Source organism: Caballeronia sp. LZ003, from assembly GCF_031451465.1.
Lineage (GTDB): Bacteria > Pseudomonadota > Gammaproteobacteria > Burkholderiales > Burkholderiaceae > Caballeronia.
The window spans coordinates 1-48,211 of the sequence record NZ_JARUXJ010000233.1 but is presented as its reverse complement, the minus strand read 5'-3'; the positions used below and the strand labels follow the sequence as shown (position 1 = coordinate 48,211).

Annotated in this window: 44 protein-coding genes and 5 pseudogenes; 37 read left to right on the top strand and 12 right to left on the bottom strand. The window is 59.5% G+C overall.

All coding sequences use genetic code 11. The features are described from left to right. The coding region (locus QCE79_RS35825; RefSeq protein ID WP_309852957.1) for a transposase at positions 1-400 on the top strand (400 nt) is incomplete at its 5' end. A 734-nt stretch (positions 401-1,134) separates the two neighbouring features. Here the strand turns inward: QCE79_RS35825 and folE are convergent. The 4 genes from folE to QCE79_RS35805 all read right to left on the bottom strand — a co-directional run bounded on the left by folE (position 1,135) and on the right by QCE79_RS35805 (position 6,855). Beyond that, positions 1,135-1,785, bottom strand: coding sequence for a GTP cyclohydrolase I FolE (gene folE / locus QCE79_RS35820; RefSeq protein ID WP_309852954.1), 651 nt, complete (start codon positions 1,783-1,785; stop codon positions 1,135-1,137). A gap of 213 nt (positions 1,786-1,998) precedes the next feature. Next, positions 1,999-3,435 carry a carbohydrate porin gene (locus QCE79_RS35815; RefSeq protein WP_309852951.1) on the bottom strand — a complete coding sequence of 479 codons (1,437 nt, stop codon included), beginning with the start codon at positions 3,433-3,435 and terminating at the stop codon, positions 1,999-2,001. A 251-nt stretch (positions 3,436-3,686) separates the two neighbouring features. Next, positions 3,687-5,060 carry an MFS transporter gene (locus tag QCE79_RS35810; RefSeq protein WP_309852948.1) on the bottom strand — a complete coding sequence of 458 codons (1,374 nt, stop codon included), beginning with the start codon at positions 5,058-5,060 and terminating at the stop codon, positions 3,687-3,689. A gap of 88 nt (positions 5,061-5,148) precedes the next feature. After that, on the bottom strand, positions 5,149-6,855 hold the full coding sequence (locus QCE79_RS35805; RefSeq protein ID WP_309852945.1) for an FAD-binding protein: 1,707 nt from the start codon (positions 6,853-6,855) through the stop codon (positions 5,149-5,151). A gap of 756 nt (positions 6,856-7,611) precedes the next feature. On the opposite strand from QCE79_RS35805, the gene QCE79_RS35800 reads away from it, so the two are divergent. The 6 genes from QCE79_RS35800 to QCE79_RS35780 all read left to right on the top strand — a co-directional run bounded on the left by QCE79_RS35800 (position 7,612) and on the right by QCE79_RS35780 (position 13,063). After that, complete coding sequence (locus tag QCE79_RS35800; protein WP_309852943.1) at positions 7,612-9,666, top strand: thiamine pyrophosphate-dependent enzyme; 2,055 nt, start codon at positions 7,612-7,614, stop codon at positions 9,664-9,666. A 5-nt stretch (positions 9,667-9,671) separates the two neighbouring features. Continuing rightward, entirely contained in the window at positions 9,672-9,902 is a 231-nt protein-coding gene (locus QCE79_RS35795) for a lipoyl domain-containing protein (protein ID WP_309852940.1), read from the top strand. A 30-nt stretch (positions 9,903-9,932) separates the two neighbouring features. Continuing rightward, positions 9,933-11,303, top strand: a complete 1,371-nt coding sequence (locus QCE79_RS35790; RefSeq protein ID WP_309852937.1) for an aromatic ring-hydroxylating dioxygenase subunit alpha — start codon at positions 9,933-9,935, stop codon at positions 11,301-11,303. Further along, positions 11,293-11,604 carry a 2Fe-2S iron-sulfur cluster-binding protein gene (locus tag QCE79_RS39615; protein WP_404989491.1) on the top strand — a complete coding sequence of 104 codons (312 nt, stop codon included), beginning with the start codon at positions 11,293-11,295 and terminating at the stop codon, positions 11,602-11,604. Before QCE79_RS35790 ends, QCE79_RS39615 begins: the two co-directional genes overlap by 11 nt. Before the next feature lie 127 nt (positions 11,605-11,731). Continuing rightward, a complete protein-coding gene (locus QCE79_RS35785; protein ID WP_309852965.1) occupies positions 11,732-12,193 on the top strand; it encodes a nuclear transport factor 2 family protein in 462 nt (153 codons plus the stop codon). A 27-nt stretch (positions 12,194-12,220) separates the two neighbouring features. Further along, a complete protein-coding gene (locus QCE79_RS35780) occupies positions 12,221-13,063 on the top strand; it encodes an NAD(P)-dependent oxidoreductase (RefSeq protein ID WP_309852932.1) in 843 nt (280 codons plus the stop codon). A gap of 193 nt (positions 13,064-13,256) precedes the next feature. Here the strand turns inward: QCE79_RS35780 and QCE79_RS35775 are convergent, their stop codons facing one another. Further along, a complete protein-coding gene (locus QCE79_RS35775) occupies positions 13,257-14,213 on the bottom strand; it encodes a 2-oxo acid dehydrogenase subunit E2 (RefSeq protein ID WP_309852929.1) in 957 nt (318 codons plus the stop codon). 623 nt (positions 14,214-14,836) lie between these two features. Between QCE79_RS35775 and QCE79_RS35770 the strand changes: the two genes are divergently transcribed. The 3 genes from QCE79_RS35770 (at position 14,837) to QCE79_RS35760 (ending at position 16,978) form a co-directional block, all read left to right on the top strand. After that, on the top strand, positions 14,837-15,808 hold the full coding sequence (locus QCE79_RS35770; protein WP_309852926.1) for a TauD/TfdA family dioxygenase: 972 nt from the start codon (positions 14,837-14,839) through the stop codon (positions 15,806-15,808). Positions 15,809-15,830: 22 nt separating this feature from the next. Continuing rightward, positions 15,831-16,622 (top strand): fumarylacetoacetate hydrolase family protein, encoded by a 792-nt coding sequence (locus tag QCE79_RS35765; RefSeq protein ID WP_309852923.1) that lies wholly within the window; start codon positions 15,831-15,833, stop codon positions 16,620-16,622. A gap of 140 nt (positions 16,623-16,762) precedes the next feature. Further along, on the top strand, positions 16,763-16,978 hold the full coding sequence (locus QCE79_RS35760; protein WP_309852921.1) for a hypothetical protein: 216 nt from the start codon (positions 16,763-16,765) through the stop codon (positions 16,976-16,978). A gap of 185 nt (positions 16,979-17,163) precedes the next feature. Here the strand turns inward: QCE79_RS35760 and QCE79_RS35755 are convergent, their stop codons facing one another. Beyond that, positions 17,164-17,934, bottom strand: a complete 771-nt coding sequence (locus QCE79_RS35755) for a helix-turn-helix domain-containing protein (protein ID WP_309852917.1) — start codon at positions 17,932-17,934, stop codon at positions 17,164-17,166. A gap of 246 nt (positions 17,935-18,180) precedes the next feature. Continuing rightward, positions 18,181-18,936: a FadR/GntR family transcriptional regulator gene (locus QCE79_RS35750; protein WP_309852914.1), complete on the bottom strand. Its 756-nt coding sequence runs from the start codon at positions 18,934-18,936 to the stop codon at positions 18,181-18,183. 636 nt (positions 18,937-19,572) lie between these two features. Between QCE79_RS35750 and QCE79_RS35745 the strand changes: the two genes are divergently transcribed. The 18 genes from QCE79_RS35745 (at position 19,573) to QCE79_RS35665 (ending at position 37,659) form a co-directional block, all read left to right on the top strand. Beyond that, positions 19,573-20,373, top strand: coding sequence for an enoyl-CoA hydratase/isomerase family protein (locus tag QCE79_RS35745; RefSeq protein WP_309852911.1), 801 nt, complete (start codon positions 19,573-19,575; stop codon positions 20,371-20,373). Then, positions 20,363-20,776 (top strand): OB-fold domain-containing protein, encoded by a 414-nt coding sequence (locus tag QCE79_RS35740; protein WP_309852908.1) that lies wholly within the window; start codon positions 20,363-20,365, stop codon positions 20,774-20,776. Before QCE79_RS35745 ends, QCE79_RS35740 begins: the two co-directional genes overlap by 11 nt. Beyond that, on the top strand, positions 20,773-21,930 hold the full coding sequence (locus QCE79_RS35735; RefSeq protein WP_309852905.1) for an acetyl-CoA acetyltransferase: 1,158 nt from the start codon (positions 20,773-20,775) through the stop codon (positions 21,928-21,930). Before QCE79_RS35740 ends, QCE79_RS35735 begins: the two co-directional genes overlap by 4 nt. Before the next feature lie 6 nt (positions 21,931-21,936). Continuing rightward, positions 21,937-22,815, top strand: coding sequence for a MaoC/PaaZ C-terminal domain-containing protein (locus QCE79_RS35730; protein ID WP_309852902.1), 879 nt, complete (start codon positions 21,937-21,939; stop codon positions 22,813-22,815). Positions 22,816-22,865: 50 nt separating this feature from the next. Further along, a complete protein-coding gene (locus QCE79_RS35725; protein ID WP_309852899.1) occupies positions 22,866-23,756 on the top strand; it encodes an SDR family NAD(P)-dependent oxidoreductase in 891 nt (296 codons plus the stop codon). A gap of 110 nt (positions 23,757-23,866) precedes the next feature. Then, a complete protein-coding gene (locus QCE79_RS35720) occupies positions 23,867-24,088 on the top strand; it encodes a hypothetical protein (RefSeq protein WP_309852895.1) in 222 nt (73 codons plus the stop codon). Positions 24,089-24,102: 14 nt separating this feature from the next. Continuing rightward, entirely contained in the window at positions 24,103-25,497 is a 1,395-nt protein-coding gene (locus tag QCE79_RS35715) for an FAD-dependent oxidoreductase (protein ID WP_309852892.1), read from the top strand. A gap of 7 nt (positions 25,498-25,504) precedes the next feature. Next, the gene (locus tag QCE79_RS35710) at positions 25,505-26,908 is read left to right on the top strand and encodes an MmgE/PrpD family protein (RefSeq protein ID WP_309852889.1); all 1,404 of its coding nucleotides are present in this window, start codon (positions 25,505-25,507) and stop codon (positions 26,906-26,908) included. A gap of 2 nt (positions 26,909-26,910) precedes the next feature. Then, positions 26,911-27,666, top strand: coding sequence for an SDR family NAD(P)-dependent oxidoreductase (locus tag QCE79_RS35705; RefSeq protein ID WP_309852885.1), 756 nt, complete (start codon positions 26,911-26,913; stop codon positions 27,664-27,666). 303 nt (positions 27,667-27,969) lie between these two features. After that, a complete protein-coding gene (locus tag QCE79_RS35700) occupies positions 27,970-29,391 on the top strand; it encodes an FAD-dependent oxidoreductase (protein ID WP_309852883.1) in 1,422 nt (473 codons plus the stop codon). Then, on the top strand, positions 29,388-29,984 hold the full coding sequence (locus QCE79_RS35695; protein WP_309852878.1) for an NAD(P)H-dependent oxidoreductase: 597 nt from the start codon (positions 29,388-29,390) through the stop codon (positions 29,982-29,984). The genes QCE79_RS35700 and QCE79_RS35695 overlap by 4 nt, the downstream gene beginning before the upstream one ends. Positions 29,985-30,310: 326 nt before the next feature. Further along, positions 30,311-30,865: an MFS transporter gene (locus QCE79_RS35690; protein WP_309852873.1), complete on the top strand. Its 555-nt coding sequence runs from the start codon at positions 30,311-30,313 to the stop codon at positions 30,863-30,865. 748 nt (positions 30,866-31,613) lie between these two features. Continuing rightward, positions 31,614-32,840 carry an ISL3 family transposase gene (locus QCE79_RS35685; RefSeq protein WP_309852870.1) on the top strand — a complete coding sequence of 409 codons (1,227 nt, stop codon included), beginning with the start codon at positions 31,614-31,616 and terminating at the stop codon, positions 32,838-32,840. 555 nt (positions 32,841-33,395) lie between these two features. Further along, the gene (locus tag QCE79_RS35680) at positions 33,396-34,406 is read left to right on the top strand and encodes a nitronate monooxygenase (RefSeq protein WP_309852868.1); all 1,011 of its coding nucleotides are present in this window, start codon (positions 33,396-33,398) and stop codon (positions 34,404-34,406) included. Between the two features lie 352 nt (positions 34,407-34,758). Then, positions 34,759-35,556: an enoyl-CoA hydratase/isomerase family protein gene (locus QCE79_RS35675; RefSeq protein ID WP_309852866.1), complete on the top strand. Its 798-nt coding sequence runs from the start codon at positions 34,759-34,761 to the stop codon at positions 35,554-35,556. Between the two features lie 390 nt (positions 35,557-35,946). Further along, positions 35,947-36,132 (top strand): LysR family transcriptional regulator, encoded by a 186-nt coding sequence (locus QCE79_RS39610; protein WP_404989490.1) that lies wholly within the window; start codon positions 35,947-35,949, stop codon positions 36,130-36,132. Further along, positions 36,110-36,406 (top strand): hypothetical protein, encoded by a 297-nt coding sequence (locus tag QCE79_RS35670; protein WP_309852864.1) that lies wholly within the window; start codon positions 36,110-36,112, stop codon positions 36,404-36,406. The genes QCE79_RS39610 and QCE79_RS35670 overlap by 23 nt, the downstream gene beginning before the upstream one ends. Positions 36,407-36,891: 485 nt before the next feature. Then, a complete protein-coding gene (locus QCE79_RS35665) occupies positions 36,892-37,659 on the top strand; it encodes an ABC transporter substrate-binding protein (RefSeq protein WP_309852960.1) in 768 nt (255 codons plus the stop codon). 33 nt (positions 37,660-37,692) lie between these two features. On the opposite strand, the gene QCE79_RS35660 is transcribed toward QCE79_RS35665, so the two are convergent. After that, positions 37,693-38,580 (bottom strand): PDR/VanB family oxidoreductase, encoded by an 888-nt coding sequence (locus tag QCE79_RS35660; RefSeq protein ID WP_309852862.1) that lies wholly within the window; start codon positions 38,578-38,580, stop codon positions 37,693-37,695. A gap of 327 nt (positions 38,581-38,907) precedes the next feature. Here QCE79_RS35660 and QCE79_RS35655 point away from each other — a divergent pair, with 327 nt between their 5' ends. From QCE79_RS35655 to QCE79_RS39590, 5 genes and pseudogenes are all read left to right on the top strand, one after another. Continuing rightward, complete coding sequence (locus QCE79_RS35655) at positions 38,908-39,072, top strand: hypothetical protein (protein WP_309852860.1); 165 nt, start codon at positions 38,908-38,910, stop codon at positions 39,070-39,072. Positions 39,073-39,191: 119 nt separating this feature from the next. After that, positions 39,192-39,479, top strand: coding sequence for a hypothetical protein (locus tag QCE79_RS39605; RefSeq protein ID WP_404989489.1), 288 nt, complete (start codon positions 39,192-39,194; stop codon positions 39,477-39,479). Between the two features lie 277 nt (positions 39,480-39,756). Further along, a pseudogene (locus tag QCE79_RS39600) lies at positions 39,757-40,089 on the top strand (TauD/TfdA family dioxygenase); the annotation flags it as partial. Further along, positions 40,029-40,319 (top strand): annotated as a pseudogene (locus tag QCE79_RS39595) (TauD/TfdA dioxygenase family protein); the annotation flags it as partial. The pseudogenes QCE79_RS39600 and QCE79_RS39595, both read left to right, overlap by 61 nt. Positions 40,320-40,482: 163 nt before the next feature. After that, the gene (locus tag QCE79_RS39590; protein ID WP_404989492.1) at positions 40,483-40,761 is read left to right on the top strand and encodes a TauD/TfdA family dioxygenase; all 279 of its coding nucleotides are present in this window, start codon (positions 40,483-40,485) and stop codon (positions 40,759-40,761) included. 403 nt (positions 40,762-41,164) lie between these two features. Here the strand turns inward: QCE79_RS39590 and QCE79_RS35635 are convergent, their stop codons facing one another. Continuing rightward, on the bottom strand, positions 41,165-41,479 hold the full coding sequence (locus QCE79_RS35635; protein WP_309852848.1) for a hypothetical protein: 315 nt from the start codon (positions 41,477-41,479) through the stop codon (positions 41,165-41,167). 254 nt (positions 41,480-41,733) lie between these two features. On the opposite strand from QCE79_RS35635, the gene QCE79_RS35630 reads away from it, so the two are divergent. Next, positions 41,734-41,955 (top strand): hypothetical protein, encoded by a 222-nt coding sequence (locus tag QCE79_RS35630; RefSeq protein WP_309852968.1) that lies wholly within the window; start codon positions 41,734-41,736, stop codon positions 41,953-41,955. A 124-nt stretch (positions 41,956-42,079) separates the two neighbouring features. Next, a pseudogene (locus QCE79_RS35625) lies at positions 42,080-42,696 on the top strand (GGDEF domain-containing protein); the annotation flags it as partial. Between the two features lie 317 nt (positions 42,697-43,013). Here the strand turns inward: QCE79_RS35625 and QCE79_RS35620 are convergent. Further along, on the bottom strand, positions 43,014-44,552 hold the full coding sequence (locus QCE79_RS35620; RefSeq protein ID WP_309852846.1) for a DHA2 family efflux MFS transporter permease subunit: 1,539 nt from the start codon (positions 44,550-44,552) through the stop codon (positions 43,014-43,016). Positions 44,553-44,635: 83 nt separating this feature from the next. On the opposite strand from QCE79_RS35620, the gene QCE79_RS35615 reads away from it, so the two are divergent. Beyond that, complete coding sequence (locus tag QCE79_RS35615; protein ID WP_309852843.1) at positions 44,636-45,079, top strand: MarR family transcriptional regulator; 444 nt, start codon at positions 44,636-44,638, stop codon at positions 45,077-45,079. Between the two features lie 252 nt (positions 45,080-45,331). Continuing rightward, positions 45,332-46,042, top strand: a complete 711-nt coding sequence (locus tag QCE79_RS35610; RefSeq protein WP_309852842.1) for a transposase DNA-binding-containing protein — start codon at positions 45,332-45,334, stop codon at positions 46,040-46,042. Here the strand turns inward: QCE79_RS35610 and QCE79_RS35605 are convergent. Continuing rightward, positions 46,003-46,473, bottom strand: a pseudogene (locus tag QCE79_RS35605) (IS3 family transposase); the annotation flags it as partial. The gene QCE79_RS35610 and the pseudogene QCE79_RS35605 overlap by 40 nt on opposite strands. Positions 46,474-46,568: 95 nt before the next feature. Continuing rightward, positions 46,569-48,103: pseudogene (ltrA, locus tag QCE79_RS35600) on the bottom strand (group II intron reverse transcriptase/maturase). Positions 48,104-48,211 lie beyond the last annotated feature (108 nt).

Here is a 48,211-nt window from a genome sequence, read left to right as displayed (position 1 = left end):
ATACAGCACGCACATCCTCGACGCCATCTACGCCTTGGCGCTCGCGCAGTCGCCCGGCATCGTGCCAAAAAGTCTGCTTGGAAAGGCACTGACCTATCTACGCGAGCAGTGGCCGAAGCTGATCCGCTATGTCGAGAACGGCAGTTGGCCTATCTCGAACAACCCTTGTGAGAACGCGATTCGCCCCTTCGTCGTTGGGCGCCGTTCATGGCTTTTTAGCGACACGGTTCCAGGGGCAAACGCAAGTGCAAACCTATACAGCCTGATCGAAACGTGCAAAGCCGGCGGCATCGATCCCTATCGTTACCTCCACTGGTTATTCCAGCGCCTTCCTCTGGCGAAGACCGTCGACGACTACGACGCGCTGCTTCCCTGGAAGATGCCCGCAGATCTCCGCTGACCCACTTCTCTATCACACATCACGCGCTCTACCACCTTACTCTGGGCGGCGTCGTTCGTGGATCGCTTACGCACGAGCAGCGCTCTTCAAAAACGCACTCGCGTACTCATGAACGCGACCCGCCGTTCTGACATTAATGCAGGGCATCAAAGCGAAGGGGCCTGCGAGGCCCCTTCGTGCTTGAGAAAATCGCTCTGACTTGCGCCGCCCAAAAAGCGCGGTTTTACAGCGCCGTCAACAATTGGCCCGAGTTCAGCGTTGATCATTGTGGGGCGCCTTGCAATCGTTATCGCGCGGCGCGGGCGCGGTGAAATTAATGCGCGCTTGGAACTGTCTGGCGAAACCTGCAGGATAGTCGCGGGGAGGGGGGCGTCAGTATGCGGCCTACCTGGACATTCAGTCCGATGACGAATCCAGCCCTGTGTCGGATTGCGTGACGGCATGGCTGGCCCTCGCTTAGGCAGTACTTCTCTGGCGAGAAGGAGCGCGGCGCTGTCGTGCGGGAGCGCCGAAAGCATCGGCACCGCCGCATCAGGGTGACAGCTCCCACATTCTCTCTTTACCGCCTTTGAGCCATCGGGCACGCGGCTTGACGGTCTGCATGTGTTCCGTCTGCATGCGTCTGCTGTGCATCAATTCACCTTTCCTCGTTGGTGGACATTGCTTAGTAAAGTCCGGTTGTACAGGATTCCCGCGGGTCATTAATGGGGCGGGAGGGCGCGGATTCACCGATATCATGTATTCGTGACATTGAACGCACCTGCATTGCCCACTATCGACAGAAATTCACGCCGTGTGGAGGGATCATCACGGAACGAGCCAAGCATGCGGGAGGTGACCATCGACACGCCGGCCTTGTGTACGCCGCGTGTTGACATGCATTGGTGCGCGGCCTCGAGGATCACGCCAACGCCTATCGGTTGCAGGACCTCATTGAGCGTGTCAGCGATCTGAGCAGTCATTTTCTCCTGGATCTGGAGGCGCTTTGCAAAGGCATCAACGAGACGGGCTAGTTTTGAAATGCCGACTACGCGTCTGTCCGGCAGATACGCGATGTGCGCACGACCAATAATCGGCACCATGTGATGTTCACAGTAGCTTTCGAAGCGGATGTCCTTTAGCACGATCATCTCGTCGTAGCCCTGCACTTCGGAAAACGTGCGGGCGAGAATCTCGCGCGGATCCTGCTCGTAGCCCCGGAAAAACTCCTCGTATGCGCGTACGACGCGTGCGGGCGTATCGATCAGCCCTTCGCGCTGTGGATCATCGCCGGCCCATCGTAGGAGAACACGCACTGCATCTTCCGCTTCCTCACGAGTTGGACGCGGGGATAGATTACTTTGTGGCTGGGTATATAAAGTCTGTGTGTCGCACAGAGCGCTCATTGCAAGCTCCCTTGAAAAGGAATATTGGGTAACTGGCTCGACGAAGCAACCTGGCCACGTTGCACAGCTACAGCCAGGGGATGAGCGATAGCAGTGAAATCAACACGATCTATCAGGAGGGGCCTTGCAGATGGCCCCTCCTCGAGTTCTGGCAAACTGTATTGCCGCTGCAATGCGGTTGCCAGACAACTTCGTTTTGCTGGACCTGACGCTTCAGAAAAACGTGATTATGTTGGCGAGGGCCGTGACCGCATGACCTGTGTTCGGAGCGTAGGTAACGGGCGTGGGATTATTCGTATAAATCAACGAGATGCCCGCGTACACACCACGGTAAACGGCAGCCTTATAGGCGACCGTCACCGTTGTGCTCGTAGGATGGGTAAGGGACCCAGCGTTGCTCGCCTGCGCTTGCGCGTACCTGCTGAATCCATTCCGGTCTACGATAATCGCATACGAATCCTGAGGTCTGCTGTCAAATGGGCCGACTGCGTAGAGTCTCAATTCATACGTGCTACTAATTGCAGTAAACTCCTGATTCGCTTTCTGGACAGAAAATCCCGCGAATACGCCGCGGTATGGCGAGGCTGTGGAGAAACGATAGACTTGCTGGTCTGCCATTACATACCAGGCGTATTCGCCAGTTCCGCGACCACCATACTTAAAGTCTTTGAACTCGCTGTTGTTATGGATATAACCCACCCGCCACCAACTCTGAAGGGTGCTAGGCGTTGCGTTGGTCTTATAGCCAAATTCGTCAATTAGCATGGTACGTGCGTGGGGCACATGCCAATCGAATCCTGTAGGGTTGTCTTCGTGATTCTGAACGTATCCGTCCGGACTGGTTGATGCGTGTACCCCAAATTTGTTGTAAATTTTGTCTGTCAGATGCAATGTGATATTGGCTCCGGGACGAGGCGCAAGCGTCCCGGAGAAGCCTGTTTGGGTTATCACCGTACCTGACGTGCCGAAGATCGCGTTCGACAAATTGCCGGCTACGTACGGGCCGTAAAATTCGTAATCATTTCCGATATAGCCAGCTTTCAACTCAACACGCCTGTTGAATAGCGTTTGATAGTAATTGAGGGCTCCAAGATTGAGAAGTGAGGGTCCGCCTGCTTCCCAATTGGTCTTGATGAACGTGCCGCCAAGTACAATCTGTCCGTCCGGAATACCATAGCGTGACAGGTCGAAGAACAGGTCCGCATTCCCACTGGTCAACCAACTGAATTTTTGACCGAAATAGCGCTGCGTCCCGGTCGGGGGGCCGCTATTTGCCGCACCGGAGTAGAGATTGTCACCCATCTTGACGATCCAATTTCCGATATAGCCGATGCCGTAGTCTGCGAGCGTCTTGCGAAGGGCATTGTTGGCGCCGTCGATTGTCGCAGAGGGGGGAGGAAGGTCGATAAAAATACCCTTCCACCGAAGATTTTTATATGGGTCATCCGAAGAAGTGGGTGGAACGGGTGCAGGGAGAGCCACAGTTGGGGTTGCTTCCGCGACCGTCGATGTGTTCCCTGTTGCCTGATCTGCGGCGGTGACGTTCGGGTCGGTGCCGACGGCAAAGGCACCTTGAGCGGCAGAAACTAACGTAATGAACGCAAGCCGCCTGCTGCAACCTTTGCGTGAGCTTTTCATTTTCAGCAACATTTCGTGTCTCCTTTTTATATAGTAATCCATATTAAATAAGCTATATAACGAAACCAACCTTTTATATTCAAGCTGGCTTCAACGCTGACCTGTCGTTAAAAGCAATCATATGGTTATCGCGCATAGCCAGGCCGGAGAGAAAGGCGATATGCGCCTCCATCAGGACAAACCAGGCGACTGTTCTATTGGTGGATCGAGCAAGCGTTCGTGTCTAGTGTTCGAGGGAACCGCTTGCTGTCCACTGCAATCGTTCATTTCCGCCATGCTGCGGCGGCTGCTACCGCTCTTCGCATCGGCGCGCAACTCAGCCAAAAAAGTAAGGCGGCGATCGGCGCTGTAATGAGTGTTGAGACAGTAAGGCTGTCGCCGAGACGAGCCTCATTATGGAAAATGAGATCGGTGGCGCCCGCAACAAGCGCGGGACCCATCCCGTAACCCAATCCCGACGAAACAAGGAGGAATATGCTGGAGATGACACCGCGGTATTCGTTCGGCGCTGTGAGGGGTATCACGGCACCTACTGCGGTCATTCCAAGGCACATGAAGGTGAGAGCGACCGCAGTCAGGAAGACCGGGTAAGAGGGTGCGTGCACCGCTATAAGGATGAGAGCCCCCAGTGACAACGAAAGCCCCATGAAGACCCGCATATGGGCGTCGGTAAGACCTCGGCGATGAGACAGATAGTCAATGGTGTGTCCGACAAGCAGCATGGAAATCGAAGTCGCGACAGTCGCAAACAATGCAAATGCGAAGCTGATGTGCGACATCGGAATGTGAAAGCGCCGGTTCGCAAAGGTTGGTGCCCAGGATACCCATCCGATCGCACACATCAGGAGCGCGGCGTATGCCAGGAACATCGGAACGTAAAATCCTTTCCGGGATAATACAAACCGGATAGCGCTATTGAAGGTTGGACGCACTGTCGGCTCGAGCCGCTCGAGGCGATCCGGTTCTCGGAAAGTCAGGATCAACGGGGCTACGATGAGCGACGGAACAGCCGCAACCATAAAAACGATTTGCCAGGCCGCAAAATGTTCGCCATGAAACGAAACACCGGAGGACGGTACCATCGTAAGAACGAGGCCACCGAGCGCAAATGCCACGCCATTTCCAATTGTTGCACCCATGCCGAAGACTGAGAATGCTATCCCCAATCGGCGTCGAGGCATTGTGTCACCCATCAAGGAATACGCGCCAGGGGACAGGGTAGCCTCGCCTGCTCCGACAGCCAGACGTGCGATGAACAGGTACAGGATCCCGTGAACAAGGCCACAAAGGAATGTGGCAATGGACCAAGTAAGCACGCCCGCCAGTATCAGCAAGCGGCGCGGCCACCGGTCTATGAGATAGCCAAGCGGGATGCCAAGGATGCTGAAAAACAGGGCGAACGCGAGTCCCTGCATCAAGCTGATTTGAAGATCGGTGACGTGCAGGTCAGCTTTGATCATTGGGATCAGTAGTCCAACGATCATCCGATCCAACTGCGAAGTCACAGAAAGCAGAAGCAGAACACCTAACATATACCATGTGCGCCACCCGGCTCTTCGTTCAACAACCGTCCGTACCTGTTCGACAGGTTCTCTACGGCCTGTGCTTACTTCTTTCCCATCAACTCCCATCAGCATGACTCCTCCTAGAATTTGTGCAAGCGAGCCGATGATGCGACCGTCCAGTTCACTCGGCGCCAAATCGGATCGATATCTTTTGATTCTCTCAACGCATCCGTTTCTGGACTGCTGTCTCGGTGGTCTGGTGATGCTGCAATTCCTGGATGCATGCAGCTCGTCCGGCTCGCCTTCCGGAAAAAACGCAATCCGCAAGCGACATTCCGTTGACGTAGCCCGCGGCACATAGTCCTGCGGCCGAATGTCCGGCTGCGTAGAGGCCCGGAATTTTTTGGCCGGAGCTATCGACAACGGAGCCCGTCGCTTCGTCCACCTGTAATCCGCCCAAAGTGAATATCTTCGGAAAAGACAGCCGGTTGGTTACCGCGAGGTTGATCGCAACGTAAGGGCCACCGTCCATTACGTGCAGATGCTCAGCGTTTTTCCCGAGCGGATCGTCACGACTCGCGGTCGCCCCGTTGTTCGCCGCGATTGTGGTTGCCAGCGCGTCGGGGGGGATCCCGATCTTTCGGGCCAGCCCGCGTATCGTCGTCGAATATCGTGTGCCACCGCGCAGGATGTTGAGCAGGGCAGGGGCGTATTGCAACTTGAACTGTGATCGTTTCGCCGTGGCGCATTGGTAAAGCGACCGGATGAAGAGCGCACGATTGAGGATCAGCCAGGCTCTGCCTTCCGGCTGCCCCGCGATGGCGGTGCCGAGGTCACCTGCACCGGCGTCTTCATTCACGAACCTTTCACCGCGGATATTGACAGCTACTCCGCCAAGCAGCCCCCTTGGCGGCGCAATGGAGCGGCTGAGAAAAACGTTCTCGGTACTCGTTACCGCGCCACCGACTGACTGGCCAAGATCGATACCACTACCGTCGTCCCCGATCGATCCCAGACGGACAAGCGCACGATGATTTGCGCCGAGCAATGGCTGGGTTTCGCGTAACTTTTCAGCGTTGAAAACGTATCCGCCCGCCGCAATCACCACACCGCGCCTCGCCCGGATACGGACCGGTGCCTGCATCTCATCTATTTCGAGCTTGCGACATTCGTCGATTGCGCGGTCCTGCGCTGCGGGATTGAGGGGTTTGTGAGGCGTAACCGATGCGTACAGTGCGCGATGCCGATCGATGGCTGTCGGGGCGACGGACGCAGCCTCGACTCCGATCACCGCACCCGTTGCGTCTGTGATCAACCGCGAAACGAGTGTATGAAGAAGGCAGGGTATGCGTGCCCGTTCAACGGCTTTCCTGAGGACATCGAAAAAAACGTATCCGGTAAAGCCTGGACCGAGCGGTCGATGCCCCCGAGGCGCTGCGACGACGCCGGTTTTTCTCTGGAACAGCCTTTCGTTGCCCGCGTAATAAAGGGAGGTCGGTGGCGGAGGATACGCCGTCGGCGCTTCAGAAAGATCGCCACCGTACGGCATGCCAAGGCGCATTAACCAGTCCACGTCGCCGCGGCTACCCTCGCAAAACCGGCTGAGCGTCGTGGGCGCCACAGCGCCGCGCAGTTCCGCTTCAAGGTAGGCGCGCATTGCTGCGGCGTCGTCCGTGATGCCCAGGCGCTTTTGGACGGAAGTCCCGCCAGCATAGAGAATCCCTCCGCTGTACGCGGTCGCGCCGCCTCCATCGAATCGGTCAATGACCAGCACTTCGGCGCCGCTTTCGTGGGCTTCCAGGGCCGCGCATGCTCCCGCGCCCCCGAATCCCACGACAATAACATCCGCTTCCCGGCTCCATTCCACGTTATCCGCGTCGTCGACCCTTACCGGAGCGAGCGCGACGGATATGCGGCGGCTATTCATGATGTCTCCAGTCTTGTTTTGCGTTTGCACTCGCCGGGCTCTCCTACGTGCGTGACGGTGATGCCGCAATATGTCCGGTCAGGCAACTGAGGATTGCAGTCGTTCGCGTCGGTGTATTCATCAAGTCTCCAGATTACGATTTTTCTACTGGCCAAATGGCGGCGATCCCGTGCCGGCCATGACAGATCGACTGTTTCTTGCCGGTTGATACATTACCCCGTTCAGCTGCTTGCCGGTCTTTGCGGAACTCCATGTCTGCGATGCCGTCCGGAACCTATGGACCTGACGCGCTCTCATCAGACGCTATCCTGGCCGAAACATGCGGGGTCAAACTCAGTTAGTCATTACCAACTTTATGGTACTACCAACGACTTTAGGGACTGAGGGATAGCGCTGTCAACCCTGGGGAAACGCGTATCGCCGGAATGTGAATGCGATTCTGGTTGGCGGACTTGTGGATGTCAAATGGTATCCAACCAAAGATGGCCGGAAGCCTATCGCCATGCAGAGGGCTCACGCCAAGCCTGCGCCCTTCCGGCGCCACCCCCTTAATGTAAAAGGCTTATGGGTGGGGAAAGTCATGGGGCTGGTGGGGGACAAGTTGACGGCGCCCGAGCCTGGTCTGGGGTCTTTTCCCATTGACATCCCCAGATCATGTCTCCAATAATTAGATACCGTCTGCTATCTAGTGAATGACGGTGAAAGATCGTCAAACCGACCGACGTGTGGTGGGGAACAGGAGACAAGGAGTTGTCGATGAATGCAGAGACACGCGATCAGCGGAGTGGCCGTGCGGAAGGGATTTCGGCCACGGTGCTAAAGCAGATTTACCGGGAAATGGTACGGATTTCGGCTGTCGACGTGGGCATCCGGCACGGGCTCGCCGCAGGGAAATTCCAGTTCAATTACTGGCCCGTGACGGGGCAGGAAGCCATCCCGGCATGCCTCGCGCCGCTGATCGGCAAGGACGATCATCTCGTCACGACTTATCGGGGCTGGCATGACCATGTGGCGAAAGGCGTCCCGTTGCGCGAAGCTTTCGCCGAAGCCTTTGGTCGCGTGGATGGTATCAATCGCGGAAAGGGCGGCCCGCCTCACCTCGTGGACCCGGACTGCGGTGCGATGCTGACCACTGCGATCGTCGGTGCCGGTGCGCCTGTCGCGAATGGTCTGGCGTTGGCAGCCAAGGCGCGCGGCACTGGGCGTGTCACAGTCGTGAATTTCGGGGACGGCGCTACCAGCATCGGTGCGGTACACGAAGCGGTGAACATGGCCGGTGCACTCAGGCTGCCGGTGTTATTCATGCTGCAGAACAATCAGATCGGCGAATACACGCCGGTCGCGGAGTACACGGCGACAAACCAGTTCGTCGATCGTGCCTCTGGCTATGGCATCAAGGGTATCCGCGCTGATGGCAACGATATCGTGGCTATGTACAGGGCGGCGCAGGAGGCCGTGCGCTACCTTCGCGAGGGCAACGGGCCGGTGCTGTTCGAGGCCGTTACTTTGCGCCTGGGGCCGCATTACGGTGTGACCCCGCCGGACCATCTGGACCGCGAGGCGTTGGAGCGCGGTCAGCGTGAGGCACCGATCCCGCGTGCGCGCAAGCTGCTGATCGAACAGGAGATCGCGACCGAGGCGGAACTGGCTGAAATGGAGGCGGCGGCAAAGGCGGAAGTCGACGACGCGATTGCCTGGGCGCTGCAGCGGCCGCAGACGCCAGTGTCAGAACTCGAGTGCGACGTGTACGACAGGCCGGAGTATGTTCCGCGCCCCGGCAGCTATCCGGTCTTTGCGCAACACGAAGGCGCCTTCACGGGTCCGAGCACTCAGCTCTCGGTGGGCGGTGCAGTGCGTGATGCGATGGACGTGGCGATGGCCGCCAGCAAGGACGTCATCCTGCTCGGCGAAGATGTGGGGAAGCCGGGCGGCCTGCAGAAAACTTCTGTCGGCCTGTACGACAAGTATGGCGGCGACCGCGTGATTTCGACGCCAATCGCCGAAACGGCGATCATCGGGGCGGGTATCGGTGCTGCTCTGGCGGGAATGCGTCCGATCTGCGAAATCATGTTTAGCGATTTCCTGGGGGTCTGCCTGGATCAGGTGGCCAACCATGCTGCGAAGCAGCGCTTCATGTCTGCAGGCAAGACATCGGTGCCGATGACGATGCGGGTCATGGTCGGCCCAAATCCCATGGGAGGCACCGGCGCGCAGCACACCCAGTCGCTCGAGGCATGGCTGCTGCACGTGCCTGGACTGAAGGTCGTCTATCCAAGCACACCGCGAGAGGCAAAAGGGTTGCTCACTACCTGCATATGGGATGAGGATCCGTGTGCGATCTTTGAGAACCTCAAGCTGCTGCATACGCAGAAGGGAGAGGTTCCTCAGGGCGATTACCGTATTCCCCTGGGTGTTGCCGACATCAAGCGTCCAGGCAAGGACATTTCGGTTCTGACTTACGGCTGGCAGGTTCACGAGGCACTCGCAGCCGCCTCGGAGCTGGCCGGAGAGGGAATTGACGTGGAGGTTGTCGATCTGCGCTCGCTGCTGCCGCTTGATTACCCGACGGTATTCGAATCCGTCCGGAAGACGCGCCGTGCACTGGTGCTGACGGCAGCGACCCGGTTCGGCGGCTTTTCCGGCGAAGTTGCCAGCACCATCAACGAAGAATTGCACCGTGAACTGCACCTGCCGGCGCAGCGCATGGGTGCGCTGTTTGTGCCAATCGGCTATGCGCGCCATCTGGAAGCCGCGCAGATGCCCCGTGCCGCAGGAATCGCGGCGCGTATCCGTGAAATCGTAAAGGGATAACAATCATGACCATGAGTGTGTGCGTGCCGCTGCTGTCGATGTCGATGAGTGAAGGAAAGATTGTGGAGTGGCACGTCGCGGACGGCGCCCAGGTGGAAGCAGGCCAGCCGTTGTATTCGATCGAAACCGAGAAGACAGTCGTTGATATTGAAGCCCCGGCGTCTGGCACTGTGCAGCATAAGGTTCCAGAAGGCGGGACCGTACCGGTTGGTGAGGAAGTGGCGCTCATTGTCTGACGCAAGGGGCGAGAACCCCGGGGAGACATCATGAAGAAAATCGATCTGAGCCGGCGAGCGCCGGCTCATGCGCCGGACGCGTTTTACCAGCACGTGCTCGACTGTGACAGTCGCCCGGTGCCTGAGGTGCTCCGGTTGAGCCAGCCGTTGCGCGAGGGGCCTTCAGAGGTTCCAGTCGAGTTGTACACGTCGAAGGCGATACACGACCTGGAGGTCGAAAAGCTCTGGAAGCGTGTATGGCAGATGGCGTGCCGCGAGGAAGAGATCCCGGAAGTGGGAGATACCTACCTGTACCAAATCGCACATCTGCGCTATATCGTCGTGCGCACGGCGCCCGACCGCATCCAGGCGTTCGTCAACGCATGTCTGCATCGCGGTCGACAGCTGGTGGATTACCCGGGTAAATGCGAGCAGTTCCGGTGCCCTTATCACGGCTGGGCCTGGGAGATAGATGGAACCGTGAAGCAGGTAACGGGGGCCTGGGACTTCCCGCAGGTTTCCGATCCCGAGGAGTGGCGTTTGCCGGAGGCGCAGGTCGGAACGTGGGGAGGATTCGTTTTTATCAATCCGGATCCGCACGCCACGCCCCTGAATGAATTCCTGGGTGACATCGACCAGCTGTATGAGCGTTATCCGCTCGAGCAGCGCTACATCGCCGGTCACGCGGCCAAGGTCATCAACACCAACTGGAAGGCTGCGCAGGAAGCTTTCATGGAGGGGTGGCACGTACTGGCGACGCATCCCCAATTGCTACCGCAATCGTCGAATCACGATGTGCAGGTCGACGTGTTCGGTAATTACGCTCGTGCCATGCAGGTCAACATGGCTCCGAGTTCGGCGTTGAAGTGGACGCCCTCCGAACAGGAGATGGTCAACGCCATGCTGGACGTGCGGCTGGATGATGAACCCTCCGTCAAACTCGAGGAGGGGATGACCGGGCGCCAGAAAATGGCGGACATTTCGCGCGACGCCCTGCGAAAGGTGCTGGGCGAGGAAGCCGAGAAATATTGCGACGCTGAACTGGTGGATTCGTTTTACGTGAACCTGTTTCCAAATCTCCATCCGTGGGCAGCGTTCAGCCGTATCTGTTTCAGGTTCCGGCCGTACGGCGACGATCCGGGTAAATGCATTCAGGACGTATACATTCTCTCGCCATTTAAGGGTGAGCGGCCCAAGCCGGCGGCGCTTCGCCTTCTGCGCGACGATGAAGACTGGACCAGGGCGACCGGCGTTAGCAGTTATCTTGCCCGTATCCTGAACCAGGATCTGAACAACATGGGACCCTGCCAGCACGGGCTTCAGACGATGGCGCGAAAGACGATCAACTTCGGACGCTATCAGGAGGCGAAGATTCGCCATTTTCACAAGCTGCTGATGCAGTGGCTCAGTGATGAAAAGTGATGGCGGCCACGTTCGCGTTCTGCCGCTGGACGTCGCATTTGATGTGAGGCCCGGGGAAACCGTAATGCACGCCGCGCAGAGGCATGGGTATTACTGGCCTACGGTCTGCGGCGGAGAGGGTGAATGTGGGGTCTGCCGGTGCAGGCTGACAGACGGTGCCGAAGCAACCCTTCCGCCGACGCAGGCGGAAAAAAATGTATTGGAGCAGGGCCAGACGGGAGCCAACCGTGAGCGGCTCGCCTGTCGCCTGCGCATTGATGGTCCGGTCACCATCGAGAAGGTAGGCATTCGGCGGCGATAGCGGGTTCGCGACGTGGACGGTATTGCGTCGTGGATTTCGGTGGGCGCCTGAATGAAGATGCCGGATCGGGAAAATTTTCCAGGAGTATCAGATGGATGCGCTTGAGAAACTGCTGGCCTTTTAGGAGATACGGCAACTGCTGTCGCGCCGTGCCAGGCTGATTGACGGAAAGCACTGGGATGAGCTGGAAAAACTCTACGCGGATGATGTGCCAGCGCATCACCTGGGCACCCACAGCAACAAGGCACTGGTGACCGAAGTGGCGAAGCGCCTCGAGGGCGTGAGATCCATCCATCAGTTGCATCTGCCCGAAATTTCACTCATCAGCGCGACTACCGCCAGGGCCATCACGCCGATGGAGGATCTGCTGCTCTGGGAGGAAAACGGAGTCGGCCACTGGGCGCACGGCTATCGTCACTATCATCAAGGGTTTACGAAGGTTGGGCGCGGCTGGGTGATCAGCGACCACAGGCTCACACGGCAATACAGCCGGCAGGGAACGGGTGATTGTGACTTCACTGCTGCGGCGCCACAGGGCAGCGTCAGGTTCGCAATGGGGATTACGCCGTTACCACGCGATTTTCCCTGAAGCTGGAGTCGATAGGGAGGGAGGCGGATGAACCCGGATATATTCGTGAGTGGCCGCATTGGCGTGATTGGTGTTGGAGCGATGGGGCGCCCGCTGGTCACGCGTCTTTCGAGGCGAGGCTTCGACGTCGCAGTTTATGTGCGGCGCGAAGAATTGAAGGCGGAGCTCGAGGCCGAAGCCATCACGGTCGAGCCCGATATTCAGGCACTCGCCAAAGGGCGTGATTTCGTTATTCTCTATGTGTATTCAGACGAGCAGACACGAGCGGTCTGCTTCGATGACGGGTTGGTGGATGCCATGGACCGCGATGCGATCCTCATCATCCATACGACGGTCAGCCCCAGGACCGTGCAGGCCATCGGTGCTCGCGCGGAAGCTCGGGGTGTGCGCGTCGTCGATGCGGGCGGCGCCTGGGCGCCGGCTTATACCGCGCTCGGCGAAATGAACCTGATGGTCGGTGGCGATCCTGAAGACCTGGCGCGCTGCATGCCGGTCCTGGAAACCTACGCTTACCCTGTGCATTACGCGGGGCCTTTGGGCTCTGGCATGTGCATGAAACTTGTTAATAACGCGGCCATCGGTGTACATCTTCAGCTCGCTTCCGAAGTGGTTCGCATCGGGCGGGAACTCGGTCTTGACAGCTATCGGCTGCTGCGCGGATTGACGCATTGCACGGGAGGCAGTACAGCAATGCGTCTGATGGCCGGCGCCGTGACCGAGGAGCGGTTCTGGGCGCATGGCGGTCCTTTCATCTACAAAGACCTCAAGGTCGTCGAGGAAATGGCGGCGCAGCTCAATCTGGATCTGGGGCTGATCGGCGAAATGAACAGGCCGTTGATCGAGAGTCTTGCGAAGCAGGAACGCGATTAATTCGTCCTTCCCGCCATTACGACATGCATGCCACGCCCTAATGAACCGGCCGTTCGGAGTCGTCGAGGAGCAGAATCAACCGGAGGACGGGAAGAGGAGGCGGCCAGCCAACCCTGATCAAGGTGGAAAGGCGGCGGGCATACCGGAGTATGCGCGCCGCCGTCGCTCATTCACGATGCGTCGATTGTACTTGTTACGCTTCGTCGGCCTCAGACAGCCCATCAGCAAGGAGGACGCGCATAGTCTGAAGAAATGCTGCAGCCCCGGCACCGTCGACGACGCGGTGATCGCACGACAGTGTCAGTTTCATCCGCTTGCCAGCGCGTAGCGCGCCGTCGCGGACTACCGGCACCTCACGCACAGCACCGACGGCGAGAATAGCAGCCTCCGGCGGATTAATGATTGCAGTGAACGCCTCGACATCGAACATCCCGAGGTTGGACACAGTAAAGGTGCCACCGACCCAGTCGGTCGGCTGAAGGGTGCGCTCGCGCGCCCGGCGCGCATATTCGCGTGAAAAAGTTGCGATTTCGCCCAGCGACTTCCGGTCCGCGAAGCGGAGCACTGGCGCCACCACGCCGCCGTCGACAGATACGGCGATGCCGACGTGGACGTGGTCGTAGCGGCGAATGTGCGTGCCTCGCCAGGAGGCGTTCATGCCGGGATGGGCGCGCAATGCGTGCGCTGCTGCCTGTACCACCATGTCATTAAAGGATACGCGCTGGGTGGCATTCTCATTTATCCGCTCGCGGCGCGTGACCGCAGCATCCATATCGACGTCCACGGTAACATAGAAATGGGGTGCTTGGGTCGTGCTTTCCACCAGGCGACGTGCGATGGCTGCGCGGATTGTACTGACAGGCTCCTGTGTGAAAGCTTCCCCTCCTTCTGCCGCAAGCAGCCCGGCAATATCTTCTCCCGCCGCGCCAAGCACTGCGATCAGGCTGCCGGGACAGACTGTTGTACCTTCAGCCTGCGCATACAGTACTACTCCTGCACCTGGCGACGGGAACTGGAATGTTTTGCCCCCGACATTGAGCTCGGCGAGCGGCGTGCGCGCCTGAACCGTTGCCCCCACCGGGTGGAGCCACCGCGTCAGGATGACGTCGGCATCGTCAGGCGCAGCGGGAACCCTGACAGTCGTACTCATCTGACTGCTCCGTAAGAGATTTGCGGGTGCGAGCTGGCAAGGTCTGTACGGCTCGCTGCGTGAGAGTGACGGACGGCTGTTTTGAGCAAGATATGTCCTCGATGCTTGGAAGATGGCTGTCGGCTTCAGGCAATTGCTGCCGACAGCACAGAATCAGGCTGTCCGGATGACAGATGGTGAACACTGGATAGTGCCTGCAATCTATGCTAGCCCGGTTCGCTATCGGTACAGAACCTGGGAAATCAGGGGATTGACCGTTGGATAGTATTTGCTATCATAAATCGAAACTAGTACAGACAGTTGCTGGAGACATCCCCCGATGAAAGTCAATTACCCTTCTCGCCTCAGCAGTCGTCGTGGTGCTGTCGCGTGCCGCACCCTGCGCGAGCGGGATAGCCCGGCGTGTCATCGGCAGTTGTTCCGGTGGATGATGGCGACCATGGAAGCCGATTTTCCGTCGTGAATGTCAGTGAAATGACGTGATAGAAAGCGCGGCATTTACCTGCGGCCGACAGTTTCCGGACGGACTGTCCAGAAGCTGGCAGGCGGGTATTGCCAAAACGAACAGGGGGCGCTGCCTTCCGGGGCGGCTGGATCCAGTCCAACTTATGGAGGAACTCACCATGCCAAATGACATTGGCTTTACCATCCGCCCGTTGAATGTTGGGGCTGAAATCGTAGGTCTGAATGTGAAGGCGCCTATCGCATCCGGCTCCCGGGATGCGTTGTACCAGGCCTGGTTGAAATACGGCGTCCTGCTGTTTCGTGAGACCGGCGCGACCAACGCGGAGCACCTCGCGCTCAGTCGCTGCTTCGGTGAACTCGAATTGCACCCCGTGCCAGAGATCCGGCTGAAAGAGGAGCCGCTCCTGATCGAGATTGGGGGGTCGCGTCGGGGGCAGGCGTTCGTATTCGACGGGACCGAGCTGAGGGCAGGTAGATTGCCGTGGCACCGCGATACGGCCTATACGCCCGAGTGCTGCAAGGGGGCCATCCTGCACATGGTGGAAGCCGCCGCGGAAGACGGCGAAACGATGGTTGCCGACACCGCTCTCGCGTATGACGCGCTGTCCGACGAGATGAAGCGACGCATCGCGCACCTCGAATACAAGGCGACGCTGCGGCTTGGCCCGATCGATCAGACGCGTCCTGGTGCTTTCTGGAGGACCGTCCGTCCGGCCACGCCCGAAGAAGATCCGGCAGCAAAGCCGGCAAACGTGAGCAAGGACGCCATTGCGCGATATCCATCCGTAGTGTTGCCGGCCGTCATCACGCATCCTGAGTCCGGGCGCAAGTGCGTGTTTCTCAGTCCCACTTACGTTGACGAGTTTCTGGATATGTCCGCTGAGGAAAGCGACGCGCTGCTCGCTGAACTTACTGAGCATATCACCAGACCGGAATTCTGTTACGTTCATCGCTGGAAGGCTGGCGACATGCTGCTGTGGGATAACCGGCGCTTTATGCACGCGGCGCGCGGCTTTCCGCTTAATTGCACGCGAAGAGGGTTGCGCACGACGCTGGCAGGCTCACTGAAGGTCGGACGATACTTCGATCCCGAGCCGGATCTGAGCAAAGCCGCGCCTATCGCAGATTGATCAACGGACTGGAACAGACGCCATGAAGGTCGTGCGTTATCTTGTTGGAGACGCCGTGCGTTACGGCGAGCTGCGGGGCGATTCGATCCATCCGTTGTCGGGCGATTTTCCTGACCTGTCAACTGATCGCAATGCCGCTCCGCTGGCGGTGGGCGACGTCCGGCTGCTCGCGCCGGTGCGGCCAGGAAAGGTAGTGGCAGTGGGGCCGAATTATCGCGCGCATCTGGTTGGGAGGCCGTTGCCGGAACGGCCGTTTCTCTGGATCAAGCCGCGAACAGCGGTCCTGGATCCCGGAGAGACGATCGTGATTCCGCAGTCGCTGCAGGGGCGTGCAGATGTGAATCATGAGAGCGAGCTCGCAATTGTGATTGGTCGCCGGATGCGCAACGTCGCAGCGCGTGAGGCGATGGACCATGTGTTCGGCTACACATGCATTAACGATGTGACGGCGGGCAACCTGGATGATCGGGCCGCATTCCGTGCTTCGGCCGATTTCGTGGATGGAAAGATCTTCGATACGTTCGGCCCGCTGGGTCCGCTGATCGAGACGGTTTTCGATCCGGCCGATGTTCGTATCCGTTGCCGGATCAATGGCGAGGTACGCCAGGACCACCGGACTTCGGGCATGATCTGGCCTTGCGACGAACTGCTTGCCAAGATCTCAACGGTGCTCACGCTTGAGCCGGGCGATGTGATCGCAACGGGTTCGCCGCCAGGCGTGGGAGCGATGCGTGCCGGAGACCTCGTGGAGGTAGAGATTGACGGTATCGGCGTGCTGCGCAATCGCGTCGAAGCAGAGCAGGCCGTCAGTTGACGGAGAGACACCCGGTCCGTCCAGCGATCCATGGCAGACGCGACATTTGCGTCTGCTTCCGGGTGACCGGCAACCGGTTTGCCGCAGCGAAGGCCGTCTCGCTACGCGGGCGGTCTTGTTTCAGAAGAGGAGTCCATCAAATGCGTGAACTGCGTCATCCCCTCACCCGGGCGGTCTATGGACTCGATCCGGAAACCGGCCTGGTTCGTGTGCAATATGAAGGTCGAACGGGTCTTTACAGTTGCACCGGCGAGCTAAAGAGCGGAGATCCTGTCGGGGCAGATCCGAATTTCTGCCTGTGGGTTGGTGGTCCACTGGTCGAACAGAAATACGACAAGCCATTCAAGAGCGTCTGATTACGTCAGCCCGAGGACCGATCTGAATCCCTTGCCGATCGGCCCTGTCGCGAAAGCCGCGGGCGTCCAAGCGCTTGCGGCGGGCACCGGCTGTATTGCGCGCGCCCACGCCGCTACCTCGATCTGCACCGCGGCAGGCGTCGCGTCGAACCGTGCGCTGACCCTACCGTGTTCCAGCGGTATGTTCAGTTGCCCCGCCGGACCGGGGCGGTTTTCTTGCGTCCGGCCACGGAAGAGGAAGGGGTCCTGGCAGGTGGCCGATGGCTGACGCCGTGCATCATAAAGGCGGTCATTTCATCGATCAATGCTCTGCGACTGGGGCGTTTGCCCGCAGAAAACAGCATATCGCTGAATAGTGCATTGGCAAACACGAAGCCGAACACGATACGTGTGGCGATGTGGGCATCGACTTCCCAGCCCGACTCTTCGACCGACTCGGCGGTGTACTCGCTCACCCGGTCGAGAAAGACGATCAGTGGCGAATGCGGGTCGCGTAGCACCTCCTTCAGTTCCTCGTCGTCGGCCTGCACCGCAAGCAGCAGAGCGCGCCACAATGGCTGATCTGCGCTCAACTGGTCGTAGAGCGTTTCGAGATAGTTACGCGCGCGTTCCTCGGTGCCGCGGATGCCCGGCTTGCGTTCTGTGCGTATCGCGTGATGAAACTGCTCCAGCATCAACTTGAAGGGAAGAAAGACTGCTTCTTCGAAGAGCTGGGCCTTGCTCCGGAAGTTACGAAAGATAAGGTGTTCGAGCACCCCCGCGTGCTCAGCGATCGCCCGCGTAGTCGTTTGCCCATAACCCCTCTGCCCGAAGAGTTCGCGCGCGCTCGAGAGAATCAGCTTGCGGATTTCTGCAGTGGAGCGTCTTTGTCTGACTGCAGGCGTCGCCGGGATAAACTCGAGGGGCGCTTCATCTTTGCTGTCTTTTGCCTGGAGTTTGCGGGTGGTCATGAACATGAGTACCTGAGTCGATGGAGATTCGCGCCGCCCGGTCGGCACGGCGTTATCGAGATGAAGTCGATTTACCGCAGACATCGTACTCGAACCGCGTCGACGCACCGTGTCTGCGGGCATCCCGTGTCTCGGAGGAGGAGCGGCCGTCCGGCGGCAGAGGCGGGCGAACCTCACCGGGCTTACCTTGTACGCTTGAGATCCTGTTGACTGCGCGGCGAATGCGTCAGTGTGGCTTTCCGGCTGGTGGATCTACTTCTGTCTGGTCGCCTTTGTTTTGGTGCCTCCCAGTGCCTGGTATCGCAGATAACGCTCTTCCAGGCGCTCCAGGTGTTCGCGGATGGCGGTTCGCGATGCCTCGATGTCGCGCTCGCGCAGGCTCTGGGTCAGGCGTCGCAGCGCCTTGACCGACAGATCGTTGCGATCGGGTCCAACGGTGGTGGCATAGTCGTGCATCAGTTCCATGATGGAAGCCATCACGAAAACAAGCACAGGATTGTGGGTCGCGTTGGCAAGGATATTGTGGAAGTCCACAAGATAGCCGAGTTTGGCGCCGTACTCCCGCCGCTTGTAGGCTGCCTCAGCCAGTTCGAGTTGCGCGTCAAGCGCAGCCAGATCATCCTCATCTGCGGATTCACAGGCTGCCTGGGCGACTGCCATCTCGATAAGCACGCGTGCCCGGGTCAGTTGCCCGATCGTGATACCGCGCAGCGCCAGCAGATCCTTCAGCCCCTGTGATAGCGATCGCACGCTCCCATTGCTGACGAAAGACCCCCCCTTCGGACCTTTCTGCAGAGTCACGACGCCAGACATTTCGAGGCTTCGCAGCGCCTCCCGGACGGCATTTCTGCCGACGCCCATTTCCAGCGCAAGGTCCCGCTCCGCAGGGAGCTTGTCGCCCGGTTTGAGTTCGCCCGTCCCAAGTTTTCGCCGGATCTGTTCCCCTATGATGTCGCTAACGCGCTTGGTTTTAACTGATTCGAATGCTGGCATTTGCTTGACGGACAATGTAAGTGATGCAGTTGGAAGGCAGAGCGTCCCAGCGGAGGAGGCCGCGAGGTCCGGTCTGCCGTGCGCACGATAGGAGAGATATGAGCCCCTTATGTCCACCTGATGGTAGATTCGGGTCCGGGGGTGTAAGGTACTACCTTCGTGCAGTGGCCCGCCGATTCTAGCAGACAAAGTTTGCGGGCCGTCAAACCAGCGGCGCTACAAGCACGCAGGCACTCTGACTTCCTTCGTTACGCAACTGCCTGCAATACAAGTGGGGGGCGCCGTTTGGGTAACTACCTAGTTGACCCATCGTTCGATGGGTCTTTATCATTGGTGCTACCATAATTCCGAATTTAGGCGTGGAGACCGCTTGATCACTTCTTCCTCATTCGTAACGCCGGGACAGGGTGTCGGATACCACAAATCTACTTCGGGTGCCGCATTGAGCGCCGGCGGAGTTTTCGCCCGCGATGCCGCCGTAATAATGAGCCATCCTGAGTTCTGCGGTTCTGTTCAACGGGCCGCAGTTGTTTTCAGCGGCGGTGTTGCCGCGGCCGGCAGGACGCGGGGCGCTCTTCTGCTGCGACACGGTGGCATCTGCGAGGACGCAGATCTGGATCGCCGTGATCCGCTTTATGGAGACTACATCGCATGAAGAATTCACCAGACGCGGTGCCCGTTGACGATATGGCGCCTGTTGTTGTCGACGGGAACGTCGCGCTGATCACGCTGACTTTTCCGCGGCGCCGGAATGCCTTGTGCGCCCAGATGCGCGCGCAACTCAGGCAGCGGCTCGAGGCACTCAATGCACAGGCATCCGTACGGGCAATCGTGCTGCGGGGAGCAGAGGGGCATTTCTGTTCGGGCGGTGATATCACCGAAATGCGCACGCGCACCGTGCTCGAAGCCCGGCAGGGATTCGAGCTTGCGACGTCGATTGCCCGGTTGATCGCGACCGGACCGAAGCCAGTCGTCGTCGCCGTTGAAGGTGTTGCGGTCGGTGCGGGACTCTCGATCGCCGCGCTTGCGGATTACGTGATCGCAACACCGGATGCAAGGTTCGCCGCGTCGTTCGCACGCATGGGACTGCTCGCTGACCTGGGTGGCATGTGGGGCCTCGTCCAGCGTGTGGGGGCCGCGAAAGCCCGCGAGTTGCTGGGACTCAGCCGCACACTCAGTGGCGCCGAAGCGTTGCAGATCGGCCTGGTCAATGAGGTCGCAGAAGCATCGCAGATCGAAAGCCGCGCGTCGGACATCGCGCGCGAATATGCGGCCATGCCACCGATGGCCATGGCATTTCTGCGCGCGGCTTTCGCGCGGGGAATGACTGCCATTGATCAGGTGACCACCGCGGAAATGGATCTGGCGACGGTGTTGAGTTGCAGTGAGGACCATCAGGAGGCGGTCCGCGCATTTGTCGAGAAAAGGGAGCCAAAATTTCATGGGCGCTGAGACCAGGGCCATCGCGGGTGGCCAGTATCGGCAACCCGAAAAGGAGTTCATCGAGCATCTTTCGGCTGGTCGGTTCATGTTGCCGAAAGAGACGGTGTCTGGCCGCTTCATCTTCCCGCCGCGTGTCGCCGAACCCCTGAGTGGGCGGACCTCACTCGAATGGCATGAGGCGAGCGGTCGCGGGACAGTTTACGCGGTGACTGTCGTTCATCCGAAGGCGCCAGATACACCTTATAACGTCGCGTTGATCGATCTGGCGGAAGGGCCGAGGCTTATGAGCCGCGTCATTGGCGTGCAACCTGATGAGGTCGTGATCGGCATGCCGGTCATGGCCCGCATCATCGAGGAATCGTTCGGCAAGGTGCTGGTCTTCGAAGCCATTTCCGGTGGAGCGCAAGCATGATCGACTCGAACGCCATGCGCGGAAAGACAGCGATTGTGGGCGCGGAGACGTTCGGCTGTGGCGTGTCGGCAGGCTATACCTCGACCGAGTTGGCGCACTGCGCGAGTATCGAGGCCTTGCGCGTGGCAGGTCTCTCGCCAGCCGACGTCGACGGTCTGTTTGTCGTCATTCCCGATGATGCAATGTGCGGCATGAGTTTTGCCGAAGCGCTTGGCATCCAGCCGCGCGTGATGGATAACAACCGAACCGGAGGCTCGTCGTTCCAGGCGCACGCGATCATGGCCGCGCTCGCACTTGACGCCGGCCTGTGTGATGTCGCCCTGATCGCGTATGGTAGCAACCAGCGCTCCGCCTTGGGCCGTCTCATGAGCTCTTCGCGTGCATCGCCGTGGGAAACGCCATATCGGCCACTGCGCCCGATTTCGTCCTATGCGCTGGCGGCTTCCCGTCACATGCACGAGTTCGGTACAACCCGCGAGCAGCTGGGTGCGGTAGCGCTGGCTGCTCGCCAATGGGCAATGCTCAATCCCGAGGCATTCGTGAGGACGCCGCTGACGCTCGACGAATATCTGTCTGCTCGGATCGTATCGACTCCGTTCGGGACACGGGACTGCTGTCTCGTAACAGACGGCGCAGCCGCCATCGTCATGACCCGGCAGGACCGGGCGCGCGATCTCGTACGTAATCCGGTGTATCTGCTCGGTGGAGCGGAATCGACCACGCACCGTGAGATTGCATCCATGCCGGATCTGACACGCACGGCGCTCGCGGACGCGGCTCCACGTGCATTCGCGCAGGCTGGTATCAAGCCCTCGGATGTCGACGTGGTCGAGCTTTACGACGCCTTCACGATCAATACGATTCTTTTTCTTGAGGACATGGGATTCTGCGCGAAGGGCGAGGGTGGCGCGTTCGTCGAGGCAGGCAATATCGCGCCTGGTGGCTCGCTGCCCGTCAATACCAACGGCGGTGGCCTTTCGTGCACCCATCCCGGTATGTACGGGCTGTTCACGATCGTGGAGGCGACACGCCAATTGATGGGTATGGCCGGTGATCGTCAGGTGCCCGGGGCATCAATTGCGATCGCGCAGGGCAACGGCGGGGAATTGTCACACGAGGCGCTGCTCGTCCTGGGCACCGCCGAGGTAGTCTGACCCCCCATGCTTAACTATACGATCTGCAAGTCGTGGCCCTTTGAGCCGGTCACCCAGGCGTTCACCGAGCGCGATACGATCCTGTATGCCCTGAGCCTTGGCTGCGGCCAGTCGGCCGATACCGCGCGGGCGCTCCCGTACGTCTATGAAAGAAAGCTCGAGGCCATACCGAGCATGGCATGTGTGCTCGGCAGTGCGGGTATGTGGTGGAGTGCGCCCGAAACAGGGGTTGACTGGCGTGCAATCGTGCACGGGCAGCAGGACCTGCATCTGTTCGCGCCGCTCCCGGTTTCCGGTCGCGTCGAGGCGATGCACAAGGTTGTGGCTATTGCCGACAAGGGGGCAGGGCGGGGCGCGGTCGCTGTCGTGCAACGCGACCTCTACCATTCGGGCACGCGCGAACCGATGGCACGGAGCTTCAGTACCACCATGCTGCGCGGGGATGGCGGCTTCAGTGCAGCGGATGGGCGGTCCGATGCGCTACCGGAAGCTCTGCCTGCATTGCCCGATCGTGAGGCGACGATTCACGCGACGTACAGTATCGCGCCGGATGCAGCGTTGCTTTACCGGCTGCTGGGTGATCTGAATCCGCTACACGTTGATCCTGAGGCCGCACGCGCGGCCGGCTTTGACCGGCCGATTCTGCATGGATTGTGCACTTACGGGATGGCTGCGCGAGCCGCACTTGAACATCTGCCCGGGGCTCACGCGAGAACGCTCAGGAGAATCGCCGCGCGGTTCACGGCGCCAATCTGGCCAGGGGAGACAGTGCGGTTCGAATTCTGGCCCGACGTTGCGAAGGTGGGGCGGTTCCAGTTCCGGGCGCAGGTCGACGCCCGAGGCAGCCGGGTTCTGGATCACGGTCTGATCGAGTTCAATGGCTGAGCGCGGAATGCGGGTTCCAGCATTAATCAACTTTACGGAGCAGGGATAACGTGTTACAGGGAAAGGTAGTTATCATTTCGGGCGCCGGCGCGGGAATCGGGCGCGACTTTGCGCGCGCCTTTGCCGCTCATGGTGCGAATGTCGTGGTCAACGATATCGAGCGTCCGGATGGCACATCGGCCGCTCATGCAGTCGTCGAGGACATTACTGCATCCGGCGGCAGGGCCATTGCGGCACCGGCCAGCGTTGCCGACCGCCAGGCAGCCGACGGGATTGTCGCAGTTGCCATGGACAGGTTCGGGCGTGTCGATTGCGTCGTGAACAACGCCGGCATCGTGCGTGACCGTCTGATCTTCAACATGACCGATGAAGAATGGCGGGACGTGATCGATGTGCATCTGAATGGTTCGTTCAACCTGACCCGGGCCAGCGCGCCCTACATGAAAGCCCAAGGCAGCGGAAGCTACATTTTCATGACGTCGACCTCCGGCCTGATCGGCAATGTGGGCCAGGCTAACTATTCGGCGGCCAAGATGGCGCTCGTGGGACTGTCGAAATCGGTCGCGCTCGACATGGCCCGTTACCACATCCGGTCCAACTGCATCGCGCCCTGGGCCTGGACGTCCATGATGGCGAGCATCCCCGCGGAGACTCCCGAGCAGCAGGCGCGCGTGGCGAAACTGAAGACAATGGAAAGCGCGAAGATCGCGCCGTTGGCTGTGTATCTGGCCAGCGATCGGAGCGCCCATGTGAGCGGACAGATCTTCGGCGTGCGCGCCAACGAACTGTACCTGTTCAACCAGATCCGGATGATCCGTTCGATTCATCGCGATGGCGGCTGGACGCCAGAGTCGATAGCTGATACCGCGATCCCTGCGCTCGAATCGAGTTTTTTCGAAAACGTGCCGGCATCGCAGCTTACGCCATGGGATCCCGTCTGACGCGTGCGGGAATGGCGCACCAAAGGTTTAACATAATGGTGCTACCATACCTCCCAATTTATACTGAAGACTCGGCGCACATGCGCTTCAGTAAGGGCAAACCAGTTCAAATGAAAACGTATCCCTTCATCTCATTCGTGTCCCGGCATGGCCGGCGGGCATCCCTCTGGCTTTCTCTCGCACTTGCGCTGGTGGCCATCATCCTGGGCGTGCTTTCTCCGTTTCAGCTTCAGGCGGTGTGTGTGCTGCTTGCAAGTGCGGTGCTCTACGCATTACTGCGCCTGCTCGCGGAACTGATCGAAGTCATCGTCGACACGTTGATGCCGCATTAAGGAGGACCAGCAAAATGAGTCATGGTCAACATGAAATTATCGTCGTAGGCGGTGGCATTGCCGGCCTCGTCACGGCTGTCCGGGCCGCCCAGAGCGGCAGGAAGATCGCCGTGCTCGAACGGCTGACCGACGACCGGTACGTGTGCAATACGCGTCTGACGGGCGGGGTGTTCCACTGCGCCCTTAACGACGTGCGCACGCCGGCGGCAGAGCTTACACAGATCATCGAGAAAGCTACGGAAGGCACGGCCACGCCCGAGCTGGCCGCGATGCTCGGTCATAACGCAAAACGCGCCGTCGAATGGCTGCAATCACTCGGGATCCGGTTCGTCCGGGGTAGCCCTGACCCGTGGCATAGCTTCGTGCTTGCGCCGCCGAACATCGCGCAACTTGGAAGGAACTGGCAGGGACGCGCGGGCGACGTGCTGTTGCGTTCACTGGAAACCGAACTACTCAGGCTGGGCGGGACATTGCTGCGCGGCCACGAAGCACGCTCGCTTGTGATGGAGGGAGAGCGTTGTACAGGTGTTCGGGTGATCTCGGCCGGCGGCGAAAACGAATTCAGCGCGCAAGCCGTTGTGCTGGCAGATGGGGGCTTTCAAGCAAACCGCGAGCTGCTTGCGCAATATGTTACGCGGCAGCCGGACCAGCTTGTCCAGCGCAACGCGGGATCGGGTGTCGGCAGCGGATTGCGTATGGCCCTCGAGGTCGGTGCGGCACTCGGTGAAATGAGCGGATTCTACGGACATGTGCTGTCACGCGACGCGCTTGTCAATGACATGCTCTGGCCTTATCCGTGGCTTGATGAGCTGCTCAAGAACTATCTGGTGGTGGGGGCGGACGGCCAGCGCTTCGTGGACGAGGGCAAGGGAGGCGTCTATGTGGCCAACCAGATCGCCAAGCTCGATGCCCCGGCTTCTGCGTGGGTTATCTGCGATGAGACGGGCTGGAACGGTGCAGGGCGCGAGCGCTTTCTGCCGCCCAATCCGAACCTCGAAAAGGCAGGAGCGACCGTGCTGCATGCGAGTACGCTGGATGGACTCGCTGCGGCGGCGGGACTTCCTGTGCACGCACTGCAGGCCGAAGTCAGGCGCTACAACGAGGCGGTGGCCAGTGGCCGCTGCGATCAGCTTGCGCCGCCGCGTAGCACGGCGAAATTTGAAGCCTTGCCTGTGGGGAAGGCGCCTTTCTACGCAATTCCGGTTGCAGCGGGCATCACGTACACGATGGGCGGACTGCGCATTGATGCACATTGTCGCGTGCTGACGACTGACGGTGAATCGTTCAAGGGCCTGTACGCGGTTGGCAGTACGACCGGTGGGCTCGAGGGCGGCCCGCGCGTTGCGTACGTCGGCGGCCTGATAAAGGCCGCCGTTACGGGGCTGGTCTGCGCTGAAGATCTTGGTTGAGGACATTATGAACAAGCCAGTTGAATTTTCACAGACGGCCTTTCGTGGTCTGCTTGATTATCTGGGTGCGTTCGCACACCGCTTTTCGATCGGCGGCGCCGACGAAACCGTGCGGCGCCAGGCACGCCTGAGCATCCTCGACACCATTGGTTGCATGGTGGCAGGGCTCGCTTCCACGGAAGGGCGAGCCTTTGCAGCAGTCGAGTCGCAGGACCATAGCTCGGACGGAACGGCATCGGTAGTCGGTGCAGCACGCAAGCTTGCACCACAGATCGCAGCCCGCATTAACGCTTACCTTGGCGACATTTTCGAGCTTAACGACCTGACTGGTGGTCATGCAAGTATCGCCGTTGTGCCGGCTGCACTCGCGCTGGCCGAAGCCGTGCAGGCGGACGGTCGTGCGCTCGTTGAAGCCGTGATTGTCGGCATCGAGGTTACTTCCCGGGTGTACGCCGCGTATTACGACACCATGAAGTCGTATGAGGAGACTGGTATTGCGCCGCCGGGCATTCCCTCGACCGTCGGGGCAACCGCTGCCGCAGCAAGACTCAGCGGATTGTCGGAACTGGAGACGTCCAACGCGCTTTCGATCGCCATGGCGCTTGCTGGCTGGTGTCCGGCGGAGGTGATTTTCGGGCAGGGCGGAACAATCAAACCGATGCTCTTCGGTGCGTGGCCGGCCAGCGTCGCGATCCAGGCGGTGCGCTACGCGAAGGCAGGTTTCGATGGCCCCGCGCGCGTACTCGAGAGTCCGATTGGCCTCTACTCGACGCTCGCTTACAGCTTTGACGCCAGCCGGATCACGGACCCGGACACATGGTATCTCGCGAAGCCGCGCCGCAAACGGCATGCGTGCTGCGGATATATCCACCCGGCGCTCGATGCTGTGGGTGAATTGCGCACGAACGGCACCGATGTCGTCGGCGCCGCGCGGATCGAGATCGGCATGCCCGCTTACATCATTCCTGGGGTATCGAAGACAGCACCCCCGCGCGCCGCGAACGAAGCGCGTTTTCATGCCCAGTACTGTGTGGCGCTTGCTGCTCTCGGGACCGATGTCATCGCGCCACGCCACAGTGTGGAGTTCGACGTGCATCTGCCGCAGGTATCGGCGCTGATGGAACGGATCCACATCGTCGAAGACCGCGAACTGAAGCACTACCACCAGTGCGTCGTACGGGGTTTCGATGCAGCGGGTCTCGAGCAGTTTTCGCTACGTATCAACGCGCCCAAAGGGTCGCCGGGCGCGCCGATGACGGATGCAGAAGTGCGGAACAAATTCATATCGCTGGTCGATGCGGACAGGACGGGAAACGCACTCGATGCCTATCTCGCGCGGTTCGACGCGCTTGAACAGGAAGAGCGCTGCGACTGGATCGTACGTGCAATTGCAGATCACAAAGAGGACTGAACATGAATCTGGACATTCAGAGCCGGCTTGCGCTCGTGACGGGAGCAGGGCGGGGTATCGGTGCGGCAATCGCGAAGGAACTGGGCGGTGAGGGCTGCGTAGTAGTTGTATGCGACAAGGATCTGGAGCCGGCGCAGCAGGTTGCTGCGGAAATTGAATCGGTGGGCGGCAGGGCACACGCAGTGAGCGTCGACGTATCCGACTTCGAGGCGACGCGGCGCTGCATCGCGGAGGTGACGGGATCCATTGGCGACATCGATATTCTCGTGAACAATGCCGGCTTCTCGCTTGACGGACCGATCACGGAAATGACGGAGGAACAGTGGGACCGCGTCGTCGATGTGTGTCTCAAGGGATGCTGGGCATTTACGCGTGAAGTTGTCCCGTCCATGATCCGCAAGAAGCGCGGGCGCATTATCAACATCGCATCCCGCGCGCATCTGGGTGAGTTCAACAAGTCCAACTATAGTGCCGCCAAGGCCGGTGTGATCGGCTTCACACGCGCGCTTTCAGTTGAACTCGGACAGCACGACATCACAGTGAATGCCGTCGCGCCCGGCCTGATCCGCACCGAGCGCGTGCTGGGATTGCGGTACTTTGACGACATTGATCGACGGGCAAAGCTAAGTACTCCTATCCAGCGGCCGGGCGTTCCCGAAGATATTGCTGCCGCGGTCGCGTTTCTTGCCTCCGAGCGGGCGGGTTTCATCTCGGGCGAGACGCTGCATGTGACAGGCGGCCGTTACTCGTCGACATGATATCCGGACGGGCAATCTGGCGGCGTGCAGGGCAGTAGTCGAACCCGCCTGCGTTTTTTAGTCGCGCATCGCCGATACCTCGTCACTGGGCGCGAGCCACAGGCCCCGAACAGGAGCGTCTGGTCAGAGGCGTAGGGTTCGCCGGCCGTCGACGGTTCGAGGCCCGGTTTCACGCGGGATCGGCAGGTGACGCGCGTCAGCATGCCCTGCGGCTACGGATTGTACCGATGCCTGCATCCGACATCCGGAGCCGTTGCGGTACCGCCCCAATTGATACCTGCATGGGCAGGGTAGGACTTGATTATGAACCACAACACCGATTTTACGTCAGACCGGTTCGACCTCATCGTCGCCGGCGGCGGTCTAGCGGGTCACAGTGCTGCCCTCCAGGCGGCCGACATGGGTGCCTCCGTCCTGTTGCTGGAAAAAACCCCGCGCTACGGTGGCAGTACTACGCAGAGCAGTGGCTCTTTCGCATTCGCAGGCACGCAGGCTCAACGCGACGCAGGCTACGAGGACTCGGCGCAAAACATGGAGGGTGACCTGGTTCGGGCGTCCGGAAATCTGGCCGACCCGAATCTCATCTCGCTTTACATCGAGCGCCAGGCAGACGCTTATGAATGGCTGCGCGCGCGAGGCGTGGTCTTTCATCCAGTCAGCCTGAGCTCCAACCAGGGCGTCCCGCGTACGCACGCGACCGACCCGACCCAGCTGATGGACGCACTACATGCGCGCGTCACGGAGCATCCGTCGATCCGTTATGTTTCGCCCGCGGCGCTGACGGGCCTGCTCGCACAGGGCAATCGTGTAACCGGGGTGCAATACGTTGCGGACGGCGAGGAACGGGAAGCGCTCACTACGGCGGGTGTCGTGCTCGCGACCGGTGGCTTTTCGCGCGATGCCGATCTGATCCGCAAGTTCGCCCCAAAGATGGCAAATGCATTGCGCCTCGGCGGAGAAGGTAATGCGGGTGATGGGCTTCGCCTCGCGTGGAAGCTTGGCGCGGATGTTGTCGACATGCCTTATGTCAACGGTACCTTCGGCATCTCGTTGAACAACTACCCGGATCCGAAGCCGCCCCTGGCTAGCGAGGCGCTACTGAGGCTGGCGATCTATCGGGGGGGCATTGCAGTCAATCTCGGTGCCGAGCGTTTCGCGGATGAGTCAGTTTCATACAAAACCCTTGGTGAACTGTGTCTTCAACAGAAGGACGGTGTCGGCTTCCAAGTGTGGGATCAGGACATTATGGATCAGTCTGTGCCAGCGCCGAATTCGACTGACTTCGAGAGTGCGTTTGCACGGGGGCTTGTGCGTCGCGCCGACAGCATTGCGGAACTCGCACGCTCGGTTGGGCTCGATGCCGGGAAGCTGGAGGCGACGATAAACCGCTACAACGAGGATGTGCGCGCCGGGCGCGATACGGTTTTCGGTCGAGCGAGCCTGGGCAAGGGATGGGGAACGCTGGTACCGATCGCGCGGGCACCGTTCTACATCTATCCGTGCACGACTGCCATTCTGGCAACGTACTGTGGCCTGAAAGCTAACCGTGAGATGCGTGTCGTTGACGTTCTGGGCGAGACCATTCCGGGATTGTTCGCAGCTGGTGAGATCGTCGGCGGATTTCATGGCAGCGGCTATATGAGCGGGTCTTCGCTGTCCAAATCCGTGATCTTCGGCCGGGTTGCTGCGGAAACTGCGCTGGCGGCAGTAAAGGAATCGGTATGAACGCGGAACGCAGTGTGCTGATCGTGCTGGGGCATCCGGACACGAAAGGTTTCGGCGGCGCGCTGGCCGCTGCATATGAGAAGGGACTCAGGCGCGCGGGATGTGCAGTGGACCTCATGCATCTGGGAGCACTGGATTTCGACGCTACGCCGCGTGGGCGACCGGGCCCGCTGGAGGATGATCTGGCCGAGGCGAGGGTGCGAATCACCCGGGCAAAGCACCTCGTACTGATCTATCCGACATGGCTGGGGGCAATGCCCGCGCGTATGAAGGGTTTCTTCGAGCGCGTGTTTGGCGACAACTTCGCATTCAGATTCAAGCCCGAATCGCTGCTGCCGGAACGTTTGCTGAGCGGGCGCTCGGCAGACGTTCTCGTCACGATGGATACGCCACCCCTGCTTTACCGGTTCGTGCTTGGAGCCCCGGGGCACAAGCTTGTGCGCTCAGGTATCCTGGCACCCGCAGGCATCTCGCCGATACGCGTGTTCTCGTTCGGTTCACTGAAGAAGTCATCTGATGAACAAAGGGCGGCCTGGCTGAAGCAGATTGAAACGAGAGGGACTACGAGGGGGCGAGCTCTTCTGGGGCAATGAGCACATCGCTAAGCAGGCTGTTATCCGCGCGCAATCATGTGGTTCCGAAACTTGAATCCGAGAGGGTTGACCCGTGGTTGTTTCCATAAACAAATCAGCGAACCTGGGCATACGGAGTGGGCACGCAACCGCCCTCTTTATCGTGTGGAAAAGATGCCGATCGAGCGCAAGGCCTGGTTTTGCGAGCCGGGGATGCGCGGACCAGCATGTCTCCCGATCGGGGTTGTGCCGGTTTGATGCGTACATGCAGACCGTACGGCTGTATATGTGCGAAAGCTTCAAGACGAGTAATGAACTAATCTGACAGGTATTCCACAGGAGACAATGTGCTCGAGATACATCCGCTCGCCGACGGCTATAAGTACGGAGTGGTCTCATCACGCTACCGATGGATTGTGCTTGGTATCGCCTGGGTCGCACTGTTCGTGACTTATATCAATCGTATAGCATGGGCCAATGTTGTCACGAGAGCAAGCATAGCGTTTCGGCTCCCCATTGCTGCGCTTGGGATGTTCGTCACTGCGTTTTATATTGGCTATGTCCTGGCAAACGCAGTCAGCGGCATCGTGACCGACAGATTGGGAACTCGTGTCACCCTACCGTGCTCGTTGCTGTCGCTGGGTGGATTAACTTATGCATTCAGCTTCGTGCATTCAGTCGCGGGTGGAATGGTCGTGCAGTGCCTTATGGGGGTAGCAACTGGTGTTGACTACGCCAGTGTTGTCAAGATCGTTGCGGAGTGGTTTAGGCACGAGCATCGTGCACGCGCGATTGGAGCGGTAATTACTGCGATCTCAACCGGCATTGTCGCAGCGAACACGACGATTCCTGTTGCGTTACTTGATTTCGACTGGCGATATATGAGTTGCTTGGTGTCGTGACGATAGCCGTGTCGATCATTGCATTTGTGCTGTTGAAGGAAGCACCCAAGACAAACCTCGGCGCGGCGTACCGATGGAGCCTTCGATCCGTCGGGCCCTTTCCTGCGAATCGCAACTTCCGGCTTGTGACCGGATGCGGGTTTGGGGCGAGCTGGGGCTTCACCGGTTTTATTTTCAGGGCGGACGCGCTGATCGAAAAAGGGCTTGGATTCTCGGGTGTCTAGGCGGGCAAAGTCGCGACGCTCTACGGCGCGGCAGCTATTCTTGGGGCTCCGCTGATCGGTCTGTGCTCGGACTGGCTGGGACGTCCGAGAAAATGCATCACCGCACTTGTCTGTATTTCGATTGCCGTCAGCCTGCTAATTTTTTGGGGCCTGACATCGCTGCAGCCAATGTGGCTAACGGCCGCCGTACTTGGGGTTACATCGTTGGGGATGGGGGGCACTGCTAGCTGCCATCGTTACTGAATTGGTTGGTACGGAAGTAGCAGCGAGCGCCGTCGGATTGAGCAACGCGATTCAGCAACTCGCCGCGGTTCTTATGCCTGTCGCGGTAGGAGTTGTTTACCATGAGACTACTTCGTTTTGCGCGGTCTTCGTGACGCTTGCTATTGGCCCGATTCTGTCAAATATCTTGCCTCTTTTAAGTTTTGAGTGGGTGGGTTGGCGGGTCAAGGACGGGCGTAAGCCCGGCGAAGCGAATCCTTGAGGCGCCCAGAATTGATAAGCTGAGCCATGACAAAGCAACCATGACGAATGAACTGTTCGAATCCGCTCTCGGTATAACCGCGCCCTGGTACGTTCAAGGCGTTGACTTCGATGCCGCTCAGCGTCAACTCACCATTGCCGTGGACTTCGTCGCGGGCACCCGGTTTTCCTATGCTGGAGTTGCCGGTGAGCATCCTGTCCACGACACGCAAATCAAGCGTCTGCGTCACCTGAATTTCTTTCAACACGAATGTTTTCTGGAAGTGCGGGTGCCGCGTGTGCGCTTGCCCGATGGCTCCGTGCGGTTGGTCGAACCTGATTGGGTCGGTCAACTCAGCGGCTTTACGCTGCTGTTCGAGGCACTCGTACTGATGCTCGCCCAGCAGATGCCGTTTGCCGCTGTCGCGCGTGCGGTCAACCTGTCGTGGCATCGAGTACACGCCATCTGTTCGCGGTATGTGGAGCTGGCACTCGCGGGGGCTGACCTGTCTGAGGTGAAGGCAGTGGCGATTGACGAAACCTCGTATCGGCGCGGTCATGAGTATCTGACGCTGGTCGCCGATATGCGAGCGCGGCGGGTCGTGTTCGTCACGACCGGCAAGGATGCCAGCACGATTGAACGCTTTGCGGCCTACCTGGGCGAACACGGTGGCACGTCCGAGCAAATCAGCTCGGTCAGCATCGACATGTCGCCAGCTTTCATCAAGGGCGTCAATGAACATCTGCCCGACGCGCGACTGACCTTTGACAAGTTTCACGTCGTTGCTCACGCGTCCAAGGCGCTCGACACGGTGCGCAGGCAGCAACAGAAGGTCGACCCGCAACTCAAAGGCATGCGCTGGACGCTGCTCAAAGATGCCAACAAACTGAATCTCGCCCAACTGACCGACCTCGAGGCGCTCGTCAGTCAGTACACCACCAAGCGCACGGCCCGGGCGTGGCTGTACCGCGAGCAACTGCGCGACATTCTTGAGCGCAAGCAAATCAATGTCGTGTCGGCGATGTTGCACCAGTGGTGTACGAACGTCATGCGCTCGAAGGTCGAACCGATGAAGGACGTCGCCCGACTGATTCGCCGACACTTCGAGGGCATTGTCGCCTGGACTCAGACGCGCCAGACCAACGGCTTCATCGAAGCCATCAACGGCCTGTTTCAGGCCGCCAAACGCAAAGCACGCGGGTACGCTCGCTTCGAAACCATGCGCACTGTCCTGTTTCTCATCGCCGGAAAATTCGACTTCTCGCGCTTTAATGAGCATGCCCGATGAGCCCCGTTACCCACTCCGTTTTCAAAAGAGCCAATATCTTTATCCTTACGGCGAGGGAGGGGTTGATTGAGATATGAAAGCGTGTGTGCCGGTGTCTAACCGTGGCCACTGGCCGGCGGTATCCGTTTGAAGGAACGCTGACGTGAGAGGGCGTCTGCGGATTCGGGGAAGAAAGCTTTTAAAGTTCGCTATCCGTAGTGAATTTTCGAGGCACGATCGCGGCAGTTTTCAGTTCGCCAGTGTCGAAGCGACATCGGTTGACTCCAAACAGATTTCGAAGCAGAGGCGCTGGTGCTAACTGCCGGCTCTCCCGAAGCTCCCGTTAGTCTCATGTGCATCAACGGTTTGGTTGCGCGTGCGACTATCGGCGTCACTCGGCAACAAAGTGGCAGGCGGGTTCATGGACTCCCAGTGTGTTGTGACGCAACAGTGCGGGCACGGAAAGACACGTGATCAAGATGTTCGCAGAGTGCCGCTTGACGTATGCCTTGCGTTCGCGCCTGTGAACAACGTGGCTCTTCGAAAAACCGAAGAGATCGAACAGGAGATTCAATTATGAGAGAGCCGCTGTTTCGCACACGCGTTACCGACTTGTTCGGTATAAGGCACCCCATCCTCTGCGGCGGGCTGGGGCCACGCGTCTCTGACGCCCCTTACGTAGCTGCAGCAGTCAATGCCGGTGGTATGGGCTTTCTTATCGCAGCTGGATTTCCGGAGGTCAGCGACTTCCGCAATCAGCTGCATCACTGTCGGGACCTGACTGAGGGAAAACCGTTCGGTGTGAACTTCTATATTTCACGGCAGGCGGGCGGGGTAGATCGTATCAAACGGCAACTTGAAGTTGCTGTTGCGGAGGGCGTGCGATTTGCAGAGACCGCCGGCGCACCACCCGACGCTATCCTGCCGTTGCTAAAGCAGGCGGGCATGAAGGTGCTGCACAAGGTTCCTTCGGTGCGGTACGCACTCAGTGCGGCGCGCTCGGGCGTTGATGGGATTATTCTCGTAGGCAACGATTGCGGTGGACATCCCGGCATCTACGGCATTGGATCGATGGTGCAGGCTGCCCACGCGGCTACGGTATTGGATGTCCCTCTTGTTATTGGCGGTGGCATCGGTTCGGGTCGCCAACTTGCCGCCGCTCTTGCTATGGGCGCGGATGGAGTAATAATGGGTACCCGTATGCTGGTGGCCGATGAATTGTGGATACATGACGCGTGGAAGCGGCGTATCGTCGAAGGCGATGGCACAGAAAGCGTCATCGTAAAGACGGCGTTGCGTGACCATCATCGCGTTTTTTGCAACGAAAGTGCGCAGGCAGTGATTGAGCTGGACGATGACAAAGTGACCGACTTTGAGCGGTTCCGTCCACATGTGACGGGGACTTTGGCGCACCGCGCCTATACAACGGGAGACTACAGGTTCGGCATGCTCGACTATGGGCCTGCAGCGGTCTTCGCTGATCGGTGTGAGCCGATAGAAAGCATTTTTGACAGGTTCATAGATGACGCTGTCGCGGCTGTCAGGCGGCTACGGCTTGTAACGACTGCGTCAGCGGTCGAAGAATGAGTGCCATTTACCATGCGACTGGTATGCGATGAGCTGGACGAATGGGCGATGGGACGTTGCCGCGGCCGCCCAATTTCAAGTTTCATTCGAATCTGCTCGTCGATCTGAACTCGGTCTGCCAAAGGTGTCGGGCAGCCTTTCACCTGCTTTTATATAGACGGTGGCGCTTAAAGCATTTCTCCGATAGATCGTAATGTTGTCAGTTGACAGTTCGCCGAGGTTCTATGTTTGCTAGGGCCGTCTGATGTTGCAAGGCGCTCGCCGGCGGTCTGTACCCTCGTTATAGCAGCGACATCGTCGCAACGGACCGTTGTCGTGAACAGATTTCTGTGGCACAAGGAGACCTGACGTTATGTCTGAACAGATGAGCAGATTGGACGACGCCGAAGATCTGGTAGTGGTGGAAAGGGACGGCGTGATTGGAATCGTAAAACTGAATTCGCCGGCCTTGAGGAACGCAATCAATCGAAAGATGCGCGAAGAGCTGACTGTCCGGCTGCGTGCACTGAACGAGGATCCTGCGTGTCGCGCAATCGTCTTGACCGGAACCGGCAAGCATTTCAGCGCAGGAGCGGATCTCAAAGGTTTTAACGAAGACAGTATCAGCCACTGTCGTTCCAGGCTGAGAAACGGTCCAGGGCCTCTACTGCGCGAAATGGTAACGGGGCCCAAACCTTTAATTGCAGCGGTCGAAGGATATGCTTACGGCGCCGGAATGGCACTCGCCGCTGCTTGCGATTACGTGGTGGTTTCGAGTGATGCGCGCTTCTGTTGCGCGTTCACCCGGGTGGCTCTCATTCCCGACTTGGGGTTGTTCTTTACGCTCCCTCAACGGGTGGGGGCAGCGCGAGCGAAGCGTCTGATCTTGTCGGCGGACGAGGTGGACGCAGCGGAGGCAGAGAAGGTTGGGTTGGTCGATCGGGTAGTCGAGCCCGGGACAGCGCTTGAGGCCGCGCGTGCTATCGCGAAACAGTTTTCGGAAGGGCCACCGCTGGCCACTGAATTTGTCAAACACGCTTTCTCGGACGGGTTGGAAGATTACCTCCGAACGGAGGTTGACTTGCAGTCGGTTGCGATGATGTCGGAGGACTTTCGGGAAGGTATTCGGTCGTTCTACGAAAAGAGGCGGCCCGTATTTATAGGCAGATAGCGTTGGTATGTTTTTGGGCTCTGTTGCGAGGCACCGTTACTTCGGGACATTTTAGAATGCGTCGACCTAGTTTGTGGTATGTGCGCTTCGTCTATCGGCGTGCCTGAAGCTTATCGTCCGCTTTTGTAGAGGAGAGAACAAACGGGAGCATCGCAATATGTGACCTCTATCGCAACCGAGTATGCGCGCTCCGCGTGTGCACGCAGTGTTAGCAATCGCCAAGCGGGATGATGTGCCGTTCGCAGCTCTGCAGGTTTGAGCTAGAAGTTGCGGAAAAGGTGTCAAAGCAGGGTTTTTTGCATCCGCGGGATCCAGGGTTTCCTCACCGGATCATCTGGTAGGTTTTTCAGCGTTAGGAGCGCCAGGTGGGCAGCTCTGCGGAGTACTTCTATGTTGGATCGACAGCAACTTGAAACATTTGCGACTGTTCTGGAGTGCCAGCATTTCAGGAAGGCAGCGGAAGTGCTTCACATATCGGCAGGTGCTGTGACCGTCGCGGGTAAAAAGCCTGGAAACCGCAGTCGGCCTGACGCTGCTATTGCGCCAGCCGGTCGTGACCACAACTCACGCTGGTGAAGCGATCCTTCGGCACGTCATGGCCGTTCGCCTGCTTGAGGAGCAGGCGTTCCGCGTCATCAAACCGGGCGAATTCCCGCCCGTCAAGATCGCTGCCGCTGTGAATGCTGATTCACTTGCGACCTGTTTTGAGCCTGTTTCGTGGCAACTTGCAGCGCAGCACGTCGGGCTTGAGATTATTGTCGACGATCAAGACCATACGGTGACTGCTTTGATCCGCAGTGATGTCAAGGGTTGCATCTCGACACAACGGGAGCCGCGTCTTGGATTTTAGGCCGATTTCGTCGGGGGTATGCGTTACCGTTGTGTCGCGACACCTTGTTTCGTTGCGAGGTATCTGCCATCAGCTATGACACTGCCGGCCATACTGGAGGTCCCCGCGATTTTGTTTGATCGCAAGGACGCGATTCACGACAGATTCCTTTCACGTTCTTCAAGGTGGACGTTTGCCGTTACCCGAAGGTAAGCGGTAGTTCCGACTTATCTGGAACCGGTGTATGAGAAGGAAGGCGGATTCAACCGGTCGATGCAACGATTTGGTTAAATCGCTCAGCTGGCGTATCGAAGTTCAGTGTTTTCCTAGGTCGTTCGTTAAGGCGCCTGGCCACGGCGACGTCGCGATCGGCAGGATCAAGGCGCTGTTTCGCTCGCGCAACCCGCACGTCGGAAGACGCAAGACGACCGATTCGCAGGCCAACTCCGTCTGAAACCGGCGGGACGCCCGCGACGGACGCCGCGAGGAGAGATCGCGTGAAGCTGATGAGGGCACTACTGCCGGCCGTTCGGCTCGCGGCGGCGGCCGCCATCGCGTGCGCTGCCGGCGCCGCGCTTGCACAGGGCGCGACGCCGCTGCGAATCGGCGCGCTCACGTTCCTCACCGGCCGCTCCGCGAGCTACGGCACCCTAGGCGCAAGAGGCATCAAGCTGGCCGTCGACCAGATCAACGCGAACGGCGGCGTACTCGGCAGGCCGCTTTTCGTCGACCTGCAGGATACGGCCTCCGACTCCGCGCAGGCCGTCTCGCTGCTGCGCCGGTTCGCGGCGTCGCCCGACGTCGTCGCGGTCATCGGCACGACCGGCACGACCAACGAGGACGTCATCATCATTCCGCAGGGGCGCGCACGCGCCTTTCGCGGCGTGTTCCTCGGCGGCGCGACGCTCGAAGACCCGAAGATCGTGCAGATCGTCGGCCCCGCCGCGGCACCCTATGTCGTCTTCACGCCGTTCAACGCGAATGCGGACCGGCCGGTCGTAAAGCCGTTCGTCGCCGCGTACCGCAAGGCCTACGGCAACGACCAGATCGCCGCCTATGCCGCGTACGCGTATGACGCGGTCATGCTCGTGAGCGACGCGGTCCGCCGCGTGGGCTCCGTCGCCCGCGAGAAAGTCGCGCAGGCCATCGGCTCGACGCACGGCCTTCACGGCCTCACCGGCGACTATTCCTTTTCGGGCAAGGGCGACAACACGACACCGCAGTCGTACATCATGGAGGTCCAGCCGAACGGCACGTTCGCGTCGCTGAACTGAATTCGCCGCGCCCCCTGCAAGGGGCGGCGCCCGTCAAAGGTCGAGGACGAGAAGCCCGCGTTTCGCGCGCGACACGCAGGGCGTGAGGTACTGCTCGCGTTCGTCGTCGCCGAGTATGCAGTCGCGATGATCGACTTCGCCGGCCAGATAGCGGGTGATGCAGCTGCCGCACAGGCCGGACTGGCAGGACGTCTCGATGAAGACGCCCGCTGCGTCGAGCGCTTCGGCCAAGGTCTGGTCGGCCGGCACGTCGAAAGTCTGCCCGGTGCTGGCCAGTTTCACCGTAAAGGCGGCGTCGGCGGGTTGGTCCGAATCCGGTGTTTCCGGCGCGTTGAAGTGCTCGCAATTTACGGTGCCGGCGGGCCAGTGCTGCGTCGCGTTCGCGCACGCCCGCATGAATCCGGCGGGACCACAATAGTAGACGTGAACGCCGTCGCTCGCCTCGCGCAGCAAGCCCGCGATGTTGAGGCCGGCGGACGGATCGCCGCCGTCGAAGTGGAACGTCAGGCGCCCGGCGGCTTCGAGCGCGCGGAACGTGTCGCCGAACGCGGCGCAGCCGGCGTCGCGTCCGCAGTAGTGGAACGCGTAGTCGGTGCCCGACGCGTCGAGCGCGTGCGCCATGGCCTTCAGCGGCGTCACGCCGATTCCGCCGGCCAGCAGGATCACGCGGCGCGCGCCGTGAACCAGCCCGAAATGATTGCGCGGACGGCTGACGGCCAGCAGATCCTGAACGCGCACCTTGTCGTGCAGCGTTTTCGAGCCGCCACGGCCGTTTTCTTCGCGGAGCACCGCGATGACATGGCGATGCCGTTCGCCGGGCGCATTGCATAGCGAGTATTGACGCACGCGCCCTTCGCCGAGATCGACGTCGACATGGGCGCCAGCGGTGAATTCGGGCAGCGCGCCGCCGTTCGGGTCCACCAGCTCGTACAAGCGAATGCCGCGAGCTTCCTGATGGATCCGGTTGACGGAAAGCCATAACGGCCCGCTTTCGGAACTCGCCTTCGACGTGTCGATGTCATTCATAAGCGTTCCTTACTTTTTGTTCAAGCCCGAAAAATAACCCGTAAGAATCGAAACTAAATGGGCCAATTCATAGCGTCTCTATGTGTTAACCCGGCGTGGATCCGATCCTTGCAACGCGTCGTATTCATCGCTTCGATAGCCGGTATCCGGATGTTGCATTTCCCCGCACACGCGTCGCCCTATGATGATTTGCATCGATATCCCGATCAAGGAAGGTCCGCCATGGCAGCGAATGACTTGTCGCCCGACGAAATGGAAAGCCGGCAAATCGCACGGCTAAAGGATCTGAAACCGACCAAGCACGATTACGTGCGCGTTCATGACATTCCGCTCGATGCCTATGAAATGGTCGCGGCGAAAAACATCTACCTGTTGATGGCGCCGTAGGATCGGGCGCGCTCGTTTTCGCAGCCCGCCGTCGTGGGCACGCCGGGGCTGGAGGTGTCGATTGTCCGCCGGGCAACGGGCCGCCGTTGCATGTTCACGAGAAAACGCGCGAGACGTTCATGCCGCTCACCGGCCGCTATCAGGTGATATGGGGGGAGGACGGCCAGCACCAGACCGTGCTCGAACCGCTCGATCTGTTCGCGGTTCCGCCGGGCGTCTACCGCGCGTTTCGCAACGTGTCCGATCACGACGCGAAAATGCTCGTGCTCGGGCAAGGCGAAAAAGACCAGGTGATGAACGACATCTACTACGACAAATCGCTCGGCGTTCAGGTGACCGCGGCGTTCGGCCCGGAAATCTGGAACCGCTTCCGAAGTATCGGACTCCGCCTCGCGCCCACCGAATAACGCCGCCGCACGGGAGACACCGTCATGCCCCACACGTTTCGTCCGCTGCGCGAAGGTTTTGTCGCCGAACTCGTCGGGCTGGACCTGCGCGAGCCGCCGAGCCGCGCGACCATCGACGAAATTGAGCAGGCGCTGCCCGCCTGTCCGGTGCTCTGCCTGCGCGCGCAGCACATCGACGATGCGCAGCATCAGCGGTTCATGAAGATGTTCGGTCCGGTTCACATCAGCATTTCGCCGAACTCGGTACCCACAACGATCTCGTGTTCGACGTCGGCACGGTCGATGCGGCCGGCGCGCCGATTCCCAAAGGGTCGGTGCGCGCACTCTTTTTGCAAGCCAACCAGCCGTGGCACACCGACGGTTCCAGCTCGAAATACCGTTCCGGCTAACCGCGCTCTCCGCCAGCGTTTTGCCGCCGGTGCCGCCCGATACCGAATATGCGGACATGCGCGCCGCCTGGGATGCGCTGCCCCCCGCGCGGCAACGCCAACTCGACGGCCTGATGGTCGAACACAGCATCTTTGCTTCGAGGAGAAGAAGGGACTTTCGATGTCCGACTTCACCGACGAATCGCGCAAGGACCGGCCCGCCGTCGTGCATCCGCTCGTGAGGACACATCGGCGCTGGGGACGCAAATCGCTGTATCTCGCATCGCATGCGTCGCATATCGTGGGCTGGCCGTTCGACGAGGGCCGCGCGCTCCTCGACGAACTCGTGGCCTTCGCGACGCAACGGCAGTTCGTCTATGCCCATCGCTGGCAGACTGCCGACCTCGTGATGTGGGACGACAGCTGCACGATGCACCGGGCAACGCCCTACGACGAGCCTCATCCGCGCATCATGCGGTCGTGTGCCGTCAAGAAAAACGGCGCCCGTCTGACCGGAGTCCGCGGATTAACATCGGCTTTGAGCAGATCGGGGAGACGTTCGCGGCGCGGACTTGCGCGGCCGGCTGACCGGTTCCGACATCGAGTCGATAGAGAACGGCCTCGCGCAATTCGGCGTGCTCGTGTTCCCCGACCAACGACTCGACGACGACTTCCAGCAGGCGTTCATCGAGCGCTTCGGCGAACCGGTGGTCGCGAGCCGCAAGGAAATCTGCTCCCACCATCCGCACTTCTACGACATCGGGACCGTAGACGATCATGGCGTCCCCATCGAGGCGGCCAGCGTCAAGCACCGGTATCATCAGGCGAACCTGCTCTGGCACACCGACGGCTCGTTCATGCAGCCGCCAAACCCGATCACCGCGCTGCACGCGCGCGTGTGTTCCAAGCGATAGCAGCGAGTGAGCGAGCAGCGCCGTGCTCACCCGCATGTTCGATACGCCACCGCCGATGATGGTCGGGTCTTCATATACAGCAATGCTGCCCGCAACGGTCGCTGCGCGCATTTCGAAGTCGTAATGGAGTTGGCCGCTTCCTTCGGGAAATCGAACACCGAAATCGAGCGAACCCGTCTGTGTCAGTTTCACTCAATCATCCCCTCATGAACCGTCACGTACCGATGGCGAAAAAGAGGGGGCGCCCGCATCCGCTGCGAAGCCCCACCCAACTACGTCGAACAGGAATTACGGCGAGTGCGGATCACCGTTTCTCCGCACCCGTCACGTCCTCGAAACGCATGCGTACCTGGTAAGAACGAACGCGGCACGACAACGTAGGCACATTATGCCAGGGCGAATTTCAATATGGACAACTGATATAGGTCACCGCAGTTGCACAGGCTGGCAGATGCCAGTATTGGATGGCAACCTCAACGGGTAAATAAATGATCGAAGACGCGGACGACGGTATAACATCAATCTTCACAGGTGTCGCAAAAAAATCGCATTGCTTGCTGGCGTAGAAGGCGCGCTCAAGCAGGTTTCTGAATGCGGTGGAACGACTTTGCGTTTGCCCGCCAGCAGCTCGGTTAGATGGAAACCCCTGCTTTGAGCGGCTGGCAGAGATCGTCGGCAGGACCGAGGCCGAAGCTGTATGCAGGCTGCGGTCGGCCACAGGCACCCTCTACCTTACTCGGTTACGCTCTGCGATTGAACTCGCTAAAGCGCAGCAGATCAAAGTGCGCTAAAAGGAACTCAGAAAAACAGCCGCAAAAATGCAGGCGGTAAGATCGCTCGCCAAAGAGTTTGGTTTTACCCAACATCACATTCAGCGCATTCTGCATTTGGTCAATACATTGGGATGCGAATTAATAACAAGTCAGCCTAATCCTGCCGACAATATTTCCGCGTTCGACGTAACTGAAGTGTATGACGCCTCTCGTGCAGGAGTGGGTTGACTTGATCGGGTTTGAGCTGAGTATCCGTTTGCTTACCGAATTCGGTGGCCGACTGGTTTACGTGCCTCTGACTGAAAAAGGTCTCGACAATAGGTTTCGGCGTGAAGCTCGCGCCATGGTCGGCGACAGGCCATTTGAAAAGATGGTAGCCACGTACAAGGGTGAAAGTATTTTACTTGCCAGCTCTGGCTGAAACGTTACAAAAGTTGAAACATCCGACGATCTGCCGGGACTTCGACCGCATGACGCGGAGCCAGACGGTTTCTGAAGCAGTGTCCGAGCTCGCGAGGCGACACAAGTTCAGCGATCGCCATATGTGGCGGCCGCGCATGGACGAAAGCAAAAGCGTCTATGGGCGGCACCGAGACGGCACCATCATTCCAGTGGAAATCGCCATCTCGAGGATAACGTGGACGGCGTGGTCGAGTTCACGGCAGTTGCCCGCGACATCACCGATCGTATGTGGCTCATGGAATAGTTCAGGAAGCAGGCCGCGACCGATGCGCTGACCGGCTTGCTGAATCGTCGCGAATTCTTCGATTTCGTCGATAAGGCGCTCGCCACAAAGGATACGCTGTCCGTATTCATTCTCAACATCGACTCGTTCAAGAAGATCAACGACAGCTACCGCCACGATATCGGCGACGAGGTACTGCGTGTGCTCGCCAATGTCGGCATATCGATCCCGCACCGTTCCACGGTGTTCGCTCGCTGGGGCGGCGAGGAGTTCGTCGCGGCGCTGCCGGGTGCCGATGTGGACCGGGCGGCGCGCATGATCGCTGAAGAACTGCGCGCGCGTGTCGAGAAGCAGGATTTCGAGCAGGCATGGCGCGTTAAGCCGATTCCCTTCACCGTCAGCATCGGCGTGGTCACGCGCGAGGCAACCGAGCGCGATGTCGACGCCTTGATGAGACGCGCTGACCGCGCACTCTAACTGGCAAAAGAAGCAGGCCGGAATCGCGTTGAAGTCGGATAAGACTCGAAATATCGCCCCGACGAGCCTTCTAACGGAATCCGTCCGAGTTGTCGTCAACCGGCCTTGGCTGCCCTGATCAAGGTTCTCCATTTCCGGTAGCCGGTACCGGACGAATGCTTCTTCGAATGCTTGGACAGCATGCATGGCTTCGAGCGTGATCGCCACGCGATGCGCAAGGATCGAGCGAGGCCACCTCTTGATGCATCCGTTCCCGTCTGGGACCACGCGTGTAAGGCCGTCTGCCGGGGCGTTCATTCAAGACAACAACCCGACTCTCAGTCCATCGCGGCATGCGCCAGCGTTTCGTCCGACGCCTTCTTCGCGGGGCGAATCAGCAGTACAAGCGGCACAACGAGCAGCGTCGCGACGAACATCAGCTTGAAGTCGTTGAGGTACGCGATCATCGCGGCCTGCTGGTTAATCGACTGGTCGAGCATCGCCATGTCATAGGCCGAGCCGCCCGCGAACATCGGTTGGATCGCGGGGTTGAAAACGTTCACGTTGGCCGCAAGGTCAGCGTGCGCGACCTGCGTGTTGCGCGTCATCAGCGTTTGCACAATCGAGATGCCGATACTGCTGCCGATGTTGCGCATCAGGCTGTAGGTGGCCGTGCCGTCGGCGCGCAGTCCAGGCGTGAGCGTCGAGAACGACAGCGTGGAAAGCGGCACAAAAACAAGCCCCAAGCCGAAGCCCTGAATCACGCCGGGCCAGACGATGTCGGAAGTCGAAAGGACAATCGTGTAATGCATCATTTGCCAAAGAGCGAACGCGGAGATCAGGAAGCCGGCGAGCAGCAGCAGGCGTGCGTCGACTCGCTTTAGCAGGCGTCCTGCGAGCATCATCGCGATCATTGTGCCCGCGCCGCTCGGCGCGGTGACAAGCCCGGTAGTGGCGACAGGGTAGTTCATCAGGTTCTGCAACATCGGCGGCAATAGCGCGCGCGTCGCATACATGACCGCGCCGATGATGAAGATGAAGCATACGCCCGTCGCGAAATTGCGGTCCTTAAGCAATTCGTAGCGGAAGAACGACTTGGCCCCGGCGGTCGCCGTGTGTGCGAGAAAAAAAGCGAAACTGATTACCGCGAGCAGCGCCTCGATGCGGATTTCTAGCGAGCCAAACCAGTCAAGTTGTTCGCCCCGATCGAGCATCGCTTGGAACGCGCCGATCGCCAGACTCAGGGTAGCGAAGCCAAACGCATCGAACTTTACGCCGTGCTTCGGCTGCTTCGCGGGCAGGAATGTCAACACCCCAAAAAGCGCGAACGCGCCGATCGGCACGTTTATAAAGAATACCCAGCGCCAGTTGTAGCCGTCGGTGAGCCAGCCGCCGAGCGTCGGTCCTAGGATCGGCCCCACCATCACTCCCATGCCCCAGACTGCCATCGCCTGGCCTTGCTTCTCGCGCGGATTGATGTCGAGCAGAATGGACTGCGAGAGCGGCACAAGCGATGCCCCGAAGACGCCTTGCAAAAGCCGCGAGCCCACGATCTGCGTGAGCGTTTCCGAGAGTCCGCAGAACGCGGACGCGACGGTGAAACCTGCAATTGATATTGCCAGCAGACGCTTCACGCTCAGGCGGTCAGAAAGCCAGCCGGTGAGCGGGGTTGCGATTGCCGCTGCCACGATGTAGGAAGTCAGCACCCACGTGATCTCGTCCTGCGACGCCGAGAGGCTGCCCTGCATGTGTGGCAGCGCGACGTTGGCGATGGTGCTGTCAAGCGTCTGGATCAGCGTCGCCAGCATAATCGAGACGGTAAGCATGGGCCGGTTGAGCGGCGCAGCTTCGGTCGCACTAACGGCTTGGGAAGACATAAATGGGGGCGGCGGCTAAGTGGTAAGCAGGCTTATTATAAGGCTGACATGCAGCAGCGTCTTGGACTTTCTATAATTACGCGATGGAAACACCACTCGATAAGCGTTTCGGCTACCTTGTGTCTGACGTAGGTCGACTCTGCGGCAAGCGGTTCGACGAACTTGCGAAGTCGTCGCTGGATCTCACGCGTGCGCAATGCCAAGCGCTCGCCTACCTGTCGCATTACGGCGAGATGAACCAAGCGCGGCTCTCGGACTTGCTGGAAGTCGCGCCAATTTCTGCCGGGAGGCTGCTTAAGCGGATGGAAGAGAGCGGTTGGATCGAACGGCTGCCGAACCCCGAGGACGGACGTGCGCGACAGGTGCGTATGACGGCTAAGGCGCACCAGGCGTTGAGTGCCGCCTCGCGTGTCGGCGACGAAATTGCCGTCGACGCGCTGAGCGGCTTCATCGCTGAGGAAGCCGAGCGGTTGATCGATTTTCTCGCCCGTGTGCGTTCGAACTTGGGCCGCATCGTGGATTGCTGAGCGGAGTCGAGTAAAAAAATGATTCCATCTAATTCATGCGATTGACATGTTTTGCAGGCGAATCGGCACGCGATTAAGTGCCTACATTCGTCCGTTCAACGCTGCAGGGCGGACGAAGAAATACCTCCCCACTAGTGACCTAAGGATTCCCCACAAGTCGGGACGGCATTAATGTTGCAAGGCCGAACGTGCTTGTAAACGACGGTAGGCGATGTTAACGTCGATGCACTTCGTTGACGGCGATGTACGGCAGTGCCTGACACCGACGAGCTTGACGACTGGGCGAATGAGGAGTTCGGCGCGGCTGAGCTGGGCGACGCACGCCTGACTCAGCGTCTGCTTGCGCTCGCGCGCCGGCTGTCGCTCAGTCCACAGTGCTCGTTTCCGCAGTCGCTTGATGGCCCGCAGCTCAAGGCGGCGTACCGTTTTTTCGACAATCCGCAGGTCAATACCGACGGCGTGCTGGGCTCGCATATTGGCCAGACGCTGAATCGCATGCGGCAGTTGTCAATCGTGCTGGCGGCCCAGGACACGACCGAATTCAATCTCACCCATCTGCCGGCGACACAGGGTCTGGGCTATGGCACGGGCGGTAACGAACGCGGGTTCCTGATGCACAGCCTGCTGGCGGTTACACCCGAGGGCTTGCCACTTGGTGTGCTGGGCATGAAGACCTGGGTGCGCCCGCAGGAAGAATTCGGCAAGAAACACCAACGCAGGCACCGGACTATCCGTGAGAAGGAGAGCGTCAAGTGGCTCGAAGGTAGCGAGCATCTTGCCGCACTCAGGGCGTACTGCCCGAACACGCGCATCGTCGGCGTGAGCGATCGTGAGGGCGACGTCTATGACGTGTTTTTGGCCAACCGGCCTGCTGGCGTCGATTTGAACCGCCCCGACTTTGTCGGAGACCGCCGAGTTTGGCGCTACGCCGCGCGAGCGGAGCGCACTGGATTCCGATTGTAGACTTCCTCTGCTTCGGCAGGCGATACGTACCCGAGCGGGCCGAGCAACCGATGGTGGTTGTACCAGTGCACCCATCCGAGCGTGGCCAGTTCGACATCCTGGAGCGTACGCCATGAACGCCGATGCACGACTTCGGCCTTATACAAGCCGTTGATCGTTTCGGCCAGAGCGTTGTCGTAAGAGTCGCCGACAGTTCCGACTGATGGCTCAACGCCCACGTCCACCAAACGTTCGGTGTACCGAATGATGAGATATTGCGACCCGTGATCGCTATGATGAATGAGCCCGGGCGGTGGCTGGCGATCGTGTAACGCCTGGTTCAGCGCATCCAGCACGAAGTCCGTCCTCATCGATCCCGACACGCGCCAACCGACGATACGGCGCGCAAACACATCGGTCACGAAGGCCACGTAGACAAAGCCTGACCATGTCCAGCGTGGAGTAAGAGACAGGGCGTAGTCGATCTATCTCCCTGCCTCTCCTCCCCGAACCGGACTTGCACCTCTCAGCGCATCCGGCTCTCCGTTCAAGCGTCGCTCATAGCAAAGGCGACATCGGCGTAGCGCGACTCGATGGTGCTGCGTTTCTCATCGCGCAGGATGTACGGATTTTCCGATGGCGTACGCCACCTAAATTGACCCTTCCGACTGGTAACAAGACGCCGAAGCGCAACCGTCCCATACCAACCTCGACTGTTCTGGCCTTGCAGCACCCATGTTTTAGTCTGTCCCGGCTCTGGAGCCCGGATGTATTCGCGCATCAGCGACCGGAACCCGCGCCGATACCTGTGCGCAAGCCAGTAGCCGAATTTCCAGAAGACTGCGCGGGCCAGTTTTCTAAACATGGTGGCGGTAAAGTCGGTGTATTGATGGAAGGCGGCCCAGCCAGCAATTTGCCGATTCAGGCTTTCCATCAGGTCCATCCGGTTCATGCCATAGTTTCCCGACAATTGCTTGACGAGCCTCTCGGCAAAGCCCCGGTACTTCTCCCACGGAATCGTCGTCACAGGTCGCATGCGACCGCGTGATCCACGCTTGCGGATGATTCGGTGACCGAGGAAGACGAAGCCATCATTCACATGCGTGATATGGGTCTTCTCCATATTCAGCGTGAGCTTCAGTTCGCCTTCAAGGAACCGGCGGCATGCTTCACGTACTGCTTCGGCATGTTCGCGAGTCCCCTTGATCACAATCACAAAGTCATCTGCATATTCGACAGTAGGCAATAGCTGGTTTCCACTGCCGGTGCTCTCGTACAGTAATGGGACGCTGTTCGAGAATGGCGAAGTTCCACGCCCACCGATCCTTCCGCACCTTCTTGCTCAGATAATTCCTTTCCATCCAAGCATCGAATTCGTGCAGCATGATGTTGGATAACAGGGGTGAGATGACACCGCCCTGAGGAACGCCTTCACTCGCGGCACGAAACAGATCACGATCAATGCAGCCCGCCTTGATGAACTTCCAGAGCAGGGCAAGGAAGCGTTGGTCGGCGATCCGCTTGCGGATTCCCTTTAAGAAGCAGGCGATGATGAACTGTGTCGAAGTAGCCGGCGAGGTCGCCCTCAATAACCCAGCGTCCGGCGACACTTTTCTCTCCGCCGTCCTGCAACTGAAGCTTCACCGTGCGAATCGCGTGATGAACACTACGGGCCGGTCTGAAGCCATATGAAGCCGGATGGAAATCACTCTCCCATATCGGCTCCATCGCCATCAGCATGGCCCGTTGTACGATCCGATCCCGCAGGGTCGGAATGCCGAGAGGCCTGAGCTTGCCATTCGCTTTGGGTATATACACGCGTCGCGCAGGCAGCGGACTATACGAGCCCGCCAACAGTTCTTCGCGTATCGTCGCCAGTTCATGAGGGAAATATGCTTCCATCATGCGCTTGTCGACACCATCCACGCCTGGCGTGCGGGCTCCGCTGGATGCCAGCGTGATACGAGCCGCCTCGCTCAGCCAATCCCTGTCGGCAATCAGTCTCAGGAGTCGATCAAACGTAAGCGATCCACTATCGACGTCTACCCAACAGCACTCTGAGCGAGGACCATAGGTGTCCACCTAATTGTTTGAAGTGACCCCCGAAAGTTGGACGGTGTGACAGCTATGCTGTTGCGAGCAGAGACCGGTATGCGACCGGGCTCACGCCTCCTAGCTTCATCTTGATAC

Coding starts and splice junctions, on each gene's coding strand:
- folE (WP_309852954.1), bottom strand. CDS start 1,785: ATGAGCGCTCTGTGCGACACACAGACTTTATATACCCAGCCACAAAGT.
- QCE79_RS35815 (WP_309852951.1), bottom strand. CDS start 3,435: ATGTTGCTGAAAATGAAAAGCTCACGCAAAGGTTGCAGCAGGCGGCTT.
- QCE79_RS35810 (WP_309852948.1), bottom strand. CDS start 5,060: ATGCTGATGGGAGTTGATGGGAAAGAAGTAAGCACAGGCCGTAGAGAA.
- QCE79_RS35805 (WP_309852945.1), bottom strand. CDS start 6,855: ATGAATAGCCGCCGCATATCCGTCGCGCTCGCTCCGGTAAGGGTCGAC.
- QCE79_RS35800 (WP_309852943.1), top strand. CDS start 7,612: ATGAATGCAGAGACACGCGATCAGCGGAGTGGCCGTGCGGAAGGGATT.
- QCE79_RS35795 (WP_309852940.1), top strand. CDS start 9,672: ATGACCATGAGTGTGTGCGTGCCGCTGCTGTCGATGTCGATGAGTGAA.
- QCE79_RS35790 (WP_309852937.1), top strand. CDS start 9,933: ATGAAGAAAATCGATCTGAGCCGGCGAGCGCCGGCTCATGCGCCGGAC.
- QCE79_RS39615 (WP_404989491.1), top strand. CDS start 11,293: ATGAAAAGTGATGGCGGCCACGTTCGCGTTCTGCCGCTGGACGTCGCA.
- QCE79_RS35780 (WP_309852932.1), top strand. CDS start 12,221: ATGAACCCGGATATATTCGTGAGTGGCCGCATTGGCGTGATTGGTGTT.
- QCE79_RS35775 (WP_309852929.1), bottom strand. CDS start 14,213: ATGAGTACGACTGTCAGGGTTCCCGCTGCGCCTGACGATGCCGACGTC.
- QCE79_RS35770 (WP_309852926.1), top strand. CDS start 14,837: ATGCCAAATGACATTGGCTTTACCATCCGCCCGTTGAATGTTGGGGCT.
- QCE79_RS35765 (WP_309852923.1), top strand. CDS start 15,831: ATGAAGGTCGTGCGTTATCTTGTTGGAGACGCCGTGCGTTACGGCGAG.
- QCE79_RS35760 (WP_309852921.1), top strand. CDS start 16,763: ATGCGTGAACTGCGTCATCCCCTCACCCGGGCGGTCTATGGACTCGAT.
- QCE79_RS35755 (WP_309852917.1), bottom strand. CDS start 17,934: ATGTTCATGACCACCCGCAAACTCCAGGCAAAAGACAGCAAAGATGAA.
- QCE79_RS35745 (WP_309852911.1), top strand. CDS start 19,573: ATGAAGAATTCACCAGACGCGGTGCCCGTTGACGATATGGCGCCTGTT.
- QCE79_RS35740 (WP_309852908.1), top strand. CDS start 20,363: ATGGGCGCTGAGACCAGGGCCATCGCGGGTGGCCAGTATCGGCAACCC.
- QCE79_RS35735 (WP_309852905.1), top strand. CDS start 20,773: ATGATCGACTCGAACGCCATGCGCGGAAAGACAGCGATTGTGGGCGCG.
- QCE79_RS35730 (WP_309852902.1), top strand. CDS start 21,937: ATGCTTAACTATACGATCTGCAAGTCGTGGCCCTTTGAGCCGGTCACC.
- QCE79_RS35720 (WP_309852895.1), top strand. CDS start 23,867: ATGAAAACGTATCCCTTCATCTCATTCGTGTCCCGGCATGGCCGGCGG.
- QCE79_RS35715 (WP_309852892.1), top strand. CDS start 24,103: ATGAGTCATGGTCAACATGAAATTATCGTCGTAGGCGGTGGCATTGCC.
- QCE79_RS35710 (WP_309852889.1), top strand. CDS start 25,505: ATGAACAAGCCAGTTGAATTTTCACAGACGGCCTTTCGTGGTCTGCTT.
- QCE79_RS35705 (WP_309852885.1), top strand. CDS start 26,911: ATGAATCTGGACATTCAGAGCCGGCTTGCGCTCGTGACGGGAGCAGGG.
- QCE79_RS35700 (WP_309852883.1), top strand. CDS start 27,970: ATGAACCACAACACCGATTTTACGTCAGACCGGTTCGACCTCATCGTC.
- QCE79_RS35695 (WP_309852878.1), top strand. CDS start 29,388: ATGAACGCGGAACGCAGTGTGCTGATCGTGCTGGGGCATCCGGACACG.
- QCE79_RS35685 (WP_309852870.1), top strand. CDS start 31,614: ATGACGAATGAACTGTTCGAATCCGCTCTCGGTATAACCGCGCCCTGG.
- QCE79_RS35680 (WP_309852868.1), top strand. CDS start 33,396: ATGAGAGAGCCGCTGTTTCGCACACGCGTTACCGACTTGTTCGGTATA.
- QCE79_RS35675 (WP_309852866.1), top strand. CDS start 34,759: ATGTCTGAACAGATGAGCAGATTGGACGACGCCGAAGATCTGGTAGTG.
- QCE79_RS39610 (WP_404989490.1), top strand. CDS start 35,947: ATGTTGGATCGACAGCAACTTGAAACATTTGCGACTGTTCTGGAGTGC.
- QCE79_RS35665 (WP_309852960.1), top strand. CDS start 36,892: ATGAGGGCACTACTGCCGGCCGTTCGGCTCGCGGCGGCGGCCGCCATC.
- QCE79_RS35655 (WP_309852860.1), top strand. CDS start 38,908: ATGGCAGCGAATGACTTGTCGCCCGACGAAATGGAAAGCCGGCAAATC.
- QCE79_RS39605 (WP_404989489.1), top strand. CDS start 39,192: ATGCCGCTCACCGGCCGCTATCAGGTGATATGGGGGGAGGACGGCCAG.
- QCE79_RS35630 (WP_309852968.1), top strand. CDS start 41,734: ATGACGCCTCTCGTGCAGGAGTGGGTTGACTTGATCGGGTTTGAGCTG.
- QCE79_RS35620 (WP_309852846.1), bottom strand. CDS start 44,552: ATGTCTTCCCAAGCCGTTAGTGCGACCGAAGCTGCGCCGCTCAACCGG.
- QCE79_RS35615 (WP_309852843.1), top strand. CDS start 44,636: ATGGAAACACCACTCGATAAGCGTTTCGGCTACCTTGTGTCTGACGTA.